Source organism: Methylobacterium sp. EM32 (assembly GCF_040593685.1).
Taxonomy (GTDB): domain Bacteria; phylum Pseudomonadota; class Alphaproteobacteria; order Rhizobiales; family Beijerinckiaceae; genus Methylobacterium.
In genome coordinates, this window is the sequence record NZ_JBEXZS010000067.1 from 1 (window position 1) to 48,279 (window position 48,279).

Here is a 48,279-nt window from a genome sequence, read left to right on the forward strand (position 1 = left end):
CACCCCTCGTCTACGAACAGGAGCATCGCCCAAAACCCGCAACCGGGACCCTGGTCAGCCAAGCCCCATAACCGTCCACAGAAACGGGGCAATCCCATGGCAGCGGGTAGCCCTACCTGTGGACGGGAGGGGCGCTGTACGGGCTCGTGAGGCGATTGTAGGGGGCGTGACGGTACGTGCTCGTGGGCACTCACCGTTAAGACCATCTCTCATCCGAGTGAAGGCAACGTTTGCTACGCCTCGAATATGTTCCAGTGCCCGCCAAGTGCGTTCTTAACGCCTCTCTCGTCGCACCGGCTGACCATCAGTGCGCGTTCTTGATCTCCACCACGAGATAATTCCATGAAGCAAGGCTGCCCCATTCCACCATGGGATTTCACAGCCCAAGGTGGCAAGCCTGAAAGGTTGAGGTTCTTCGGCTTGGATGGCGATGTGAGTATGAAGTAGGGCTGGACATGCTGAACCGGCAAGGCGGACATTCTTCGGGCCTTGCTTTTCATTTGGTCGTTCGTCCAGGATGCAGACAGCTTGGCTTCAATCAGGATAATGGTTTGGTCGAAGGCAATTAGAAGGTCGATGTCTTCCTGATTTCCTGTTGCGATTTTAGGCTCATTGACGAGCGGCTTGGGTAGGGCGCTCAGGTTATATTCCGGGCCAAGCGTCAGGACAGCATGAAGCCAATCAAAGTGATAATCGAAAGCCCACCATGGGTTTGCCGGTAGTTCGATGCCGAGTTCGGTTCCCACCTTGCTAAGGAAGGCGGGGCTTAGCGATGCGAACGGCTTGCCCACGGCGTCGGAAAGAAGCCAGAACCGTTCCTTACGATTGAAGCGTTTCAAGGCTTGAACGAGTTGGGAATCCATCTGAACGCCTGACCAATGCCGTGTGACCAGCTTTCGACCGTGGGTGGTCTCAAGCCTCATTGTGAGCGTGACCATGGAGCCAGCGCAAGCCTAGCCGCAACTGCCACCCTCAAACCTCGACCGTGCGCCCTCGCACATCCCGAAGGCTCAACCCGAAGCTAGACCTTCAGCACGCCCACAGGCCCCTCCGGCCTGTCCCGGCTCGGCGGCAGCCTAGTGCCCGCGTTCCGCCCCCTCACGGGTGCCGGGCTGCCGCCTCTTTGAGGGTTCGGCCCCGCCCAGCGCTTAGTGAATGCCAGGGCCCGCCTCCGATGCGACGAGGCTCCCTATTGGTACGGTGATTGGGTCATGGCCGTCTCCGCATTCAACCACCAACTCCGCCTCCGTCCACGGCACGCTACTGTCAGTGAGACTGAGTAGCGCTCTGGCGAGCTGATATGCTTTGCCCAACGCAGCGTCTCTGTCCACAAGTTTGAGAGAGCCGACTTCGTCAAGGAGTTGACCAAATATGCTCAGCCTGAAGCGATAGAGCGGCATGGTCTGATGGCGCCTTAGAACCTGTTTGACAGTTCGTGTGCTCCGGTGATCCGCTTTGAGCAAGGCGGTTCCGAGTGGATAGCACTCTAGCTGTGTTTTTGAGACGTTTAGCATGTTCTATGGGACGCTCGGACAACCGGCAATCCGGGGGGGCTCAGGCTTCCTGTCGTGCCACGGCCTCTCCCGCGTCCGCTCCGCCCCTTGGCGCGATAGGAGGGCCACTCGCTCATCGTCTTCACATCAATAGTCAAAGCGCTGGGTATAACCCGTTTGAGGGTAATCAACTCCGGTCTCGCCGACTATGACCGAGTCTTGCGGTGGGACAGTCAGAAGCTATGGCAAGCGGCGGCAAAAACAGCTTGGGCTTTGAGCTTCAAGAAGTCTCCGAAGACGAATTCTTCATCGTCGTCAAGTTTCAGAATAAGAGGGTTGCTACTTTGTATCTCAGGGGTGACCGCCAGTCCGCGGAGGAGTTCCTTGAGGTAGCTAGGCGACGCATCTTGTTGACCGTTATGGACGGGGAGCAGGGCGATAGTCGCGAGGTAGTCGCTCAGGAACTCGCACGCCTGAGGGAGCACGCTCGGTTGCCCCGCAAGTAGACTGGCTCCACCCTGGCGAGCCATGAGCGGTTCCGCCTGCGGTTATTCCTCAACGGCGGTCATAGCCGGAAAGCTGAACCCAATCTGAACCGGGTGGTTCAGGCTGCATCGGGGGCACGATGGCATGTTCTGGGCTCCATCAACGGCGCCGATACGCGCGCAGGGAGCTTCCGCATGCCCATCATGCCTTTCATCCATGAGGCCCTCTACATCGGCGGCTTTGCCAGTCTTGTCCTCGTAGCACGGCAGGTGCTCGGGCGGTACGATCTCAGACTGTCCGGCCTACCCGGAGTCGAACGTCTACGCCGGCCTTTCGGGCGTGGTGCTGCGCTCCGCGGCCGGCCTTGGTTCACGTCGGTACGCACCAGCGGCAACACTGTCTTTGACGCGTGGCGCGATGGCGAGATCAGCCGTATCGAGGCGCAACGCCATGCCCTCGAAACCCGACGCCAGGAGTTCGAGACCTTCCTCGACAAGCTGAAGCGCGCCAAGGATCGAACCACCTTCGAGCGCTTCATGGCGGAGCATCCCGATGGACCGGGGGCGGTGACCGACATCGCCGGAACTGCCGAGCACCAAGATCGCCGGGCCGGTTAGCTTGCTCGCATCACAGCGGCGAGGCCGGGGCAGTCAGAGGCACCGGCTTTCCGGGCTGCTGCCATGAGAAGCACCGCTTCCTGCCTGGATAGGCATCCTTTCAGCCTGCGGCGCTGCCTGTCTCGGCCCGCTGAGTTTCAGCCCTGACGGCGGCTGTCAGAACGGCTGAGGTGAATGCGGCGGGGTGAAGGGGGAGGGCACTCGTCTCGGGCGTGATGCGCCTCAGGCAGAGTGCCCTTCAGCGATTGCGACCATCGAAACGGATGTGACAGCCTGCCGCATGCCGTGGGGGACACATGCGGAGGCACTTTGGGGGACAGCCCTAGAAGCGTGGCCGCTAAATCTCTGATCTAACGAGATAATTTAGGCCAGCAAAAAGCTGGCGGAGAGAGAGGGATTCGAACCCTCGATACGGTTGCCCGTATACACGCGTTCCAGGCGTGCGCCTTCAACCACTCGGCCACCTCTCCGGGCCAGATCGGCGGGGCGGCGGAGCGCCCGTGCCGGTCAGGTGCCGTCCTCTAGCGGGGCGCGGGCCGCGACGCAAGCGCGAGATGGGCGGGACGTCGTGGAAGCTCGAGAATTCCTCGCCGGACGGACACGGCGCCGCTGCAACCGGTGCAGGGTATCGGCCGTTTCGATCATCGGCCGGCGTGTGGGCGCCGGTCGGCCGGGATCGGCCGCCCGAACAACAGGAGACCGCCCGTCCCATCGTGCCGCCTCCGGGCGGGTGTTGCGGACGGGCGCGACCGGCGAGGACAGGCGACGTGGAAAACGACACCGTGAAGGCCAAGGACGAGACCCAGCACGAGCGGCCCGTGATCCTGGTGGTGGAGGACGAGGCGCTGACGATCATGGATCTCAGCGATGTGCTGGACGCGGCCGGCTACGAGGCGCTGCAATCGGCTTCCGCCGAGCGCGCCCTCGGCCTGCTGACCGGGAGGTCGGACATCGTCGCGCTGATCACGGATGTCGAGCTCTCCGGCAAGACGGACGGTTTCGACCTCGCCCGCAGCGCGGCGCAGATGCGGCCGGATCTGCCCATCGTCGTCGTGTCCGGGCGCAGCAAGCCCGATCCCGACCGGATGCCCGCCCATGCCCGCTTCGTCGCCCGGCCCTGCCGCGGCGACGACATCCTGGAGGTCCTCAGGACCTTGATGAAGGGGTAGGGATGGGGAGCTGGGGCCCCTGCGGCTCCGGCTCGGCCAGCCACACCTCGACCGGGGCGCAGGCCTGGCCGAAATCGAGGATCAGGTTGCGCAGCCGGCGCGCCGGGCTTCCGGGCCCGCCGGGCATCTCGACGAACTCGCCTACGGCCCGCAGGACACCCTCGATCCGGTGTCGACCCAGGGTCAAGCTGACGGGCGTCCCGCTGCAGGTGTCCACGCTGGATCCTCCTCTCACTGTCAACCGGATAACGCGGTGCGGCGAGGGGTGGTCCATCGGTGAGTCGATCAAGGTTACGGTCTGGTCACCAGCGTGCACGACCCGGAGATCTGCATCCCGGGGTTGCGCCGGCGCTGCCTGCCTCAGAAACCCTCCGCCTTGAGGGCGCGCAGGCGCCAGGCGCCCGTCTCGGCTGGGCTGCGGGCCGGGGCGAGGCGGCGCTCGATCGCCTCGAACTGGCGACCCTGCGCCGCCAGGAGGAGGCGCAGGGTCGCGATGCTGGCGTGCAGGTCCCGGGCGTCGCTGAGCGGGTCCGGGGAAAGCTGGGCTGTCAGAGGCTGAGTCGGCATGGCCGGCATCAGGGGCGGCCAGGGTTAACCAAAGGTAAAAAACTTCGCCGCGCAGGCGGCGCGGCGAGGTCGTCGGCTTAAGGTGATCTCAGGCCGCTCAGCTGCCGGCGCGCTCGCGCAGGGCCGGGATGAACAGGTCCTGCCAGGTCGCCGGCTTGGTCTTCATGATGCCGGCCCGATGCATGAAGGTGACGAACTCCATGATGCCGTGCGGCGTCGCCGAGAATTTGCTATCCGGATCCTCCAGGATCTGGGCGACGTCGGCCGGGCTCACCTTCACCTTCGAGGAGCGGGCGAAGATCTCGGCGGTCTCGGCCTTGTTGGTGACGATGAAGTCGCAGGCCTGGTCGAGGGCGGCGAGGAAGGCCAGGGTCGTCTTCGGGTTCGCCTCGGTGAAGCGCTTGAGCGCGAACACCACGTCGAGGGTGATGTTGCCGAAGATCTGCGAGGCCTTGAGGATCGTGCGCACCTTCGGGTCGGCGCGCTCGACGCCGGTGAAGGGCGGCGAGGCGAAATGGGCGACGATCTCGGTCTTGCCCGAGAGGAGGGCGGCGACCGCCTCCGGGTGGGGCAGGCCGACGGTGCTGGAATCGAGCTTGGTGTAGTTCTCCGGCCCGAACTGCTTGGCCACCGCCATCTGCAGCACCACTGCGGCGAGCGAGGTCTTGATGCCGGGGATCGCGATCTTGTCCTTCGGGGTGAAGTCCGCGAGCGACTTGATCTCGGGCTTGTTCACGTTGAGGTCGAGGGCGGTGGCCGACATCCCCGAGACGCCGATCACCTCGGTCTTCGGGCTGCCGCGGCCCTTCGACCACAGGGCGAGGAAGCCGGGGGCACCGGTGCCGGCGATGTCGAGGGAGCCGGCGATCATCGCGTCGTTGATGACGTTGCCGCCGTCGAGCGTCAGCCACGTCACCTTGACGTCGCCGAGGCCCGCCTTGGCGGCCTGGGCCTCCAGGAACTTCTTCTCCTGCATCACGAAGAGCGGCAGGTAGAGAACGCCGTAGCCCTTCGAGATGCGGATCTCCGACACCTCGGCCCGGGCCGGGATCAGGCTCATGGAGAGCGCCAGGGCGGCGCCGGCGGCGAGGCCGAGGAGCTTGCGTGCGAACATGGGGGTTTCTCCCGTTTCGTCGTTCTTGCGGATCGTCTGTGCCCCCCGGACCGCCGCCGGTCCAGGGGGCCGGCGCAGGTCCGCGGTTCAGTGCTGCATGCCCCAGCGGCGGATCGTCTTCTTCTCGATGTTGGCGAAGATCACGTTCTCGACGAAGAGGCCGATCATGATGACGGTGAACAGGCCGGCGAAGACGTTGGTGGTCTCGAGGGCGTTGCGGTTCTCGAAGATGTACCAGCCAAGGCCGCCCGAGCCCGAGGAGACGCCGAAGACGAGCTCCGCGGCGATCAGCGTGCGCCAAGCGAAGGCCCAGCCGACCTTGAGGCCGGTGAGGATCGAGGGGAAGGCCGCCGGGATCAGGATCGCCCGCACCAGGCTCAGGTTGCGCAGGCCGTAATTGAGGCCGACCATCCGCAGCGTGTTCGAGACCGAGCGGAAGCCCGCATGGGTGTTGAGCGCGATCGCCCACAGGACCGAGTGGACGAGGACGAAGACCACGCTGCCCTGGCCGAGGCCGAACCAGATCAGCGCCAGCGGCAGGAGCGCGATCGCCGGCAGGGGGTTGAACATCGCGGTCAGCGTCTCGAGCAGGTCGGTGCCGATCCGCGAGCCGATGGCGAGCGTGGTCAGCAGCGCGGCGAGCACGATGCCGATGCCGTAGCCGATGGCGAGCGTCTGGAGCGAGACCAGCGCCTTGGTCGGGATCTCTCCGCTCAGGATCGCGCCGGCGAAGGCCTCGACCGTGGCGGAGAAGGTCGGGAACAGCAGCGGGTTGTCGAGCCAGCGGCCGTAAGTCTCCCAGACCACCGCGAGGACGGCGAGAACCAGGGCCTTGCGCAGCCAGCTCTGGCGATAGGCGAGCTCGGCGAAGGACAGGCGCTGCTCGACGCTGATCGCACCGGCGGCGGAGGTCTCGCGGACGATCTCGGGCCGTTGGGCCAGAGGGTGGCTGAGGGGGGCGAGGGTGGCGGTCACGGCGTGTCTCCCGGAGATTCTGGCTGTCAGGCGAACAGCATGTCGTTGATGCGGGTTTCGAGGGCGCCCTGCGCGGCGGTGCCCAGCTCCGAGGCCGGCAGGCTGTTGAGCTCGGCCTTGACCTGACCCGGATGGGGCGAGAGCAGCAGGATGCGGGTGCCGACCTTGATCGCCTCCTCGATCGAGTGGGTGACGAACAGGACGGTGAACCGGGTGTCCTCCCACAGGCGCAGCAGCTCGTCCTGCATCTTGCGGCGGGTCAGCGCGTCGAGGGCGGCGAAGGGCTCGTCCATCAGCAGGATGTCGGGCTCCATCGCCATGCCGCGGGCGATCGCCACGCGCTGCTTCATGCCGCCGGACAGCATGTGCGGGAAGGAATCGGCGAACTTCGCCAGGCCGACCTTCTCGATATAGGCCATCGCCCGGTCCTCGGCCTCCGCGCCGGCGGCGCGACCGGACGCGGTGAGCGCGAAGGCGACGTTCTGCTTGACCGTCTTCCAGGGCAGGAGCTGGTCGAATTCCTGAAAAACCATCATCCGGTCGGGGCCGGGCTCGGTGACCTTGCGGCCCTTGAGCTTGATCTCGCCCTCGACGGGGGTCATGTAGCCGCCGATCGCCTTGAGCAGGGTGGACTTGCCGCAGCCTGACGGCCCGAGCAGGATGTAGCGGTCGCCCGGCATCACCTCGAAATCGACCCGGTAGGTCGCGGTGACCAGGTGATCGGTGGTCTTGTACTGGAGCGTGACGCCCTCGACCTGGAGCAGCGGCTCGGGGATGATGGTTGGGCGTGCGTTCATGATGAGCCTCCCCTTACGTCCGTCGTCGTGCCGTTCGGCCGTGCGTTCGATCTGGCCGGGCGTTGGAGCGTGGGATAGGCTTCGAACCTGTTGCCAATCTGACAGATAATTCCGGTCTGGATCGGGAGAGGAATTTTCGTGCGCATCCTGCTCGTCGAGGACACGCGGGACGTCGGCGAGGCCATCGCGGTCCGCCTGCGCGGGCTCGGCCACGCGGTCGACTGGGAGATCGACGGCGCGGCGGCGGACGCCGTGCTGGAGGTTCAGGCCTACGACCTCGTGATCCTCGACGTGAACCTGCCGGGCCTCGACGGTTTCGCGATCCTCAAGCGCCTCAGGGCGCGCCGCGGCCCGGTGCCGGTCCTGGTGCTCACCGCCCGTTCGGAGGTCGACGACCGGGTCGGCGCGCTCGATCTCGGCGCCGACGACTACCTGGTGAAGCCGTTCGACTTCCGCGAGCTGGAGGCGCGGGTGCGGGCGCTGCTCCGCCGCAACAGCGGCCACGCCGACAACGCCTTGAGCCTCGGCAACCTGCGCCTCGACCGGGAGGCGCGCAGCGCCAGCGTGGCGGGCGAGCCCTTGGACCTGACGCGGCGGGAATGGACCCTGATCGAGATCCTGGCGGCGCGGCCGGGCCGGATCTTCGCCAAGGGCGAATTGCTGGAGCGGGTCTTCGCCTTCGAGGAGGAATCGAGCGAGAACGCCGTCGAGCAGATCGTGGCGCGCCTGCGCCGCAAGCTCACCGCCGCCGGGGCCCGGGCCGAGATCCGCACCTTGCGGGGCCTGGGCTATCAGGTGGTGTGCCCGGAATGATCTCCAAGACGATGGGATCGCCGATGCCTTATCCATCCCATCCGCGACCTCATCCTGAGGTGCTGCGTAGCAGCCTCGAAGGAGGCCTCCAGGGATCACTGAGATGTCTGGAGCCCTCCTTCGAGGCTCACTGCGTTCGCACCTCAGGATGAGGTCGTGGGTGGGATGAAACGTCGAATGTCGGATTGCCTGACGTGATCCTGCGCACCTCCTCGCTGTTCTCGCGCCTCGTCGCGGTGCTGGCCCTGGTGCTCGCCGTCGGCGCGGCCCTGCTGCTCGTCGCCGCCTGGGCCTCGGCGCGGCTCGCGGCGGATGAGGCCTATGACCGGCTCCTCGTCGGCGCGGCGCTCCAGATCGCCGAGACCATCGCCAGCGACGGGCGGGCGATCTCGGTCGATCCGCCCTTCTCGGCCTTCGAGACGCTGGCGCTCAGCCCCCGCGACCGGATCTTCTACAAGGTGGTCGATCCGGGCGACCGGCTGCTCACCGGGGATGCCGACCTGAGAATCCCGGTCGACCGCGCCCGCCTTGCCGCCGGCCCGCTCCTCCTCGACGGGGAGCATCGCGGCCTCGCGGTGCGGGCGGTGGTGACGGGCCGCTACGTGCCGGACGCGACGCAGGCCGGGTTCGCCGCCGTGGTGGTGGCCCAGACCCGCGAGGCGCGCAGCAGCCTCACCCGGGCGCTCACGATCAAGGCAAGCCTGATGGTGCTGGCGATGAGCGCGCTGGCCCTCGGCGCCGTCGCGGTGGCGGTGCGGGCCGCCTTGCGCCCGCTCGGCGCCATCGAGGGCGTGCTGGCGGCGCGCGGTCCCAACGATCTCCAGCCCCTCGGCCTCGCGGCTCCGCAGGAGATCCACCTGCTCGTCGCCTCGATCGACCACTTCATGGGCCGGCTCTCGGGCCACGTCGCGGTGATGAAGCGCTTCATCGCCGATGCCGCGCACCAGATCCGCACGCCGCTGACGGCGCTGACCGCCCAGCTCGACCTCCTGTCGCGCGAGACCGACGAGGGGCGCCGTCGCGACCAGCTCGCCCGCATCCGCGCGCGGATGGCCGAGCTCGGCCACCTGACGAACCAGCTCCTCAACCACGCCATGGTGATCCACCGCGCCCGCACGGCGGCCTTCGATCCGGTCGACGTGGCGGGGCTCGCCCGCCGCACCCTGATCGACGCCGTGCAGACGGCCGGCGACCGGGCCGTCGATATCGGCTACGAGGGGCCGGACGAGGCCGTGACCATCCCGGGCGACGCCATCGCGCTGCGCGAGGCGCTGGCGAACCTGATCCACAACGCCCTCAAGCACGGCGCGCCGGGCCGGCTCACCGTCCGGGTCGGGCGCGAGCGCGGCCGGGTGGTGCTGGCGGTGGAGGATGACGGGCCGGGCATCCCGGCGAGCGACTGGGCGCGGGTGCGCGAGCCGTTCCAGGCCGCCACCGGCGGCACGGTCGGGTCCGGCCTCGGCCTGTCGATCGCCGCCGAGGTGGCGGCGGCCCATGGCGGCGAGATGCGTTTCGAGTCCCACTCGGAGAGGGGGTTCTGCGTGATCCTGTCCCTGCCGGACGGGGAGGAGCGGCCGTGATCCGTTGCCTCGCCCTGCTCGTCTGCTTTGTTCTCGCGGGCCAGGCGGTTGCCGAGGAGGCGACCCGCTTCCCCGCCAGCGAGCACGAGCGCACCACGCTCACGATCCGCTCCGCCGCCGACCTCGACGCGATGGCGCCGCTAATCCGCGACTACCAGCTGCTCTACCCGGACGTGACGGTGGTCTACCACGAATACATCACCGCCGACCTGTTCGGCGAGATCGCGGCGTCCTGCGCCGCGGGCCGCGCCGACCGTGAGCGGGCGGCGGACGTGGTGATCTCCTCCTCGGTCGATCACCTGATCAAGCTCGCCAATGACGGCTGCGCCCGGTCCCACCGCTCGATCGAGACCGGCCGGCAGCCCGACTGGGCCGCCTGGCGCAACGAGGTGTTCGGCTTCACCACCGAGCCGGCGGTGATCGCCTACCGGCCCGACCTCGTGCCGCGCGAGGACCTGCCGCAGAGCCGGGTCGAGCTCGTTGACCTCCTGCGGCGCAAGCCCGAGGCCTATGCCGGGAAGATCGGCTCCTACGACATCACGCTGTCGGGCATCGGCTACCTGTTCGCCGCCTATGACGGCCGCGCCGCCGCCGCCACCTACGGGCGCCTCGTCGAGGCGTTCGGGCGAGCGAACCTCCAGGTCCGCTGCTGCACGGGCGACCTGATCGCCGATCTCGAGGCCGGGCGCATCGCCATCGGCTACAACCTGCTCGGCTCCTACGTCTACCGGGCGATGAGGCGCGGCGCCCGCCTCGGCCTGATCGTGCCGCGGGACTACACCCTGGTCCTCGCCCGCGCCGCCCTGGTGCCGGTCACCGCCCGGGCGGTCGGGGACGCCTTCGCCTTCGTCGATTACCTCCTGTCCGAGCGCGGCCAGCGGGTGTCGCGCGAGGAGGCCTTCTTCTTCGACCGCACCGGCCCGCTGCCGCTCGGGATCGACGGCCCGCCGAGCCTGTCCGCCGCCGGCGCCTTCCGGCCGATCACCGTCGGGCCGGTGCTGCTCGCGGTGCAGGACCGAGCCCGGCGCGCCCGCTTCCTCGCCGAGTGGCGGCAATCGATCGGCGCGGAGGTGCCGAAGGGCGAGGGGAGCGCCGGGACCGGGGGCCGGCGGGCGGAGGAGCCGTGACTGCCGCGGCAACCCGGCCGGCCTTGCGGCCGCTGACCCGGCGGAGGTGCTGATTGCGATGAAGGGATCCCCGTACAGTCTGTGGCTCTCCGCCGCCAACCGGGCCGCCGGCTTCTGGATGGGCCACGCGGCGAACGCCGTGCGGCGCCAGCAGCGCGCGGCGCTGACCGAACTCGGCAAGGCCGCGGCCCCCAAGCCGAAGACGAAGCGCCGCCGCCGAACCCGGCGCCGCGCCGCCTGAAGCGGGGCCCTTCGCGGCCGTCCCGAATCGGATTAATGTCTCCCCTCTTGAGTCGGCTCGCACAAGAACGGGCCGGCCATCGGAGGAGGCAGCCATGCAGGAGACGGTACGCATCACGGTGCGGCCCGACGGCCGCTACACGCTCTATCGCGGCGAGACGCCGTTGATCTTCGGCCTGACCCGCGAGATGGCGTTCACCCTGGCCGAGAGCTGCGGCGTCGTCATCGAGCGCGCCTACAGCATCAATTAGCGGGTTACGCCTCGCCGCGGGTGCCGAGGCGGGGAAAGAGCAGGCCGGCGGCGAGCGACGCCGCCGCGCCGACGCCGCAGCCGACCACCTTGACCATCAGGTCGGCGACGCGGCCGTGCCGGGTCGGCTCGAGCAGCTGGAACGCCTCGAGCCCGCCCGCCGCCACCACCGTCAGCACCAGCACCTGCCAGCGGTGGCGCGGATAGCCCAGCGCCAGCAGGAAGGCGAGCACGGCGAAGGCGCCGAACCGCTCGATCGAGACCGGCATGCCGCTGATCGGCCGGTATCCGATCGGCGCGATGGTCGACACCGTGATGGCGGCCAGGATCAGCCAGCCGAGATAGCGCGACGCTCTGGACATGCGTGGGTGATCCGTGCGGGCCTCGCGGCCCGGTTCCGTCGAACGATTCCGGTGCCAGATCGCACCGCGCTCCGCAATCCTGATCCGGAAGGTTTAAGGTTCCGTCCGAGGGGAGTGCGGCACCGTGACATCCGCCGCCTCGGCGGCGGGCCCGGCCGGCGGCGCCGGCGCGGCGGGCTCGCCATCTGGCGCCGGATCCTCGCGGCGCTCGACCGCGGCGAGGATCAGGGCGGCTTGCGCGCCGCACACCGTCGCGGTGAGGATCCCGAACACGATCGCCCAGCCGGTTCCGTATTGCAGCGTCCAGGCCAGGGCCGTCAGTCCGCCGCTGATCGTCGCCGAGACGATGAAGAACATCCGGCGCCTCCCGGTCACGCTGCGCCGGTCGACTCTATCTCAAGTTGTATGTTTGTGAAGGACAATCCGGAAGTGACGGGTCGCCGGGTGTTCCTCTGCGGTTGACGTCGTGCCGCCGGGGGCTGCCGACCGCATCGGCTGCCCGTCGCGGCAATCGGTGCCGCGACATGACCGGTCGAGGATCACCCAGGGCCAGCAGAGCCCCGACCGATCGTCGGCGCGTCGACCCGGCAGAACCGGGCGACCCGTTCGACGATGCGCCCGGAGGGGGATGAGACTCTGGGGATGCCGGGCCGCCTGTTCTCCGCCGGACTTGGCGGCCCCGGCCCCGCGGTCAGCCGAGGGCCGGCGCCACCAGGGCACCCTCGGCGGCGGCGCTGCCCGGCGCGAACACCACCCGGCCCCCGTCGAGACGGGCCCGCCCGCTCGCCACCAGGGCGAGGGCCGCCGGGTAGAGCCGGTGCTCCTGCACCAGCACCCGGGCGCTCAAGGAATCCTCGTCGTCCTCCGGCAGCACCGGCACGGCGGCCTGGGCGACGATCGGGCCGGCATCGAGCTCGGGCACCACGAAATGCACCGTGCAGCCATGGACGCGCACCCCGGCGGCGAGCGCCTGGGCGTGGGTGTGGGTGCCGCGGAACAGCGGCAGCAGGGAGGGGTGGATGTTGAGCATCCGCCCGGCCCAGGCCTCGACGAACCACGGCGTCAGCACCCGCATGAAGCCGGCGAGCACCAGGAACTCGACGCCGTGGCGGCGCAAAGCCGCGTCCAGCGCCCGCTCGAAGGCGGCCCGGTCGGGATAGGCGCGGTGGTCGACCGCCTCGGTGGCGATCCCGGCTTCCGCCGCCCGGGCGAGGCCGAGCGCGCTCGGACGGTTCGAGGCGACGAGGACGATCTCGGCCGGGTAGTCCGGCCGCTGCGCGGCCTCGAGCAGCGTCGCCATGTTGGAGCCGCGGCCCGAGATCAGGACCGCGACCTTGGCGCGGGCGCTCATAGGCCGAGCCGGCCCGAATAGGTGACGGGCGCCTCGCCCCGCGCGGTGATCTGCCCGAGGCGGACCGGCGCCTCGCCGGCGGCCTGGAGCGCCTTGCTCACCGCCTCGGCCCGGGCGGGATCGACCACCACCACCATGCCGATGCCGCAATTGAAGGTGCGCAGCATCTCGGCCTCGGCGACGTTGCCCTGGCGGGCGAGCCAGCCGAAGACCGGCGGGACCTTCACGGCCGACAGGTCGAGGGCGATGCCGACGCCGTCGGGCAGCACGCGGGGCAGGTTGTCGGGAAAGCCGCCGCCGGTGATGTGGGCGAGCGCCTTGATGGCGCCGTGGCCGGTGTCTTTCAGCGCCGCCAGCAGCGGCTTGACGTAGATGCGGGTCGGCGTGAGCAGCGCCTCGCCGAGGCTGACGCCCTCCACGAACGGCGCGGGCGCATCGTAGCCGAGGCCGGAGGCCGCCACGATCCGGCGCACCAGCGAGAACCCGTTCGAGTGCACGCCCGAGGAGGGGAGGCCGAGCACCACGTCGCCGGGCGCGATGCCGGCGACCGGCAGGAGCGCGCCGCGCTCGGCCGCGCCGACCGCGAAGCCCGCGAGGTCGTAATCGGAGCCGTCGTAGAGGCCCGGCATCTCGGCGGTCTCGCCGCCGATCAGCGCGCAGCCGGCCTGGCGGCAGCCCTCGGCGATGCCCTTGACGATGTCGGCGCCGACCCCCGGCACCAATTTGCCGGTGGCGTAGTAGTCGAGGAAGAACAGGGGCTCGGCGCCCTGCACGATGATGTCGTTGACGCACATCGCCACGAGGTCGATGCCGATCGTGGCGTGGCGCCCGGTCTCGATCGCGATCTTGACCTTGGTGCCGACGCCGTCATTGGCCGCGACCAGGATCGCGTCCTTGAAGCCCGCCGCCTTCAGGTCGAACAGGCCGCCGAAGCCGCCGATCTCCGCATCGGCCCCCGGCCGGCGCGTCGCCCGCACCAGGGGCTTGATCGCCTCGACCATGGCGTTGCCGGCATCGATGTCGACGCCCGCCTCCGCGTAGGTCATCCCGTTCTGGCGCTCGCCCGTCGTCATCCCTCGACCCTTCGCCTCGATCCTGCACCCGTTGCGACCGCTCTTAGCCGCTCTTGTGCGGGATCGCGAGTCGGGGCAGCCCGGAAGCCATGACTCCGCCGAAGACCTTGCCGAAGATCCTGCCGCCATCCGTGCCGAGATCCCTGCCGAACCTGATCACCGCCGCGCGCCTCGCCCTGGTGCCCGTCATTGTCTGGGCGATCGCCCGCGAGGCTTGGGGGCCCGCCTTCCTGGTCTTCGCGCTGGCCGGGCTCTCCGACGGGATCGACGGGTTCCTCGCCCGCCGCTACGCCCTGACGAGCCGGCTCGGCGCGATCCTCGATCCGCTCGCCGACAAGGCCCTGATGCTCGCCGTGCTGGTGAGCCTGACGCTGGCCGGCCTCGTGCCGGCCTGGTTCCCGGCCGTGCTGATCGCCCGCGACGGCCTGATGGTGATCGGCGCCGGCCTCGCCCGCCTCGCCGGCCGCCCGCTGGAGACCCCGCCGCTCCTCGTCGGCAAGCTCAACACCGCCTGCCAGATCGCCTTCCTGGCCTGGCTCCTCGGCAGCCGGACGCTCGGGATCGACGCCGCGGCGGCGGAGGCCTGGGCGATGCCGGCGCTGGCCGGGCTGTCGGTCGCCTCGGCGGTGGCGCAAGGCGTCGCGGGGCGGCGAGAGGAAGGGGCGACCGGTTCCTGAGCCGAGCGTTCGTGAGCTGATTCGTTTCTGGATTGTTTTTGGAAAGATGTTTTTCTATAGATCGAAAAATTATTTATTTACTCAGAGTAAAATTGCAGAAATTTCGTATAATGATCTGCGCACGATTCTCGGCGCGGTGAGGATATAACAATGTATATCAAGGGTGACTATAAAAAATAATGTCCTTTATGGGACCAATTATGACGACACGATCAACGGAGTATTGGGTGATGACGTTCTTTATGGCTATGCTGGAAACGACACTTTTCTTGTAGAAGGCGGGCAGGGACCAGATCACTACGATGGTGGGACAGGATACGATCAAATTCTTATCACTAATGCTCCATATTATTATAATTATATTTGGCTCGGGATATCTTCTATGGAAAGCGTCGAATTGATTGACAATAAAAGTTCGCTTGCGGCTTATATCGTCGCAGATAATTACTTGAGTCTGAATTCAACCGAACTCAGAGGAATAAACGAGATAAGAGGTATGGCTGGGGCGCAATATATAAAAGGAAGTAGACAAAAAGATATAATTAAAGGACTGGACGGAGATGATTTTCTTGAGGGACATATCGGAAACGATACACTTTATGGTGATAACGGTGCAGATGAGATAGTCGGCGGTCTTGGAGACGACGCGCTCTACGGTGGTGCGGGTGCTGACAGGTTTGTCTTTGACACAAATCATGGCGCCGACATCATCTATGATTTTGAGGACGGTATCGATAAGATCCAATTTCCCGAGGGACTTGATTACAGTTTCGCCGCATCTGGCAACGGCACTCTCGTCACAGCCGGGACGACCAGCATATTTTTATCCGGGATCTCTTCGGTATTGGTCAGCGCCGACGACTTCGAGGTGACGCCATATAACATATACGGATAATCATCGATGTCGGCTGTCGCGGAGTTCTTCGTGACAGCCGCCCTAAGTCATGTGCCAATCCGCTGGCCGCGGTCAGTGGGCCGCATGAAGCGCCTCTCCAAGTGTTAACTCGTAATGATGCATTTATAATCTGCGGCGTTAAATTATTGCTCTACATCCGAATCTCCATAATAAACTTCGAGCAATACCGTTTCGCTGTCGTAGAATCGTAGCATGTTTTGGTCGTCCATGCTCATGAACAGTTGTCCCGTTTCCTTGTCCCGTGCCTCAAACTTGCCAATACGGAGTTGACCGTCAGCCCCTTCAGAGATGATGCTGCCGGTAATACTTGCGACTTCCGCGACGCCGGCGGTCAAAGTCTCGATTTTTCTCCGCAGCGATCCAAGAAATCCCAGATACGGAATGTTATTTTGCTCAATGACATCGCCGCCGCTTGTTTTGCCGGTCGTATACGAAAAATCTGATTTAAAATAATCTTCCATCATAGAAAATATTTTTTCGGCCTCCCGAATTTGTTCTGGCCAATGGTGGAAGCCGGGCGTCCTCGCAGCCTCCTCGGCTTGCGTCCTGGCCAGTGTCATCATCTTGGCTCTCTCGGCTGGGTCCTCAATGTCCTCCAGGCGTTCGTAATACCGCACACCCGGGCTGCTGCCGTGATTCGGTAATGCCCATCTTTCGGCCGCGCTCAGGGCTGCATCGCCGATCTTGGCGGCAGCCGCCTTGCTCGCGGCGGTGGTCTCGACAGAGATCCTGTTCACGATCTTGAGGATCTCCGCGGCGGCCTCGTCCGTGTCCTCCGGCCCGATGCCGCCCACGCGGCCGTGAAAGACCGGCCCGGTCGTTTGCAGGAGCGTGGTAATATACGACGCCGGTGTATTGCCGATGCTGGTCATGGCACATCCTGAACATGGCGCCAGCCCTGCAGGATGCATGGTCCGCCATCGATTTTGAGTGTATATCCTATTTATCCGATTTGTTTCCCTTCGGCAATGGCAAGACGATAAAGAAAATGGACGTCGTCCAGACGCCGATATTTTATTTTTGATCGTCAGGATATTGTTTGTTAACTCGTTTCCACAGGGAGCCCTGCGCCGGAATCACGGGGTGCCCGCAGACCGGGCTTGACCCTGCGGCGCCGTCCTTCCATCTCGGACCGGCCGGGCGCGACGGATTCGCGTGATGGGACGAGGCCAGCGCGCATGCCGATCCAACGCCGGGCCGCCATCACCCTGGCCGTCCTCGCCCTCCTGGTGTTCCTGCTCTACCAGCTGCGCGACGTGCTGCTGCCCTTCGTGGCCGGCGCGGCGCTCGCCTACGCCCTCGATCCCGTTGCCGACCGGCTGGAGCGGCTCGGGGTCGGGCGGCTCGCCGCGACGCTGATCATCCTGGCGGTGTTCCTGCTCGGGCTGATCCTCGCCCTGATCCTGGTCGTGCCGCTCGCGGCGAACCAGGTCGCGGCGCTCGTCGCCTCGCTGCCGGCGATGATCGCCAAGCTCCAGGGGATCATCGCCGAGCGGGCGGGTCCGCTGATCGAGCGGGCCGGCGGCCACGGCGCGCTCCAGGAGCTGCAATCCTCCGTCGGCAACCTGATGGGCCAGGCGGTGGCCTGGATCCTCGGCTTCCTGCGCTCGCTGTGGTCGGGCAGCCAGGCGGTCGTCGGCATCGTCTCGCTGCTGGTCGTGACGCCGGTCGTCGCGTTCTATCTGCTCGTCGACTGGGACCGGATGATCGCGACCCTCGACCGCTGGGTGCCGCCGCGCCACCGCCCGACCGCCCGGATGCTCGCCACAGAGATCGACGGGGCGATCACCGCCTTCATCCGCGGGCAGAGCCTGGTCTGCCTGATCCTCGGCACGTTCTATGCCGTCGGCCTGTGGCTGGTCGGGCTCAATTTCGGCGTGCTGATCGGCCTGATGGCCGGCTTTCTCACCTTCATCCCGTATGTCGGCTCGCTCACCGGCTTCCTGCTCTCCACCGGCGTCGCCCTGGTGCAGTTCTGGCCCGACTGGGTCTCGGTGCTGCTGACGGTCGGGGTATTCCTGGTCGGGCAGTTCCTCGAGGGCAACGTGCTCCAGCCGAAGCTCGTCGGCGACGCGGTGCGGCTGCACCCGGTCTGGCTGATGTTCGCGCTCCTCGCCTTCGGCTCGCTGTTCGGTTTCCTCGGCCTGCTGCTGGCGGTGCCGGTGGCGGCGGCGCTCGGCGTCATCGCCCGCTTCGGGGTCAAGCGCTACCTCGCGAGCCGCCTCTATCACGACGGCACGCCGATCCTCGCCCCTGATGCAGGGGCCGCCGCGGTCACGGTGGCGAAACCCGCCCCGCCCGCCATATCGAAGCCCTGACCGCGCGAGACCCCGACCCCGCATGCCCGACCACCCGCGCCAGCTCGCCCTCGATCTGCCCGTCGCCCCTCGCTTCGGCTCCGAGGACTTCCTGGTCAGCCCCTCGAACGAGGCGGCCTATGCCCGCATCGAGGCCTGGCCCGACTGGCCGGACCGCGTCCTCGTGCTCACTGGCCCGCCGGGCAGCGGCAAGAGCCACCTCGCGGCGATCTTCGCCGAGCGCGCCGGTGCGCTCACGGTGCCGGTCGCCGCCGTGACGGCGGAGGCGGTGCCGGATCTCAGCCGCGCCGACGCCCTGGTGATCGAGGATGCCGACCGGCCTGAGGGCCGCGACGAGGCCGCCCTGTTCCACCTCCTCAACCTTGCCCGCGAGCGGTCCTCGAGCGTGGTGGTGACCGGGTCGGGGCCGGTCGAGGCCTGGGGGATCGCCATCCCCGACCTGCGCTCGCGCCTGCGCCTCGCGCCCGGCGTCAGTCTCGCGCCCCCGGACGAGGCCCTGCTCAAGGTCGTGCTGGTCAAGCTCTTCCTCGACCGCCAGCTCGTCGTCGACACCAGCGTGGTCGACGCGCTGGCGCTCCGCCTCGACCGCTCGCTGGCCCGCGCCCGCGACGTGGTGGCGGTCCTCGACCGGGAGGGGTTGAGCCGGCGCCGACGCATCACCCGGCCGCTGGCCCTCGCCACCCTGGTGGCGCTGGAAGGGCAGGGGGACGGCGACGGCGAGGGGACGCTCGACGAAGGCGACGAGGAATGAGCCCGGGGAACCGCGCGGGAAACCGTGCCGGCGCGAACGGACAACTCCCGCGCCGTTCACGCAAATGTCAAACTGACCTGTCACCGGGGAGGGCTGAGAGCCGCGCCCCGGCATCGATCCAAGGAGGAGCCATCGTGTCGGACACCACTGCCGGAGCCAGTGCTATCCCGGTCCTCGACGAGACCGAGGCGACACCGGAGAAGGTGGAGGGCGCTCGGCGCGACGAGGCGGAGATCCTCGCCGACGCCAAGATCGAGGCCAAGGTCAACGACAAGGCCGATCCCGAGGCCCGCCGCCCCGCCGTCGCGGCCGAGACCGCGAAGGACGCCGCCCGGAAGGCCAAGGCCGAGGCCGTCGCCGCCGGCCGGGCGCTCCGCCACGAGCCGGGCCGCTACGTCAACCGCGAATTGTCCTGGCTGCAATTTAATCGCCGGGTGCTGGAAGAGGCCTCGAATGCGGGCCACCCGCTGCTCGAGCAGCTGCGCTTCCTGTCGATCTCGGCCAACAACCTCGACGAGTTCTTCATGGTGCGGGTCGCCGGCCTGCACGACCAGGTCCGCGCCGGGCTGACCGCGCCGTCGGCCGACGGCCTGTCGCCAGCCGAGCAGCTCGCCCGCATCGATGCCGAGGTCACCGGGCTCGCCCGCGACCAGCAGCGGCGCTGGAGCGAGCTGCGCGAGGACCTGCACGCCACCGGCATCGACCTCGTCGAGGCGCTGGACCTGTCCGCCGAGGAAGCGGCCTGGCTCGAGGATTACTTCCTCCAGCACATCTTCCCGGTGCTGACGCCGCTCGCCATCGACCCGGCGCATCCTTTTCCGTTCATCCCGAATCTCGGCTCGACCATCGCCTTGACCCTGGTGCGCCCGCGCGACGCCAGGGTGCTGCGGGCGCTGATCCGCCTGCCCTCGATCATCGACCGCTTCGTGCGCCTGCCCGATCCCGGCGGCAGCGGCACCGCCCGCTTCATCGCCATCGAGCAGGTGATCGTCCTGTTCACCAGCCGCCTGTTCCCGGGGTACCTGGTGAAGGGGCAGGGCGGTTTCCGGGTCGTGCGCGATTCCGACCTCGAGATCGAGGAGGAGGCAGAGGACCTGGTGCGCCACTTCGAGACGGCGCTGAAGCAGCGCCGCCGCGGCGTGGTGATCCGCCTCGAAGTCGTCGCCACCATGCCGGAGGATCTGCGCACCTTCGTCGCCGACGAGCTGGAGATCTCGTCCGACGCCGTCTTCGTCGTCGAGGGGATGCTGGCGCTCAACGAACTCTCGCAGATCGTCGGGATCGACCGGCCGGACCTCAAGTTCAAGTCCTACAACCCGCGCTTCCCCGAGCGTATCCGCGAGAGCGGCGGCGACTGCTTCGCGGCGATCCGCCAGAAGGACTTCATCGTCCACCACCCCTACGAGTCGTTCGACTCGGTGGTGCAGTTCCTGTCCCAGGCCGCCCGCGACCCGAACGTGGTGGCGATCAAGCAGACGCTCTACCGCACCTCGTCGAACTCGCCGATCGTCGCGGCCCTGGCGGAAGCCGCGGAAGCCGGCAAGTCGGTGACGGCGTTGGTCGAACTGAAGGCGCGCTTCGACGAGGAAGCCAATATCCGCTGGGCCCGCAACCTCGAGAAGGCCGGCGCGCAGGTGGTGTTCGGCTTCATCGAGCTGAAGACCCACGCCAAGCTCTCGATGGTGGTGCGACGCGAGGGCGACCGCCTCGTGAGCTACTGCCACGTCGGCACCGGCAACTACCACCCGATCACCGCCCGGATCTACACCGACCTGTCGTTCTTCACCGCCGACCCGGTGATCGGGCGTGACGTCTCGCGGATCTTCAACTTCATCACCGGCTACGCCGAGCCGGCGGAGCTGGAGCGGATGGCGGTCTCGCCGCTGACCATGAAGGCGCGCCTCCTGGAGCACATCGCCGAGGAGATCGCCCACGCCAAGGCCGGGCGGCCGGCCGCGATCTGGATCAAGTGCAACTCCCTCGTCGACACCCAGGTCATCGACGCGCTCTACGACGCGAGCGAGGCCGGCGTCTCGATCGATTGCGTGGTGCGCGGCATCTGCTGCCTGCGCCCCGGGGTGCCGGGCCTGTCGGAGAACATCCGGGTCAAGTCGATCGTCGGGCGCTTCCTGGAGCACGGCCGGGTCTACGCCTTCGGCAACGGCGTCGGGCTGCCCCACCCCAAGGCGCGGGTCTACATCGCGTCGGCGGACCTGATGAGCCGCAACCTCGACCGCAGGGTGGAGGCGATGCTGCCGATCCTCAACCCGACGGTGCACCAGCAGGTGCTCGACCAGATCATGATGGCGAATCTCCTCGACAACCAGCAGAGCTGGCGTGTACTGGCGTCGGGCGCGAGCGAGCGGATCGAGCCCGCCGAGGGCGAGGAACCCTTTAACGCGCACAAGTATTTCATGACCAACCCGAGCCTGTCGGGCCGCGGGAAGGCATCGAAGAAATCGAGTCCGCGCGCGCTCAGCCGGCGCGCCCAGCGCGCCTGACCTAAGGGCCCGGGCGGGTTCCAGGGTCCTCCGGATCGGGCGGCGCTTCCGTCATGAGGACCTGGATGGGCCTGGATCGTACCGCCCTCGATGAAGCCGCGCTCGCTCGGATCGAGCCCGGCACCCCTGTTGCCATCATCGACATCGGCTCGAACTCCGTCCGGCTGGTCGCCTATTCGGGCATCAGCCGGGCGCCGACGCCGCTCTACAACGAGAAGGTCCTGTGCGGCCTCGGCCGCAACGTGCTGACCACCGGCCGCCTCAACGAGGAGGCGGTGCGCCGCGCCCTCCAGGCGCTAGCCCGGTTCCGGGTCCTGTGCGAGACCATGCATGTCGGCCAGGTCTTCGTGCTGGCCACCGCCGCCGCCCGCGACGCCGAGAACGGCCCGGCCTTCTTGGAGGCGGCCGAGGCCGCCTGCGGCCACCCGATCGAGCTTCTGTCGGGCCGGCGCGAGGCGGAGCTCTCGGCCTACGGCATCATCTCGGGCTTCCACGCGCCGGACGGCGTGGTCGGCGATCTCGGCGGCGGCAGCCTGGAGCTCGTCGACCTGCGCGGCTCGGCGGTCGGCAGCGGCGTGACCATGCCCCTCGGCGGCCTCGCCCTCCAGGACCTCAGCGGCGGCTCGCTGAAGAAAGCCCGCAAGATCGCCGCCGATGCGCTGAAGAAGGCGGGTCCGCAGCTCGACACGCTGAGGGGTCGCACCTTCTACGCCGTCGGCGGCACCTGGCGGGCGCTCGCCCGCCTGCATCAGGCGGCGCGGGACTACCGCCTGCACGTGATGCACGGCTATACGATCGAGCCGAACGACGAGGTGTCCTTCCTCCAGGTCGTCGAGCAGTCCGACGCCGCGACGCTCGCCGCCGTCGAGAGCGTGTCCGAGGCGCGCCGGCCGCTGCTGGCCTACGGCGCGGTGGTGCTCGAGGAGGTGATCCGCTCCGGGCGCCCGCGCGAGATCGCGATCTCGGCCACCGGCGTGCGCGAGGGCCTGCTCTACGAGAAGCTCGACGTCGCCGCCCGCGCCCGCGACCCGCTGCTGATGGCGGCCGCCGAGCTCAACCGCCTGCGCTGCCGCAGCCCCGGACACGGTCCCGAATTGCAGGCCTGGACCGACGCCTTCATGGCGAGCCTGTCGACGCCGGAGACCGCCGACGAGCGGCGCCTGCGCCACGCCGCCTGCCTGCTCGCCGACGTCAACTGGCGCACCCACCCGGATTACCGCGGCGAGCAGAGCCTCAACGTCATCGCCCACGCCTCCTTCACCGGCATCGACCATCCGGGCCGCGCCTACCTCGCCGTGGCGGTGTTCTTCCGCCACGAGGGCGTCGCGCCCGACAAGGCGAGCCCGCTCCTGCGCCAGCTCGCCGGCCCGCGCCTGTTCGAGCAGGCGCGCCTGCTCGGCGCGCTCCTGCGCGTCGCCTTCCCGGTCTCGGTGGCGATGGAGGGCATCCTGCCGCGCACGCCGCTCGCGATGCGCGACGGCGCCATCGTCCTGACCCTGCCGCCATCCTTGCGCGACCTCGCCAGCGACCGCCTGTCGAACCGCCTGCGCGGGCTCGGGCGCCTGCTCGGGGTCGAGGCGCGGATCGAGATCGCGGAGTGAAACAGTTTCCGCTTGATCTGTTCGAATTTGGAAAGTCGCGGGATCCCCTCTCCCGTGTGGGAGAGGGGTAGGGGTGAGGGTGATACGTTTCAGGATTGAGCGCTGATCGTCGAGCTGCCAGCACGACGCTCTCCGCTTCACACGGAAGCGTGTCACCCTCACCCCCGGCCCCTCTCCCACACGGGAGAGGGGAGACGCGCCTAATCTTTATCTGATCGGATTAAACGGAAATTGTATGAGTCCGCCGGCCGCTGGGTTAGGCCCGGCGGCGGTCGCGGAATGATGGCAAGGCGGGCACCGCCGGCCCGCCCGCGCCTCCCGCCTCAGCGCAGGGCGATCGCCAGCAGCGACCCGGCGATCACCCAGAGCGCGAGGGTCGACCACACCATCCGCTTGGTCTCGATGCGGATGCGGCGCTCCACCCGAGACACCTCGCGCAGGCCCTCCTCGTCGAGGCGCACGAGCAGCCGCTTGGCGCGTTGCGCCAGGTCGGGCACGTCGGCGACCACGTCGGCGAGCGTCAGCACCGCGCGGCGGGCCTGGTCGGCCCGGCCGATCGGTCCGAGGTTGCGGGTGAGCCAGGTGCGCACCACCGGCTCGGCTGTGGTCCACATGTCGAGGCGCGGATCGAGCGAGCGCGCGACGCCCTCGACCACCACCATGGTCTTCTGGAGCATCACCAGCTCGGTGCGGGTGCTCATGTCGAAGAGCGCGGTGACGTCGAAGAGCAGCGTCAGCACCTTCGCCATCGAGATCTCGTCGGCCCGGCGCTGGTGGATCGGCTCGCCGATCGCCCGGATCGCCTGCGCGAAATCGTCGACGGAGTGGTGCGAGGGCACGTAGCCGGCCTCGAAATGCACCTCCGCCACCCGGCGGTAGTCGCGCAGGATGAAGCCGAGGAGGATCTCCGCCAGGAAGCGGCGCTCCTTGATCCCGAGCCGGCCCATGATGCCGAAATCGACGGCCACCAGGCGCCCGGCCGGATCGACGAACAGGTTGCCCGGGTGCATGTCGGCGTGGAAGAAGCCGTCCCGGATCGCGTGCCGCAGGAAGGACTGGATCACCGTCCGCCCGAGAGCCGCCGTGTCGTGGCCGGCGGCCACGATCGCCGTGCGGTCGTTGAGGCGAATGCCGTCTATCCATTCGCTCGCCAGCACGTCGCGGCCGGTCAGCTCCCAGACCGGCTGCGGCACCCGGAACTCGGGATCGTCCTTGATGTTCTCGGCGAGCTCCGAGAGGGCGGCGGCCTCGAGCCTGAGGTCCATCTCCATCGCGACGGAGCGGGCGAGCGTCTCCACCACCTCGCGCGGGCGCAGGCGCTCGGCCTCGGGGCGCAGGGCCTCGACCACCCGAGCCATGAAGCGCATCGCCTGGATGTCGCGGGCGAAGCGCTCGCGCACCCCCGGCCGCATGATCTTAACCGCGACCACCCGCTCGGTCCCGTCGGGATCGCGCAAGTGCGCTTTGTGGACCTGGGCGATCGAGGCGGCGGCGATCGGCTCGCTGAAGGCGGTGAACAGCTCGTGGACCGGCTTGCCGAGGGTGGCCTCGAGGGTCGCGACCGCGACCGCTTGCGGGAAGGGCGGCACGCGGTCCTGCAGCCGCTCCAGGTCGCGCGCCGCCGCCATGCCGACGATGTCGGGCCGCGTCGCCAGGAACTGGCCGAACTTGACGTAGGAGGGGCCGAGCCGCGTCAGCGCGGCGGGCAGGCGGCCGGGGCCGAGGCCCGGGCGTTCGAGCTTGCGGCCGAGCCGCAGGACGAGGCGCAGGTGCGGCGGCAGCTCGGCGGCGTCCACGAAGGCGAGGGCGCCCTCGCGGGCCATCACCCAGCCGACATGGATGCCCCGCGCGAGGTGGGCGACGAGGCTCAGCACGGGGAATGCCTCACGCGAGCTTCCAGCCGGAATGGATGGCGCAGATGCCGCCCGAGAGCGGCCGGTGGGTGACATGGCCGAAGCCCGCCTCCTCGATCATCCGGGCGAAGGAGCCCGGCGTCGGGAAGCGACGGATCGACTCGACGAGGTACTGGTAGGATTCCTTGTCGCCGGCGACCAGCGAGCCGATCCGCGGGATGACCTTGAACGAGTAGGCCTCGTAGATCTTGTCGAGCCCCGGCACGTCGACATGCGAGAATTCGAGGCACAGGAAGCGCCCGCCGACCTTGAGCACCCGGTGCGCTTCCTGGAGGGCCAGCTCGATCCGCGGCACGTTCCTTATGCCGAAGGCGATGGTGTAGGCGTCGAAGGTGTTCGACGGAAGCGGCAGCGACTCGGCGTTGCCGGCGACGAAATCGATCCGCGAGCCGTACCGATGGCCGGCGCGCTCGCGGCCGACGCCGAGCATCGCCTCGTTGATGTCGAGGACCGTGACCTTGGTGTCGGGCCCGCCGGCTTCCAGCGTGCGGAACGCGATGTCGCCGGTGCCGCCGGCGACGTCGAGCAGCCGGAACGGCCGGGTGCGCGAGGGCCGGAGGGTCGACACGAAGGCGCTCTTCCACGCCCGGTGCAGACCCCCCGACATCAGGTCGTTCATCAGGTCGTAGCGCTTGGCCACCGAGCGGAAGACCTCGTTGACGCGGTCCTGCTTCTCCGCGAGCCGGACGCGCTCGAAGCCGAAATCGGTGCTGGTCTCGTCGCCGGCCATGCCATCAGGTCCCCTGTCGTGGCGGCCTGCATAGCGAAGGTGAGGGGAAAGCACCATCTTGGCCAGGCGTGCGCGTCGTCGCGCCCACAGGCCGCCAATCGCCGCGGGTCAGGCTCCCGGCTTGGTCGCGACCCGGTACAGCCCCGCCTCGTCAGTCCTGACCAAGATCTGCGCCTGACCGGCCTTGTCCGACTTCGACAGGCCGCCTTCGCGCAGCAAGAGCTCGATGATCTTCTCCGCCTCGGCGCCCTGCAGATTTTGCGCGGCGGTGACGAGGCGATCGAGCGAGAGGCCGAGCCGATCCAGCCCGAGATACTTCTCGATGATACGAAACAGCATGTCGGGCGTCTTCTGCGCCTTCAGGGCCGCGACCGTGTCGGGGTCCAGCTTCATCCGGGCGGCGATCGTCTCGATCATCATCGCGCCGCCCGGCTTCGCGGTCACCTGGATCAGGGTTTCCTTGACCGCCCTCATGAAGTCGCCGAAATCCCCGTAGTCCGACCGGTCGAGGCCGAGCACCTGGCCTAGCTGCTCGACACGACGGATCAGCAGCTTCTCGCCGGTCACGCGGTTCACGCTGAACAGGGCCGCATTCGTCGCAGCCCGGGCCTTCGTGCCGGCGCCCTGGCCGACGGCGAGGGGGTCGTCGTTCGTCTCCCTCTCCGGGTCCTGCAGCGCGAGGCTCGGGGGCGTGACCTGCGGCGCGCCGGATTCCTCGCGGGTGCGTCGCAGCATCGCGAGGGCCGCGACCCCAGTGGTGTGGACAACCTTCATCGCACGCTCCGCCGGCTCCGGCGGCGGGCCATGATCGCGTTCGATCCCCCACCGCCCCGGTTTAGAAACATACGGACACTGACCTAAGGTCAGGTGAACGGGCGGAGCCGGCCGAACCTCGGCGCCGGATTGGCGAAAGCGGCGCCGCGCCCCCATCTCACGGATCGAGGGCTCTCCGCCCGCATCCAGGATGTCATGCCCGAACTGCCCGAAGTCGAGACCGTGCGCCGCGGCTTGGAGCCGGCGATGGTCGGCGCCCGCTTCACCGAAGTCGTGCTGAACCGGCCGAACCTGCGCTTTCCCTTCCCAGCCCGTTTCGCCGAGCGGGTGCAGGGCCAGGAGGTGACCGCCCTGTCGCGGCGCGCCAAGTACCTCGTCGCCGACCTCTCCTCCGGCGAGGCGCTGATCATGCATCTCGGGATGAGCGGGCGGTTCGACGTGCAGCTGCCCGACGGCCGTAACCTCTCGCCCGGCGACTTCTACCTCGACGGGGCGCAAGGCCAAGGCAAGCACGACCACGTCCGGTTCGCGCTCTCGAACGGCGCCAGGGTTGTCTACAACGACGCCCGCCGCTTCGGCTTCATGGACCTCGTGCCGTCGGCCGACCTCGCGACCTGCCGCCACTTCGCCGGCATGGGCATCGAGCCGCTCGGTAATGAGCTGTCCGGCGAGGCGATCGCGGATCTCTTCAGGGCGAAGCGCACGCCGCTCAAGGCCGCGCTCCTCGACCAGCGGCTGATCGCGGGCCTCGGCAACATCTACGTCTGCGAGGCCCTGCACCGGGCGAAGCTCCATCCGGAGGCGCCGGCGGGAACGCTGGCGGATGCCGCCGGCCGCCCGACCGCGAAGGCCAAGCGCCTCGCCACCGTGATCCGCGACGTGCTGACCGAGGCGGTGGCGGCGGGCGGCTCGACCCTGCGCGATTACGTCCACACCGACGGCAGCCAGGGGGCGTTCCAGCACGCGTTCCGGGTCTACGACCGGGAGGGGCTGGGATGTACGGCGAAGGGCTGCCGCGGGGTGGTGCGGCGGCTGGTGCAGTCGGGAAGGTCGACGTTCTATTGCGAGACGTGCCAGCCGCGTTGAGCGTCGGGTCGGCTTGAAAGCCGGCTTGAGTTGGCGGGAGAAATCGAAGCCCTCTCCGTCATCCCGAGCCCGCGCAGCGGAGCCCGGGATGACGGAGAGGGCTTCGGTTCGGGCGGCAGCCTGCGGATCCTCGCGCGTAATCCCGCCTCGCATCAAAATTTTCGACCATATCGTATGTTATCGCACGCTCCCGTGAGTTGTATTTCATGCCTATCGCATCGCAAAACCACAAGAACAGCGGTGTCAAAATATAACAAAAATAGAAGAAATCATCACACGAATTCCATCCTGGGGAGGAATGGGGCCGAGGCGCATCGATTGGCAAAAACCAGGAGAAGCGAAATGGCGACGACGCAGCAATCCGAACAGGCCAAGAAGACCGAGCCGATGAAAGGCGCCCTCGACGGCGCATCCAACGGAATCGAGAACGGCGCCGCGCAGGCGTCCCGAATGGCCGACCTCGCGAAGGACAGCCTCGACAAGGCCGGCGCGCTGCAAGGACGAACCGCCGACACCGCGCAGCAGATCATGCAGATCGGCGTCGAGACGGTCTCACGCACGGCACGCGAGTTCAGCGATCAATTGCAGCGAACGATGGGGGTCGGCAGCGAGGACGGGGCGCGGTTCGCCGAGCAGGCGCGGAAGAACGCCGAGGCCGTCAGCCGCTGCGGCACGGTGATGAGCCACGCGATGCAGGATGCTTGGCGGAGCTCGGTCGAGCTCGGCCAGAAGCGCTGGCAGCGCAACCTGGAGGGCATGAAGCGCCTCGCCAGCGCCCGTACGATCCAGGAATTCTCGATGCTCCAGAGCGAGATGATGCGCGAGAGCGTGCAGAGCTTGGTCGAGGATGCCCGCACCGTCACCGAGGCGTCCCTGCGCTCCTTCGAGGAGGTGGGGACGATCTGCGCCAGCGTGAAGTCGCTGCCGGCATCCCGCTGAGGCGGGACGGGCCCGCGTCCCCGGACCGGGGGCGCGGGCTCGGCCTCAGTCAGACTGTCCGTCCGCCGTCGATCGGCATCTCCACACCGGTGATGAACTCCGCCTCGTCGGAGGCGAGGAACAGCGCCACGTTGGCGATGTCGGTGGCCCGCGACATCCGGCCGAGCGGGATCGTGGCGACGAACTTCGCCCGGTTCTCCGGGGTGTCGGGCACGCCCATGAAGGCCTCGAGGAGGCCGGTCTCGCCCATCACCGGGCAGAGCGCGTTGACGCGGATCTTCCACGGCGCCAGCTCGACGGCGAGCGACTTCGACATCAGGTTCACCGCCCCCTTCGAGGCGTTGTACCAGGTCAGGCCGGGACGGGGCCGGATGCCGGCGGTCGAGCCGACGTTCAGGATCACGCCGCCGCCATTGTCGCGCATCGCCGGCGCCAGCGCCCGGACGAAGTGGAAGATCGACTTCACGTTGACCCGGAAGACCCGGTCGAAGGCCTCCTCGTCGACCTCCATCAGCGGCTGGTTGCGGTGAGTGGTGCCGGCATTGTTGACGAGGATCTGCGGCGTGCCGAAGGCCTCGGTGGTGCGCGCGACGGCTGCCTGCACGTCCTCGGCGCTGCCGACATCGGCCGCGATGGCGATCGCCGACGCGCCGATCTCCTTGGCGACGCGCTCGGCGGCATCGCCGCGCAGGTCGAGCACCGCGACCTTGGCGCCTTCCTCGGCGTAGCGCTTGGCGATGCCCTCGCCGAACCCGCCGCCGGCACCGGTGACGATCGCGACCTTGCCGTTCAGCCTCATGGGAAACACTCCTTGGTCAGGCGGCCGAGATCTCGCCGCGCTCGATCTGGATGGTGGTGTCGACGAGGGCCCGCAGCAGGTCGGGGCTGCTCTCGGTGATCAGGATCGCGACGTCGGGGAGGGCCGCCCGCAGGCGGGCCAGGGCCTCGGCGTAGCGAAGGGCGAGAGCCGGGGCGAGACCCTGGAACGGCTCGTCGAGGAGCACCGCGCGGGTGCCGACCATCAGGGCCCGGCCGAGCGCCACCATCTTGCCCTGGCCGCCCGACAGGCCCGCCGCCTTGCGGGGGGCGAAGTCCTTCAGCTCCGGCAGCAGCGCGTAGACGGAATCGAGCCGCCGCGCGACCTCCGCCTTCGGCAGCCCCAGCACCTGGGCCGGCAGCAGCAGGTTGTCCTGCACCGTGAAGCTGCCGAACAGCTTGCGCTCCTCCGGCGCGTAGCCGATGCCGAGCCGCGCGCGGTGATGCGCCGGGACGCTGCCGGCTTCCTGCCCGTCGAGCACCAGCCGGCCGGCCTGGAGGGGGAGGAGCCCCATCAGGGCCCGCAAGGTCGTGGTCTTGCCGGCGCCGTTGCGGCCGATCAAGGCCACGCGCCCGCCCGGCGGCACCTGGAGCGAGACGCCGCGAAGGACCGGTGCGCCGGCGATTTCCACCGCCGCCCCCTCAAGCCGCAGCATGGGCGCCTCCCGCCGGGGCGACGCCGATCACCGTGCGCTGCACCTCCGGGTCGTTGAGGATCTGGGCCGGCGGTCCGAGCGCCGCGATCTTGCCCTGGCCCCATACCGCCACCCGGTCGGCGAAGCGCCCGACCACCTCCATGTCGTGCTCCACGAACACCGCCGTCACCCGCGCCTCGCGCAGGACCCGCACCAGGGTCTCGACGATGGCCATCTTCTCGGCCGCGGCGACGCCGCTCGTCGGCTCGTCCATCAGGAGGAGGCGGGGGCGGAGCGCCACCGCCATGGCGATGTCGACGAGCTTGCGCGCGCCCTCGTTGAGAGCGTCGGCCCGCACATCTAGGATGCGGGTGAGGCCGAAGCGCCCGATCAGCTCCGCCGCCTCGTCGCGGAAGCGCGGGCGGAGCAGCGGGGTCAGCACCGACCACACGCCCTCGCGGGCCGCCACCGCGAGCGCCACGTTCTGCAAGACGGTGTGCTCGGTGAAGAGCTGCGGCAGCTGGAAGCTGCGCGCGACGCCGAGATCGACGATGCGGCGCGGCGACAGGCCGAGGATCGGCTTGCCCTCGAAGGCGATCGAGCCGCTCTGCGGCTTCAGGTAGCCGGTCGTCATGTTGATGAAGGTGGTCTTGCCGGCGCCGTTCGGGCCGATGATCGCCAGGAACTCGCCGGCCTCGACGTCGAGGTCGATCCCGTCGGCGGCCTTGAGGCCGCCGAAGGCGAGGCGCAGGTCACGGGCCTGGAGGAGCGCGGTCATGCGGCCCTCCTGCGGCTCGCGATCATGCCCCAGAGGCCGCCCGGCGCGAACACGATGACGCCGAGGAGCACGAGGCCGAGCACCAATTGCCAGGCATTGGCGAAGGTGGCCGCGGCGTAGACCCGGGTCAGCTCGTAGGCCGCGGCGCCGAGGAACGGGCCGATGACGCTGCCGGCGCCGCCGAGGATCGCGATGAAGACGAGCTCTCCGGACGTGGTCCAGTAGCTGAGCGCCGGGGTGACGTGGCGGGTGGTGAGCGCGATGATCGCCCCGCCGAAGCCCGCCATCACGGCGGACGCCACGTAGGCGGCGAGCAGCACGCGCTTGGGCGACACGCCCATGAAGTCGAGCCGGGTCTCGCGGGTCTTGATGCCGGCGAGCGCCTCGCCGAGCGGAGAGGCCAGAGCGACCCGCACCAGGGCGCCGCAGGCCAGAGCCAGGACGAGCGCCATGCCGAGAACCGTCCACTCCCCCGCCTCGCCGGCGAGCGGCCGGCCGAGGAACGTCACGGGCGGCAGCCGGATACCGTCGGCGCCGTGGGTGAGGGCATAGAATTTCTCGAGTACCGAATAGAACACCATGCTGAGGGCGAGATTCAGCATGCCGAAGAAGATCTCGCGGTAGCGCACCACGAAGAGCCCGATCAGCAGGCCGAGCAGGCCGGCGAGGATCGCCGCGAGGGGCACGAGCAGCAGGGCCTCCGGCATGGCCATCGCCCCGAACGCCACCGTGTAGGCGGCGAGCGCGAGGTAGAGTGCATGGCCGAAGCTGACCTGGCCGGCGCGCAGCAGGAGCAGGATGCCAAGCACTGCCAGGCCCTTGGCGAGCGCGATGGTGAGGACGAAGCGCAGCCACGGCACCGCGTAGGCGAGTGCGACGATCAGCGCGGCGCCGGCGAGCGCGAGCAGGGTTTCGGAGCGGCGGGTCATGGCGCGGCGCCTCCAAGGATGCAGCTCATATCCGCCGGGTCTCCGCCACGCCGAACAGGCCTTGGGGCCGGAACAGCAGCACCGCCACCATGATGGCGTAGGGCACCACCACCTCGAATTCCGGCGCGACGTAGACCGCGAAGGAGCGGCCGAGGCCGATGAGGAGGGCGGCGACGGCCGCGCCCTCGATCTGGCCGAGGCCCGCGGTCGCAACCACCGCGAAGGAGAGCACGATGGTCGAGGCGCCGACGCCCGGCACCAGCGAGACGGTGGGGGCGGCGAGCGCGCCGCCGAGCGCCGCCAGCGCGGCGCCGACCGTGAAGGTGAGCATCGTCACCTTGGCGGCGTCGATCCCCATGGCGCGGGCCGCCTCGCGGTCGACCGTGACCGCGACGACCATCCGGCCGGTGAGGGTATAGCGGAGCACATAGGCGAGGATCGCCAGCGTCGCGAGGGCGACGCCGGGCAGCACGTAGAGCTGATAGGCGGTGAACGGGATCACGTCCTGGCCGAACGGCACGTCGACGGTGCCGAGCCACTTCAGCGGCGCGTCGAACACCACCGGCTGCACGCCCCAGACCAGCTTCTGCAGGTCCTCCAGGATCATGAACAGCGCGAAGGTGACGAGGAGCTGCAGCACCGGCTCGCGGTCCTGCATCCGGCGAAGCAGCAGCCGCTCGATCACCGGCCCGAGCACCACGCCGACCAGCACGGACGCCGCGAGCAGGATCGGCAAGCCGAGCCAGGGCGGCGCGCCGAGGGAGGCGGCGAACAGCCCGAGCGAGGCCGCGGCGTAGCCGCCGATGGCGTAGAGGCTGCCATGGGCGACGTTGAGCACCCGCAGCACGCCGAACACCAGATTCAGCCCCACCGCCACCATGAAGACGGCGGCGGCGTAGGACAGCCCGTCGAGCAACGCCAGCCCGACGAGGATCCCGTTCTCCGACAACCAGGCCATCAGCTCTTGAAGGCCTGCGCCTGCGGGAGCTTGTCCACCATGTCGGGGGTCAGCGTCTTCAGCCAGTCGGCGCTCTTCTGGCCGACCGGCGTCGTCACGGACTCGGCCGGGAAGACGATCATGTCGGTGAGCACCGGGAACGGGTACTTGTCGGAGTGCAGCGTGGTGCCGATGAGCTGGTTCTCGAGGCCCTGGCCGTCCTCGCGGATGCGCACGCTGGCGGTGGGCGAGGGGAACTCGAGGCCCTTGAAGGCGGCCGCCAGCTCGGCGTCGGTCGGCCAGCCGCCGCCCTTCGCCGCCACCGCCTTCTCGATGCCGGCCTTCATCGCCGAGACGGCCTGGGCCATGTGGAAGCAGGGGTAGATCGGCCAGGCATTGTACTTGGCGCGGTAACTGTCGCTGAAGCGCTTCAGCCGATCCGGGTCGGCCGGCGACGGGTGCAGGAACCAGTGGTCGCCGCGGGCGCCGACGATGTGGCCGGCCGGCAGCGCCTTGCCGACGCGCTGGAGCGAGGATTCGGCGAGCGGCATCACGAAGGTCGAGCGCTCGAACAGCTTGCGGTCCGAGGCTTGGCGGATCAGCGCGTCGAGGTCGCCGCCCCAGGAGGTCGAGAGAACGACGTCGGGCCTGAGCGCCAGCACGCGGGTGATCTCGGTCGAGAAGTCGGTGGCGCCGAAGCGGGGAAACAGCTCGGCCGAGACCTTCACCCCGGGCTTCAGGGTGTTCATCGCCGTGCGAAAAATGTCCCAGGAATCGCGGCCCCAGGCATAGTCCTGGTTGATCACCGCGATCGACTTGAAGTCTGGCTTCACCTTCAAGAGGTAGAGGAGCGCCGCCAGGATCTCCGGCGTCGCGTTGGCCTGGGTGCGGAAGGCGTAATTGTAGCGGTTGTCCTCGAAGATGCGCTGGGTGCCGCAATCCCACAGCAGCGTCGGCCGCTTCAGCTCGTCGGCGAGCGGCGCGCAGGCGATGCAATCGGCCGACGAGATCGCCGCGAAGATCAGGTGCACGCCTTCCGACTGGACGAGGCGCCGGTACTCTCCGACGACGTGGTCGACGCCCGGGCCCTCGTCGACGAAGATCGGCCGCACCTTGACGCCCGCGATGCCGCCGGCGGCGTTGATCTCGTCGAACAGCATCTCGGCGGTCTGGCGGCCGGGGACGCCGAACACGCTCGCCGGGCCGGACAGGTAGGTGGCGATGCCGACCTTCAGCTCGGCGGGCTTGGCCCCTTGCGCGAAAGCAGAACCGCCCGGCAGCATCAGGCTCGCTCCCGCAGCGCCTGCACCGACCAGCGCCTCGCGCCGCGTGAGCATCCCGGCACGACCCGTCCCAGCCATCGGCTTCCTCCCTGACTTATACCGCGCGCACGGACCCCTCTGGAGTTTGGCGTCGGGGGCCTCGCCGCGGCGCGGATCATGGGGGTGCGGTGACCGCCTGTCCAATAGCTTGTGCGGGCGCGTGCCAGAGGTTCGAGATATGGCTGGGGGTATCTGCCATCGATGGAATGAACGAAGCGCGCCCGTCATCGTTAGGGCCTGGATACCCCCATCCTGTACGGAGGATTCCATGAGCCACGCCCACAAGCCCCTCGGCGAGCAGGTGATCGTCATCACCGGCGGCTCCAGCGGCATCGGGCTCGCCACGGCCCGTAGGGCGGCGCGGGCGGGCGCCCGGGTGGTGCTCGCCGCGCGCAACGCCGAGGCGCTGGCGGCGATCCAGGAGGAGATCGAGGCGTCGGGCGGCGAGGCGACCCACGTCGTCGCCGATGTCGGCCGGCGCGAGGACGTCCAGGCCATCGCCGACAAGGCGGTGCAGCGCTTCGGCGGCTTCGACACCTGGGTCAACGATGCCGGCATCTCGATCTACGGCCGGCTGGAGGAGGTGTCGGACGAGGACCACGACCGGCTGTTCCAGACCAATTTCTGGGGCGTGGTCTACGGCTCGCTGGTGGCGGCACCCCATCTTCGCCGTCGCGGCGGCGCGATCATCAATCTCGGCAGCATCGCCTCCGACCTCGCGATCCCGCTCCAGGGCATGTACTCGGCGAGCAAGCACGCGATCCGCGGCTTCACCGACGCGCTCCGGTCCGAGCTGGACCTCGACCACGCGCCGGTCTCGGTGACGCTGATCAAGCCGGCGGCGATCGACACCCCGTTCCCGCAGCACGCCCGCAACTACCTCGACCGCGAGCCGAAGCTGCCGCCGCCGGTCTATCACCCGGACGAGGTCGCCCATGCGATCCTGCACGCCGCGGTGTATCCGCAGCGCGAGATCATCGTCGGCGGCGGCGGCCGGGCGATGACGGGTCTCAAGAAGCTCGCGCCCGGCACCTTCGACCGTCTCGGCGGCGTGATGGCGGGCCAGCAGCTGCGCGCCGAGCCGCCGCGCGATCCGAACGGCGCCCTCCACCGGCCGGCCCAGGACGGCCACGTGCGCGGCGACCATCCGGGAATGGTGCGTCACACCAGCACCTACACGCGGGCAAAGCTCAATCCCCTCACCACCGGCGCGGTGATGGCCGGCGTTGGCCTCGCGGCGGCGGCCTTGATGAAGCGGCGCGCCTGACCTTTCGCGCATCGGCGTGGCGTGGGACAAGCCGCGCCATGCCGACCTTCTTCCTGTACGCCGCCGCTGCGCTCGCCGAGATCGCCGGGTGCTTCTCGGTCTGGGCCTGGTGGCGGCTCTCGGCGTCGCCGCTCTGGCTGATTCCGGGGGGCCTGGCGCTCGGCGCCTTCGCGTTCCTGCTGGCGCTGACCGAGTCGGACGCCGCCGGCCGCGCCTTCGCGGCCTATGGGGGCATCTACATCGCGGCCTCGCTCGCCTGGCTGTGGGTGATGGAAGGGCAGCGGCCGGACCGATTCGATTGCGCCGGCGCCGCCCTGTGCCTCGCGGGGGCGGCGGTAATCGCGCTGGCGCCGCGGGGATAGTCTCGTTCGCCCGGGCAGGAGGATGGGCACTTCGACCTCCACCTCACAGGGTCATCCCGGGGCCGCGCAGCGGAACCCGGGATCCATAATCGCCGATGGTGCAAGATGAAGCTGGATGCGATTCGCCTTTTCAAGCTTCATCAGCGGTTATGGATCCCGGGTTCTCGACTTCGTCGAGCTCCGGGATGACAAGGAGGATGGGAGAGCTGGCATTTACGCTGGGCCGAAGAAGACTATCCCGCTGCCCGCAGCACAGATTTCGGCATCACCCCGTACGCCTTCTTGAACGCCCGGCTGAAATGCGAGAAATCGCTGAAGCCGCATTGCATCACTACCTGCCCGACATTGCGGGCCTGGCCCTCCTCAAGCAGCCGGTGGGCCAGCGCCAGCCGCTGCTGCCACAGCCAGCGGATCGCCGTGGTGCCATCCGCCGCGAAGGCACGGCACAGGGTGCGCAGCGACACGCCGAGGCGGTTCGCCACCGTGGCGAGGTCGAGGTCGGGATCCTCGATATGGGCGAGCAGGAAGGTCTTGGCCTGGCGCACCAGGTCGTCCTCGGCGACCTTGCGACCCGGCGCCGTCAGGCTCGCCTCCAGCGAGGCGGTGAGCAGTTCGAGAAACGCGTTGCCGAGGCGCTGCGAGCCGCTCTCGCTCAGCGGGCTCTCCAGTTCGACGATGTCGGTGAGGGTGTGGGCGAGGGTCGAGGCCAGCGGCTGGTCGGGCCGGATGATCCGCGCGGCCAGGTGCTCGAAGTCGGGCAGCCGCGCCGCGATCTGCCGCCGGGCCATCCGGGCGACGATCATCCGGGTGTCCTGCTCGAACTCCCACAGGAACGGCCGGGCCGAATCGTATACCACGAGGTCGCCGACGGAGGGAAGGGCGCAGCGGTCGTCCTGCACCAGCCGGCCGGTGCCGGTCTTCATCAGCGCTACGAACACGTCGTCGTCCGGCATCCGTCGCAGGCAGGCGGCGTCGCGGCGGTTCTCCATCGGCGAGAACCGGATGTCGCAGACGTTGACCTTGCCGAGCGCCACCTTGCGCAGCCGCGCCGAGAACGGTCCGTCGTCGATCTTCCGCATCGTCTCCGACGGGCTCAGATGCGCGCAGATCGCGTCGCGCCAGTAGGAGAAGCGGTATCGTTCCGCGAGCACGGTGGTGTCGAAGGTCGTGATCGGGGCAGGCGAAGGGGCCGAGGAGAAGGCCGACGGCGGCGAGGCGGTGAGCGATGCCATGACTGTCCCTCCGGCGGATCCGGGCCTTGGGCGGGCCCGCGATGCGTGTCGCGTCCGGAACGGCTTAAGCAACGACGATGCCAGCCGGGAGCGAGACGGCCGGTCATAAGCCGAGTGGACTGGTCCGCCGGGGCAGGACGGGACCTAAGCATCATTCGCCGAAGTGGTCACCGGTTCGGCGGCAAAAATGATGCAAAAACAAAGAGCTAAGCAGAGTTGCCCCGTGCAACTCTGCTTAGAGCGCTTCACGATCGCGGTGCAATCGCGAAGCTCTCTAAGTCTTTGTTTGGTTGCATTTGCTTCGACGAACCGGTCTCCACTTCGTCGGGAAATGCTCTGGCCGTCGTCGGGGACGTTGCGACCGCTCGACCGGGGATTTTCGAAGGCGCGGTGCTCATCTCGGCCGGCCTTCACGTCACCCCGCCAGCGCTCTTGCCGCCCGCTCGGCCACCAGGATCACTGTCGCGTTCAGGTTGGCCGAGATCATCCGCGGAAACACCGAGGCGTCGGCGACGTACAGGCCGTCGAGCCCGTGCACCGCGAAGCTTTGCGGATCGATGACCGCGCCGGGATCGGTGCCCATCCGGCAGGTGCTCGACGGGTGGTAGAGCGAGGCGAGGTGGCCGCGCACGTGCCGGGCGATGCCGGCCTCGTCCCGGCATTCCGCTGAGGGGCTGAGCTCGTGGGCGATCACCGCGGCGAGCGGATCCGCCGCCGCGATGGCCCGGTTGATCCGCACTCCCTCGACCAGGGTGGCGAGGTCGCGGCCGCCCTCGTCCGAGAGATAGCGCGGGTCGATCGCCGGCGCGGTGAGCGGATCGGCCGAGCGCAGGCGGATCTCGCCGCGGCTCTCGGGCCGTTGCAGCACCGCGAACAGGGTGAAGCCGGAGCCCGGATAGAGGAAGCGGCCGTAATCGCGATGCGGGGCGGCGATGCCGTAGAGCTGGAGGTCGGGTTCGATCCCGGCCCGCGTGGCGACGTGGCCGCCGGCCGTGGCCCAGTTCGAGATCCGCGGGCCGGTGCGATGCGCCTGCCATTCCGCGAGGCTCTCGGCCGCGCCTATCGCGCCGAGGCCGACCGGGCGCGTGGCCGCGAAGGCGAGGGTGATCGCCGGGTGGTCCTGCAGGTCCTGGCCGACACCGGGGAGGTCGTGCAAAGGCGCGACCCCGGCCGCCCTCAGCGCGTCCGCCGGGCCGATGCCGGAGAGCATCAGGAGGTGCGGCGAGGCGATGGCGCCGGCCGCGAGCACGACCTGCCCGGCCCGCGCCCGCTCGGGCCGGCCGTCGCGCAGGTACTCGACGCCGACGGCGCGGCCGTGCTCGATCACGAGGCGGGTGACGAGCACGCCGGTCTCGATCGCGAGGTTCGGCCGCTCCCGCGCCGGATCGAGATAGGCCCGCTTGGTGCCGAAGCGCTCGCCGCCCCGGGTGGTCAGCTGGAAGAAGCCGACGCCCTCCTGGCTTCCGCCGTTGAAATCCGGGTTCGCCGGATGACCGGCCGCTACGGCGGCCTCGTGCCAGAGCGTCTCGCCCTCGTCGCGATACGGGCAATCCTCGACCGGCAACGGACCGTCGGTGCCGTGCAGCGGGTGGTTGCCGAAGCGGCGATTGTCCTCGGACGAGAGGAAATCCGGCAGCACGTCGCGCCAGCCCCAGCCGGGGCAGCCCATCGCCTCCCAGGCCTCGTAGTCCGAGGGCAGGCCGCGCAGGTAGATCATGGCGTTTAGCGAGCCCGAGCCGCCGAGCATCCGGCCGCGGGGCCAGAAGATCCGGCGGTCGCGGCATTCGACTTGGGGCTCGGTGTGGAAGCCCCAGTCGGCGCCGGTATTGAACAGGCTCGGCCAGTCGGACGGAATGACAGCGCCGAGCGGCGGTTCGCCGCCGGATTCCAGCAGCAGCACCCGGCGCGCCGGGTCGGCGCTGAGCCGCCCGGCAAGCACGCAGCCGGCGCTGCCGGCGCCGACGATCACCGTGTCGTAAGGAGTCATCGGCGGGAGGTCATCGTGCCGAGATCTCGTCGGCGGTCACCAGGACGACCTCGCCGTCGAGGATCGGCTGTGCGATGGCGAAGAACCGCGCCACCGCCGCCGAGCCGTTATGCCGGTCCATCGCCGCCTGGTCGGTAAACCGCTCGTAGGTGGTGAAGCGGGTCGGATCGCCCGCATCCTGCGAGACGAAGAAGCCGACCGTGTCCGGCTCGTTCGCCGCGACGTGGGCCGCCACGTCGAGGAGGGCGGCCCGCAGGGTCGCCTCCGCACCCGGCCTGGCGCGGAGGATGGCGCTGATCGTCATCACCGGCCCGCCCTCAGAAGGTCTTCCAGTCGCCGGCGGCCTCGAAGGCGGCGGCGGCCTGGTAGATCGCGCTCTCGTTCCAGTCGCGCGCCGTCAGCATCAGGCCGACCGGCAGGCCGTCGACGAGGCCGCAGGGGATCGACATCGAGGGATTGCCGGTCACGTCCATCGGCGAGGTCGAGGCGACCATCTCGAAGGCGCGGACGATGATTTCGTCCAGCGGCGCGCCCTTCTCCGGCAGCTTGGTGGCGGTGCAGGGCAGGGTCGGGCACAGCAGCAGGTCGTAGGTCTTGAAGCAGGTGGCAAAATCCTCCCGCACCTTGCGGGCGAGGTTCTGCGCCTTGGCGTAGTAGCGGCCGCGATAGTGGGTCAGGCCCCACTGGCCGATCAGCATCGAGATCTTCAGCGTCTCGGACAGGTCGTCGGCCTTGGCCCGCCAGGCGGAGTGGGCGTCGAACAGGCCGACATCGTAGGCGCCCTTCCAGTTGAAGCCCATGCCGTTGCCGAGCATCATCTGCTGCGTCAGGCCCTCCAGCCCGATCGGCGTCCAGACCGACGCCGCCGTCTTGTAGGCCGGCAGCGAGACCTCCTCGATCGTGGCGCCCAAGCCCTCGAACCGGGCCGCCGCCGCCCGGACCTTGTCGGCCACCGCCTCCTGCATGCCGGGCGCCGAGAAACCCTCCATCAGCAGGCCGATCTTCAGGCCCTTCGCGCCCTTCTTCAGCGCCTCCGTGTAGGCGGCGACCTGCGGCGCGTACTGGCGCGGGTCGAGCCCATCGGGTCCGGCCAGGACTTCGAGCAGCAGGGCGTTGTCGGCGACGCTCGCGGTCATCGGGCCGGTATGGTCGATCGTGGTCTCGATCGGCATCACGCCGGTATAGGGAACGAGGCCGTGGGTCGGCTTCATCCCGTAGATCCCGCAATACGAGGCCGGGATGCGGATCGACCCGCCCTGGTCGCCGCCGATCGCGAGATCCACCTCGCCGGCGGCCACCAGCGCGCCGCTGCCCGAGGACGAGCCGCCGGCCGAGTAGCCCATCCGGTGCGGGTTGTGGACCGGCCCCGGATCCGAGGTGTGGCTGCCGCCCGACAGGCAGAAATGCTCGCACACCGCCTTGCCGAGGATCGTCGCGCCGGCATCCAGCATCCGGGTCACGATGGTGGCGTCGGAGGCGGGGACGAAGCCTTCGAGGGTCGAGGCGCCGTTCATCATCGGCACGCCGGCCAGCGCGACGTTGTCCTTCAGCGCCACGGTCTTGCCCGTGAGCTTGCCGGTGTCGGCGCCCTTCACCTCGCTCTTCCAGTACCAGGCACCGAGGGGGTTCTCCTCTGCGCTCGGCCGGGTGCCGGGGGTGCGGGGATACTTCACCGGGGGGATGTGATCGGGCAGGGCGTCGACGACGTCGTAGGCGTCGAACGAGGCGTCCATCAGGGCGCGGTAGGCCGCGGCCTCCTCGGGCGACAGCGACATGTGGAGGCTGGCGGCGAGCTCGCGGACTTGGTCGGCGCTCGGGCGGGTGATGGCCATGGGGCGGTTCCTCGGTGGTGACTAGGGATGGTCGGCGCGACGAGAGTTCACGCCGGCGTTCGTATCCCTCCGCGTCATCCCGGGGCTCGCCGAAGGCGAGAGCCCGGGATCCAGAAACACAGGTGGTGCAGAAACAGATGAAGAGCGATCAGCTTCTTCCTGAACGACCTGAGTGTCTGGATTCCGGGCTCCGCTGCGCGGCCCCGGAATGACGCGGAGTGTGGGTCATCTGTCGAGAGAAATGAATATGTGTGAGATCACGCCGCCGCCATGCCGATTCGCCCCGCCAGCAGGTCGTCGCGCGAGACCTCGCCGGTGATGCGGCCCTTCTGGATGCCGAGCACCCGGTCGGACAGCGAGGTGATGAAGTCGAGGTTCTGCTCGACGATGATCATCGACAGGTCCCAGCGCTTCTTCAAGGCGAGCAGCGTCTCGATGATCTCCTCGATGATCGAGGGCTGGATGCCCTCCGTCGGCTCGTCGAGGAGGACGAGCTTCGGCCGGGTGCAGAGGCAGCGGGCGAGCGCCAGCAATTGCTGCTCGCCGCCCGAGAGGGCGCCGCCGCGCCGGTCGAGCAGGCGCACGAGGCGGGGGAAGTCGGCGAGCACGTCGTCGATGATGCGGGGATCCTCCTTGGGCGCGCTGGCGAGCCCCATGCGCAGGTTCTCGCGCACGCTGAGGGTGGCGAAGATCTCGCGGCCTTGCGGCACCAGGCCCATCCCGAGGCGGGCGCGCTGGTGGATGGGCAGCCGCGTGACCTCGGCGCCCGCGAAGCGCACCGCGCCGGCACTGGCCGGGATGTGGCCCATCAGGGTCCGCATCAACGTGGTCTTGCCCATGCCGTTATGGCCGAGGATGCCGAGATATTCTCCGGGCGCCAGGCTGAAATCGACGCCCATCAGGATCGGCACCCGGCCGTAGCTCGCCCGCAGGTCTTCCACGTCGAGAAGCGCGCTCATGCCACCCCCTTCATGCCGCCACCTTCTTGCCGAGATACACGTCGCGCACCCGCCGGTCGGCGAGCACGGCGTCGATCCCGTCCTCCATCATGATCCGGCCCTGGTGGAACACCGTGACCGTGCGGGCGATCATCTTGATGAACGCCATGTCGTGCTCGACCACGACGATCGCCCGGCTCTTGTTGATCTCGCGGATGATCTCGGCGGTGCGGTGGGTCTCCTCGTCGGTCATGCCGGCCGCCGGCTCGTCGAGGAGGATGAGGTCGGGATCGCCCGCCAGCACCGTGCCGATCTCGACCCATTGCCGCTGTCCGTGCGAGAGCTGGCCGACGGTGGCCCCGGCGAGATGTGTCAGCCGGATCTTCTCCAGGATCTCGTCGACGAGGGGCCCGGTGAATTTCGGCGTCGTCTTGCGGCGGGCCGAGAGCCAGATGTTCTCCCGCACCGACAGCCCGTTGAACACGTTCGGCACCTGCGTCTTGATACCGATGCCGAGCCGGGCGATCTGGTGGCTCTGCAACCCGGTGAGAGGTTTGCCCCGGAACGCGATGGTGCCGGAGGTGGGCGTGAGCTGGCCGGTGAGCATCTTGAAGAAGGTGCTCTTGCCGGCGCCGTTCGGGCCGATCAGGCAGCGCAGCTCCATCTCCCCGAGGGTGAAACTGACGTCGTCGTTGGCGACGACGCCGCCGAAGCGCATCGTCAGGTGCTCGGTCTTCAGGAGGGGGACGAGGGGGTCCATCTTATTCGTCTCCCATGTCATTCGGCTCCCGCGATCTGGGTCCGGGCGGCGGTGGAGGCGGCCGGGCGCCGTTTGGCCTTGCGGCCGAGCCCGAGGAGGGCATTCTTCAGCGTCGGCACGATGCCCTTCGGCAGAAGCAGCACGAAGCCGACCAGGATCACGCCCAGCACGAGGTTGGCGTTGAAGGCCTGCTGCGATCCGATCTTGGCGGTGAGGAACTGGATCAGGAAACACCCGACCACCGGGCCGATCAGGGTGCTTAAGCCCCCGACGGTGATCCAGATGATGATCTCGGCCGAGAGCGACAGGGAGAAGATCGTCGGGCCGACGAAGGCGCCCCAGTTGACGTAGAGCGCGCCGGCGAGCCCCGCGACCGCGCCGCCGACCATGAACACCCCGAGCTTGATTAGCCGCGGATCGTAGCCGAGGAGCGCCGCGCGGGTCTCGTTCTCGCGCACCGCCACCGCGATGCGGCCGAAGGGGCTCGCCAGCAGGAGCCGCATCAGGAGGTAGACGGCGATCAAGGCGCCGCCTGTGACCCACCACCCGGCCTCGGGGGTCAGCACCGCGTCCGGCGTGTAGGGCGCGTTGAAGGTCGGCACCGAGGGGATGCCATTGAAGCCGCCGAGCCGGGCTTGGCCGATCGTGTAGGCGTCGCCCGCCGTCGAGTTGACGACGTTGAACAGGATCAGCGTGACGGTGAGCGTGATGACCCCGAGATAGACCTCGCTGATCCGGCCGTAGAAGACGAAATAGCCGAGGGCCGCGGCGAAGAGGGCGGGAAAGAGGATCGCCAGCAGGATCGCGTTGGTGGAGTCGCCGAAATTGATCGCCGCGATCGCGTAGGTGTAGCCCCCGAGACCGAAGAACGCGGTCTGGCCGAAGGACAGGATGCCGCCAAAGCCCCAGATGAAGCCGAGGCTGAGCGCCAACACGCCCATGGCGGCGAACAAGGTCAGCTGCATCAGGGTGAAGAGTTCGAGATAGGTGGGTAAGACCGCCACCACGGCGACGGCGGCGAGGACAGCAAGGAGCTGGAGGGCGCGCGACAGGGCGGCGGGCATGTCAGAGCGTCCCCTTGAAGAAGCGGCCGGAGATGCCCTGCGGCAGCAGGCGGATCAGCAGGATCGCGGAGAGGAAGAGGATCACCTCGCCGTAGACCGGGGTGGTGAAGTAGGCGCCGAGCTGGTTGACGAAGCCGAAGAGTCCGGCGGCCGAGAGCGTGCCCGAGATGATCGCCGCGCCGCCGCCGACGACGGTGATGAAGCACTTGGCGACGAAGGCGGTGCCCATCACCGGCGTGATGCCCGAGACCGGCGCCAGAAGCCCGCCGGCGAGCCCGGTGATCGCGGCGCCGATGCCGAAGGTCGCCATGTAGATTTTTGCGGGGTTGACCCCGAGGGTCGCGGCCATGCCGGGATTCAGCATCACCGCCCGGGCGACGAGGCCGAAGCGGGTGAAGCGGAGCACGCCGAAGACCAGCGCCATCATCAGGACGGCCATGGCGAGGAGGAAGATCGTGTACCAGCTCGACCGGTAGGCCCCGACCTGGAACCCGCCGAGCGGCGTCGGAACGCCGTTGATGGTGTTGCCGAAGATCGTCGTCACGAGGCCGATGAGGCAGAGGCTCAGGCCCCAGGTCGCCAGCATCGAATCGACGAGGCGCCCGTAGAGGAAGCGGATCAGGCAGCGCTCGATGACGAGCCCAACGAGCCCGACGACGAGGGGGGCCACCACCAGCATGGCGATCCAGATGTTGAGCCCGGCATTGGCCGAGATCACCGTGGCATAGGCCCCCAGCATCACGAACTCGCCGTGGGCGAGGTTGATGATCTTCATCATCCCGAAGATGATCGCGAGGCCGAGGCAGAGCAGGAACAGGGAGGCCGCCCCGTTTACCACGTCGAGCGCGATGATGAGCGACAGGTCCATGACGTCATCCGGGCGAGAAATTGTCTGGGGAAGTTCAGATGAGACATCGTCCTGCCACCCTCCGCGTCATCCCGGGGCCGCGAAGCGGAACCCGGGATCCATATCCGCCGACGATGCAAGATGGGGCGGTGCGCGTTCCGATCGCTTCTGACGCGTCGGCGGTTATGGATCCCGGGTTCTCGCCTGCGGCGAGCCCCGGGATGACGCCGAGGATGTCATGACGGCTGCCTGGACTTCAGGCCACCGTCAGATCGAGATCTCGTACTGCTTGTTCTCGCGCGGGTTCTTGATCAGGTTGCACACCGCCGCGGTGTCCTGGGGCTTGGCATCTGGGTAGGTCTCGCGCACGTCCCATTTGCGGTCCTTGACCACCGCCAGGTAGGCGTTGCGGGTGACGTGGTGGGTGGCGTGGTCCACCGTGACCTTGCCGGTCGGCCCGTCGAAGGACAGTCCCGTCTCCAGGGCCTCGGTTACCGCCATCCGGTCGATGGAACCTGCCTTCTTCACCCCCTCGACCCAGAGGTAGAATCCCTCGTAGGTCGCCGCCGCCAGTTCGCTGATGTAGGGAATGCTCGGCGATTGCTTCTTCAGCTTGGCGACGTAAGCGGTGCTTGCCGGAGTCGTCAGTTCCTCGAAGTAGCCGTAGGCGCCGAGCACGCCGTCGCTCTCGGCGGCGTTGAGGGTCGAGGGCTCGTTGACGAGGCCGAAGGTGGTCGAGGCGATCGGGATCTGGCCCTTCATGCCGGCGGAGGTCCATTGCCGGTAGAACGCCGTGTGGTTGCCGCCGACCAGGGCCGAGAGCAGCAGGTCGGGCTTGGCCGCCTGGATCTTCGAGATCGTCGGGCCGAAATTCGTCACGTCGAGCGGGAAGAAATCGACCGAGACCGTCTCACCGCCCTGGTCCTTGACGTATTTCTGCATCCACTTGGCGGTGATCTGACCGTAATTGTAATCGGCGGCGATGATGTAGACCTTCTTCTTATCCTTGCCCATCGCATAAGGAACCAGCTTCTCCACGGTCTGGGCCGGGGTGGTGCCGGTGCAGAAGGTGTTGCGGTCGCAGACCCCGCCCTCGTACAAAACGTTGTAGAAGTACAGCACCCGGAAGCGGTTGAAGGTCGGGCGGATCGCCTCGCGCGAGGCCGAGGTGATGCCGCCATGGACCACCGCCACCTTGTCGCGCACGGCGAGCTGCTGGGCGTATTGCGAGTACATCTGGATGTTGGACTGGGTGTCGTAGTGCACGAGCTGCAACGGCCGGCCGAGCAGGCCGCCCGCGGCGTTCACCTCCTCGATCCCGAGCTTCAGGCTCTCGACCATCGGCGTGCCCGAGGCGGCGATCGGTCCGGACTGGTCGTGCAGCGAGCCGACGAGGATCGGCGTCTCGGCCCGGGCCGACCGGAGCACGGCCGGCATCGCTAGGGTGGAGAGCGGAACGGCAGCCGCGGTACGGAGGAGGTCACGACGCGAGAGGGCCATCCTGGTCCGGGCTCCTGTTGCAGCACGCGGCGCGTTGCCGACGACCCGAGGTTAGAAGAGGCCGGAGCGCCGGTGCTTGCCTGTGCTGACCAAAAAATTGGACTGGCCGTGCCAGGGGTGGGGAGGGCGCCCCCGGGCCGATCCCGGAGGTTCTTCTCCATAGAAGCGGCGATAGAGAAATCCATCCCAATATACGCCTGTATTTTAGATAAAATTTCTTAGTTGCGCGCCGTTCTTGCACGTCTGCAGGAGGATGCCCTAAGCGGAGGCGATCCTTCCCCACAGACGGCCGGCCATGACCATCACGCGACGCAGCATCCTCGGGGCAGCCCCGGTCCTCGCCGCCGGTGCCGCCCTCGGACGGGTGACGCCGGTGCTCGCCGAAGGCCGCGCCGCGCCGCTGCGGGTCGGCGTGATCCCGATCCTCGCCGCGGCGCCGATCTACGTCGCCGAGAAGGAGGGATGGCTCAAGCAGGCCGGCCTGTCGCTCGCCGTGACGACCTTCGAGTCGGGCCCGAACATGATCCAGGCGCTGGCCTCGGGCACCCTCGACGTCTACGTCGCGGGCGTGGCGCCGCTCGGCGTCGCGCGCTCGAAGGGCATCGACGTGAAGGTGGTGGCCGCCACCTCGGTCGAGGAGAACGTCTTCGTTGCCGGCCCCAAGCTCGCCCGCTTCGCCGAGACCGGCGTCGCCCCGGCCGAGGTCTTCCGGCGCTACCGCGAATCCACCGGCACCCCGGCGCGGCTCGCCACCCAGCCCCTCGGCTCGGTGCCGAACACCACCCTGCAGCACTGGCTGTGGGAGGTGGCGAAGGCCGACCCGAAGGATGTGACGATCGTCTCGATGGGGATCGACGCGACCCAGCAGGCGGTGCTCGCCGGCGCGGTCGAGGGCGGCATCCTGCGCGAGCCCGCGGTCTCGATCGTCACCGGGCGCAACCCGGCGATCCGCCTGATGGCGCTCGGCGGCGAGATGTTCCCGAGCCAGCCCGGCACCGTCGTCGCCGTCACCCGCGCCCTCCTCGACAAGGAGCCCGAGGTCGCCCAGGCGATCGTGACCGGAATCGTGCGGGCGGTCGACCTGATCGGCCGCGATCCGGAGCGCGTCGCGCCGATCGTCGAGGCCTCGCTCGGCAAGGGCCTCGTCGACACCGCCACCATCCGCCGGGCGCTGGCCTCTCCGGCGACGCGCTTCGCCGCCGATCCCCGCCGCATCGTCGAGGCGACGGCGGCGATGCAGCGCTACCAGGTGAAGATCGGCGCGCTCGAGCGCGAGGTGCCCCTCGACGGGCTGTTCGAGCCGCGGCTCTACGAGCGCGCCGTCGCTGGCAAGTGAGAACTCGCAAGTGAGAGTTCACCCGTGAGATCCCGCCCCGCGGCGTTGCTGCTCCCGCTCCTGGGGCTCGCCGCCTTCTTCGCGCTCTGGGAGGCCGTGCCCCGGCTCGGCCTCGTCAACCCGGCCTTCCTGCCGCCGCCCTCGGTGCTGCCGGAAGCGTTCCTGCGCGAACTGCGCTCCGGCCAGTGGCTCGCGGCGATCGGCGGCAGCCTCGGGCATTACCTCGTCGGCCTTGGCCTGGGCATCGGCCTCGGCATCGCCGCCGGCACGCTGACGGGGATGTCGCGCACCGCCGAAGGCCTGACCGCCTGGGTGGTGCGGGTGCTGAGGCCGGTGCCGGGCCTCGCCTGGGTGCCCTTCGCCATCATCTGGTTCGGGGTCAGCCCGGAGGCGGCCCTGTTCATCGTGGCGATCGGGGTGTTCTGGATCGTCTACTTCGCGAGCCACGGGGCGATCCGCGGCGTCGACCGCGACCTGATCGAGCTCGCCGCCGCCTTCGGCTTCCGCTCCGCCCCCGAGCGCCTGATCACGGTGGTGTGGCCCGCCGCCATGCCGGGGATCCTGGTCGGCGTGCGTACCGCCATCGGGCAGGCCTGGATGGCGGTGGTGGCGGCCGAGATCTTCGGGGTCGCAGGCCTCGGCCAGCGGATGATGCAGGCCTCGACGCTGCTCGCGACCGACATCGTGGTCGTCTACATGCTTACCATGGCGCTGCTCTACGGCGTGTTCGACGCCGCCTTCACGGCGCTGCAAGGCTGGATGCTCCGATGGCGGGCCTGATCGCGATCCAGGGCCTCGCCCTCACCTTCACCCGCGACGGCACCCGCACCACGGTACTGTCCGGCCTCGACCTCGATATCGAGCCGGGCGAGTTCCTGGCGATCGTGGGCGCCTCCGGCGTCGGCAAGTCGACGCTGCTGCGGGTGATCGCCGACCTCGTGCGCCCGAGCGCCGGCACCGTCTCAGTCAGTGCGCCCGAGCCGGGCCGCCGGGCCGTCGCCCTGGTGTTCCAGGATTCGCGCCTGCTGCCCTGGCGCCGGGTCCTCGACAACGTCGCCTTCGGGCTCGAGAAGCTGCGCCTCCCCCGGGCCGAGCGGCGCCGGCGGGCGCAAGCCGCCCTCGACCGGGTGGGCTTGGGCGCGCTCGCCGGGCGCTGGCCGTTCCAGCTCTCCGGCGGCCAGCGCCAGCGGGTGTCGCTCGCTCGCGCCCTGGCGGTCGAGCCGCACGTCCTGCTCATGGACGAGCCGTTCTCGGCCCTCGACGCGCTCACCCGCGAGACTCTGCAGGACGAGCTCGCCCGGCTCTGCCGCGCTTCGGGCCAGACCGTCCTGTTCGTCACTCACGACATCGAGGAGGCGGTCTACCTCGCCGACCGGGTCGTGGTGCTGGCAGGGAGCCCGGGCCGCATCGTCGCTGCCCACCGCATCGCGGCGGGCCAGCCGCGCGATCGGGCGGCGCCGGAGCTGAAGCGGATCACGCAAGCGATCCGGGAGGATCTGGCGGGGGTGGCGGGGGAG

General features: G+C 68.7%; 50 protein-coding genes and 1 tRNA gene. 20 read left to right on the forward strand and 31 right to left on the reverse strand.

Annotation, left to right across the window (positions count from 1 at the left end; translation table 11 throughout):
- Positions 1 to 233: 233 nt before the first annotated feature.
- Both ABZT49_RS09950 and ABZT49_RS09955 read right to left on the reverse strand, forming a co-directional pair.
- Positions 234 to 863 carry a hypothetical protein gene (locus ABZT49_RS09950; protein WP_355285790.1) on the reverse strand — a complete coding sequence of 210 codons (630 nt, stop codon included), beginning with the start codon at positions 861 to 863 and terminating at the stop codon, positions 234 to 236.
- Between the two features lie 863 nt (positions 864 to 1,726).
- Entirely contained in the window at positions 1,727 to 2,023 is a 297-nt protein-coding gene (locus ABZT49_RS09955; protein WP_355285792.1) for a hypothetical protein, read from the reverse strand.
- A 150-nt stretch (positions 2,024 to 2,173) separates the two neighbouring features.
- On the opposite strand from ABZT49_RS09955, the gene ABZT49_RS09960 reads away from it, so the two are divergent.
- Complete coding sequence (locus ABZT49_RS09960) at positions 2,174 to 2,596, forward strand: DUF2852 domain-containing protein (RefSeq protein WP_355285793.1); 423 nt, start codon at positions 2,174 to 2,176, stop codon at positions 2,594 to 2,596.
- 380 nt (positions 2,597 to 2,976) lie between these two features.
- Here ABZT49_RS09960 and ABZT49_RS09965 read toward each other — a convergent pair.
- Positions 2,977 to 3,066, reverse strand: a tRNA-Ser gene (locus tag ABZT49_RS09965).
- Positions 3,067 to 3,363: 297 nt separating this feature from the next.
- On the opposite strand from ABZT49_RS09965, the gene ABZT49_RS09970 reads away from it, so the two are divergent.
- Positions 3,364 to 3,765 carry a response regulator gene (locus tag ABZT49_RS09970; RefSeq protein ID WP_407943478.1) on the forward strand — a complete coding sequence of 134 codons (402 nt, stop codon included), beginning with the start codon at positions 3,364 to 3,366 and terminating at the stop codon, positions 3,763 to 3,765.
- Here the strand turns inward: ABZT49_RS09970 and ABZT49_RS09975 are convergent.
- The 5 genes from ABZT49_RS09975 to ABZT49_RS09995 all read right to left on the reverse strand — a co-directional run bounded on the left by ABZT49_RS09975 (position 3,743) and on the right by ABZT49_RS09995 (position 7,218).
- Positions 3,743 to 3,982: a hypothetical protein gene (locus ABZT49_RS09975; protein WP_355285795.1), complete on the reverse strand. Its 240-nt coding sequence runs from the start codon at positions 3,980 to 3,982 to the stop codon at positions 3,743 to 3,745. The two genes, ABZT49_RS09970 and ABZT49_RS09975, sit on opposite strands and share 23 nt — an antisense overlap.
- A gap of 143 nt (positions 3,983 to 4,125) precedes the next feature.
- Positions 4,126 to 4,332 (reverse strand): hypothetical protein, encoded by a 207-nt coding sequence (locus tag ABZT49_RS09980; protein ID WP_355285797.1) that lies wholly within the window; start codon positions 4,330 to 4,332, stop codon positions 4,126 to 4,128.
- A 97-nt stretch (positions 4,333 to 4,429) separates the two neighbouring features.
- Complete coding sequence (locus tag ABZT49_RS09985) at positions 4,430 to 5,446, reverse strand: ABC transporter substrate-binding protein (RefSeq protein WP_355285799.1); 1,017 nt, start codon at positions 5,444 to 5,446, stop codon at positions 4,430 to 4,432.
- 87 nt (positions 5,447 to 5,533) lie between these two features.
- Complete coding sequence (locus ABZT49_RS09990) at positions 5,534 to 6,421, reverse strand: ABC transporter permease (protein ID WP_407943479.1); 888 nt, start codon at positions 6,419 to 6,421, stop codon at positions 5,534 to 5,536.
- A 26-nt stretch (positions 6,422 to 6,447) separates the two neighbouring features.
- Complete coding sequence (locus ABZT49_RS09995) at positions 6,448 to 7,218, reverse strand: ABC transporter ATP-binding protein (protein ID WP_355285801.1); 771 nt, start codon at positions 7,216 to 7,218, stop codon at positions 6,448 to 6,450.
- Between the two features lie 138 nt (positions 7,219 to 7,356).
- On the opposite strand from ABZT49_RS09995, the gene ABZT49_RS10000 reads away from it, so the two are divergent.
- The 5 genes from ABZT49_RS10000 to ABZT49_RS10020 all read left to right on the forward strand — a co-directional run bounded on the left by ABZT49_RS10000 (position 7,357) and on the right by ABZT49_RS10020 (position 11,229).
- Positions 7,357 to 8,031: a response regulator transcription factor gene (locus ABZT49_RS10000; RefSeq protein WP_355285802.1), complete on the forward strand. Its 675-nt coding sequence runs from the start codon at positions 7,357 to 7,359 to the stop codon at positions 8,029 to 8,031.
- Between the two features lie 194 nt (positions 8,032 to 8,225).
- Complete coding sequence (locus ABZT49_RS10005) at positions 8,226 to 9,611, forward strand: sensor histidine kinase (RefSeq protein ID WP_355285804.1); 1,386 nt, start codon at positions 8,226 to 8,228, stop codon at positions 9,609 to 9,611.
- Complete coding sequence (locus tag ABZT49_RS10010; RefSeq protein ID WP_355285805.1) at positions 9,608 to 10,738, forward strand: ABC transporter substrate-binding protein; 1,131 nt, start codon at positions 9,608 to 9,610, stop codon at positions 10,736 to 10,738. Before ABZT49_RS10005 ends, ABZT49_RS10010 begins: the two co-directional genes overlap by 4 nt.
- A gap of 58 nt (positions 10,739 to 10,796) precedes the next feature.
- Entirely contained in the window at positions 10,797 to 10,979 is a 183-nt protein-coding gene (locus ABZT49_RS10015; protein WP_355285807.1) for a hypothetical protein, read from the forward strand.
- A 94-nt stretch (positions 10,980 to 11,073) separates the two neighbouring features.
- Positions 11,074 to 11,229: a hypothetical protein gene (locus ABZT49_RS10020; protein ID WP_177302953.1), complete on the forward strand. Its 156-nt coding sequence runs from the start codon at positions 11,074 to 11,076 to the stop codon at positions 11,227 to 11,229.
- 4 nt (positions 11,230 to 11,233) lie between these two features.
- Here the strand turns inward: ABZT49_RS10020 and ABZT49_RS10025 are convergent, their stop codons facing one another.
- The 4 genes from ABZT49_RS10025 to purM form a co-directional block, all read right to left on the reverse strand.
- On the reverse strand, positions 11,234 to 11,590 hold the full coding sequence (locus ABZT49_RS10025) for a VanZ family protein (RefSeq protein ID WP_355285809.1): 357 nt from the start codon (positions 11,588 to 11,590) through the stop codon (positions 11,234 to 11,236).
- Between the two features lie 93 nt (positions 11,591 to 11,683).
- Positions 11,684 to 11,947 carry a hypothetical protein gene (locus tag ABZT49_RS10030; protein WP_355285811.1) on the reverse strand — a complete coding sequence of 88 codons (264 nt, stop codon included), beginning with the start codon at positions 11,945 to 11,947 and terminating at the stop codon, positions 11,684 to 11,686.
- 334 nt (positions 11,948 to 12,281) lie between these two features.
- Positions 12,282 to 12,941 carry a phosphoribosylglycinamide formyltransferase gene (gene purN / locus ABZT49_RS10035; RefSeq protein WP_355285813.1) on the reverse strand — a complete coding sequence of 220 codons (660 nt, stop codon included), beginning with the start codon at positions 12,939 to 12,941 and terminating at the stop codon, positions 12,282 to 12,284.
- Entirely contained in the window at positions 12,938 to 14,014 is a 1,077-nt protein-coding gene (purM, locus tag ABZT49_RS10040; RefSeq protein WP_355285814.1) for a phosphoribosylformylglycinamidine cyclo-ligase, read from the reverse strand. The genes purN and purM overlap by 4 nt, the downstream gene beginning before the upstream one ends.
- An 89-nt stretch (positions 14,015 to 14,103) precedes the next feature.
- Between purM and ABZT49_RS10045 the strand changes: the two genes are divergently transcribed.
- Both ABZT49_RS10045 and ABZT49_RS10050 read left to right on the forward strand, forming a co-directional pair.
- The gene (locus ABZT49_RS10045; RefSeq protein WP_355285816.1) at positions 14,104 to 14,691 is read left to right on the forward strand and encodes a CDP-alcohol phosphatidyltransferase family protein; all 588 of its coding nucleotides are present in this window, start codon (positions 14,104 to 14,106) and stop codon (positions 14,689 to 14,691) included.
- A 163-nt stretch (positions 14,692 to 14,854) separates the two neighbouring features.
- Positions 14,855 to 15,586, forward strand: a complete 732-nt coding sequence (locus ABZT49_RS10050; RefSeq protein WP_355285818.1) for a calcium-binding protein — start codon at positions 14,855 to 14,857, stop codon at positions 15,584 to 15,586.
- Between the two features lie 143 nt (positions 15,587 to 15,729).
- On the opposite strand, the gene ABZT49_RS10055 is transcribed toward ABZT49_RS10050, so the two are convergent.
- Positions 15,730 to 16,479 carry a hypothetical protein gene (locus tag ABZT49_RS10055; RefSeq protein ID WP_355285820.1) on the reverse strand — a complete coding sequence of 250 codons (750 nt, stop codon included), beginning with the start codon at positions 16,477 to 16,479 and terminating at the stop codon, positions 15,730 to 15,732.
- Between the two features lie 312 nt (positions 16,480 to 16,791).
- On the opposite strand from ABZT49_RS10055, the gene ABZT49_RS10060 reads away from it, so the two are divergent.
- The 4 genes from ABZT49_RS10060 (at position 16,792) to ppx (ending at position 22,778) form a co-directional block, all read left to right on the forward strand.
- Positions 16,792 to 17,925 carry an AI-2E family transporter gene (locus tag ABZT49_RS10060; RefSeq protein ID WP_355285871.1) on the forward strand — a complete coding sequence of 378 codons (1,134 nt, stop codon included), beginning with the start codon at positions 16,792 to 16,794 and terminating at the stop codon, positions 17,923 to 17,925.
- A 22-nt stretch (positions 17,926 to 17,947) separates the two neighbouring features.
- Positions 17,948 to 18,676, forward strand: coding sequence for a hypothetical protein (locus tag ABZT49_RS10065; protein WP_355285822.1), 729 nt, complete (start codon positions 17,948 to 17,950; stop codon positions 18,674 to 18,676).
- Positions 18,677 to 18,927: 251 nt separating this feature from the next.
- On the forward strand, positions 18,928 to 21,177 hold the full coding sequence (locus tag ABZT49_RS10070) for an RNA degradosome polyphosphate kinase (RefSeq protein WP_407943480.1): 2,250 nt from the start codon (positions 18,928 to 18,930) through the stop codon (positions 21,175 to 21,177).
- A gap of 65 nt (positions 21,178 to 21,242) precedes the next feature.
- The gene (ppx, locus tag ABZT49_RS10075; RefSeq protein WP_355285824.1) at positions 21,243 to 22,778 is read left to right on the forward strand and encodes an exopolyphosphatase; all 1,536 of its coding nucleotides are present in this window, start codon (positions 21,243 to 21,245) and stop codon (positions 22,776 to 22,778) included.
- Positions 22,779 to 23,101: 323 nt separating this feature from the next.
- On the opposite strand, the gene ubiB is transcribed toward ppx, so the two are convergent.
- From ubiB to ABZT49_RS10090, 3 genes are all read right to left on the reverse strand, one after another.
- On the reverse strand, positions 23,102 to 24,652 hold the full coding sequence (gene ubiB / locus ABZT49_RS10080) for a 2-polyprenylphenol 6-hydroxylase (RefSeq protein WP_355285825.1): 1,551 nt from the start codon (positions 24,650 to 24,652) through the stop codon (positions 23,102 to 23,104).
- Between the two features lie 10 nt (positions 24,653 to 24,662).
- Entirely contained in the window at positions 24,663 to 25,421 is a 759-nt protein-coding gene (ubiE, locus tag ABZT49_RS10085; RefSeq protein ID WP_355285827.1) for a bifunctional demethylmenaquinone methyltransferase/2-methoxy-6-polyprenyl-1,4-benzoquinol methylase UbiE, read from the reverse strand.
- Between the two features lie 108 nt (positions 25,422 to 25,529).
- Positions 25,530 to 26,351, reverse strand: a complete 822-nt coding sequence (locus tag ABZT49_RS10090; RefSeq protein ID WP_355285829.1) for a hypothetical protein — start codon at positions 26,349 to 26,351, stop codon at positions 25,530 to 25,532.
- Between the two features lie 39 nt (positions 26,352 to 26,390).
- On the opposite strand from ABZT49_RS10090, the gene mutM reads away from it, so the two are divergent.
- Together mutM and ABZT49_RS10100 are read left to right on the forward strand one after the other, a co-directional pair.
- On the forward strand, positions 26,391 to 27,281 hold the full coding sequence (gene mutM / locus ABZT49_RS10095; protein ID WP_355285831.1) for a bifunctional DNA-formamidopyrimidine glycosylase/DNA-(apurinic or apyrimidinic site) lyase: 891 nt from the start codon (positions 26,391 to 26,393) through the stop codon (positions 27,279 to 27,281).
- 342 nt (positions 27,282 to 27,623) lie between these two features.
- The gene (locus tag ABZT49_RS10100; protein WP_355285832.1) at positions 27,624 to 28,220 is read left to right on the forward strand and encodes a phasin family protein; all 597 of its coding nucleotides are present in this window, start codon (positions 27,624 to 27,626) and stop codon (positions 28,218 to 28,220) included.
- 49 nt (positions 28,221 to 28,269) lie between these two features.
- Here ABZT49_RS10100 and ABZT49_RS10105 read toward each other — a convergent pair whose 3' ends face one another.
- From ABZT49_RS10105 to ABZT49_RS10130, 6 genes are read right to left on the reverse strand one after another with little or no spacing between them, the layout of a single operon-like run.
- A complete protein-coding gene (locus ABZT49_RS10105; RefSeq protein WP_355285834.1) occupies positions 28,270 to 29,019 on the reverse strand; it encodes an SDR family oxidoreductase in 750 nt (249 codons plus the stop codon).
- 16 nt (positions 29,020 to 29,035) lie between these two features.
- Positions 29,036 to 29,692: an ATP-binding cassette domain-containing protein gene (locus tag ABZT49_RS10110; RefSeq protein WP_355285836.1), complete on the reverse strand. Its 657-nt coding sequence runs from the start codon at positions 29,690 to 29,692 to the stop codon at positions 29,036 to 29,038.
- Positions 29,679 to 30,449, reverse strand: coding sequence for an ABC transporter ATP-binding protein (locus ABZT49_RS10115; RefSeq protein WP_355285837.1), 771 nt, complete (start codon positions 30,447 to 30,449; stop codon positions 29,679 to 29,681). The genes ABZT49_RS10110 and ABZT49_RS10115 overlap by 14 nt, the downstream gene beginning before the upstream one ends.
- Positions 30,446 to 31,378: a branched-chain amino acid ABC transporter permease gene (locus ABZT49_RS10120; RefSeq protein WP_355285838.1), complete on the reverse strand. Its 933-nt coding sequence runs from the start codon at positions 31,376 to 31,378 to the stop codon at positions 30,446 to 30,448. Before ABZT49_RS10120 ends, ABZT49_RS10115 begins: the two co-directional genes overlap by 4 nt.
- A 25-nt stretch (positions 31,379 to 31,403) precedes the next feature.
- The gene (locus ABZT49_RS10125) at positions 31,404 to 32,336 is read right to left on the reverse strand and encodes a branched-chain amino acid ABC transporter permease (protein ID WP_093566319.1); all 933 of its coding nucleotides are present in this window, start codon (positions 32,334 to 32,336) and stop codon (positions 31,404 to 31,406) included.
- Entirely contained in the window at positions 32,336 to 33,676 is a 1,341-nt protein-coding gene (locus ABZT49_RS10130; RefSeq protein WP_355285841.1) for an ABC transporter substrate-binding protein, read from the reverse strand. The genes ABZT49_RS10125 and ABZT49_RS10130 overlap by 1 nt, the downstream gene beginning before the upstream one ends.
- Positions 33,677 to 33,905: 229 nt before the next feature.
- Between ABZT49_RS10130 and ABZT49_RS10135 the strand changes: the two genes are divergently transcribed.
- Positions 33,906 to 34,904, forward strand: coding sequence for an SDR family oxidoreductase (locus ABZT49_RS10135; protein ID WP_355285843.1), 999 nt, complete (start codon positions 33,906 to 33,908; stop codon positions 34,902 to 34,904).
- Between the two features lie 38 nt (positions 34,905 to 34,942).
- Positions 34,943 to 35,266 (forward strand): YnfA family protein, encoded by a 324-nt coding sequence (locus tag ABZT49_RS10140; protein ID WP_355285844.1) that lies wholly within the window; start codon positions 34,943 to 34,945, stop codon positions 35,264 to 35,266.
- 233 nt (positions 35,267 to 35,499) lie between these two features.
- On the opposite strand, the gene ABZT49_RS10145 is transcribed toward ABZT49_RS10140, so the two are convergent.
- From ABZT49_RS10145 to ABZT49_RS10185, 9 genes are all read right to left on the reverse strand, one after another.
- Positions 35,500 to 36,498 (reverse strand): helix-turn-helix domain-containing protein, encoded by a 999-nt coding sequence (locus ABZT49_RS10145; protein ID WP_355285846.1) that lies wholly within the window; start codon positions 36,496 to 36,498, stop codon positions 35,500 to 35,502.
- 415 nt (positions 36,499 to 36,913) lie between these two features.
- Positions 36,914 to 38,485, reverse strand: coding sequence for a GMC family oxidoreductase N-terminal domain-containing protein (locus ABZT49_RS10150; RefSeq protein ID WP_355285848.1), 1,572 nt, complete (start codon positions 38,483 to 38,485; stop codon positions 36,914 to 36,916).
- 10 nt (positions 38,486 to 38,495) lie between these two features.
- Complete coding sequence (locus tag ABZT49_RS10155; protein WP_355285850.1) at positions 38,496 to 38,792, reverse strand: putative quinol monooxygenase; 297 nt, start codon at positions 38,790 to 38,792, stop codon at positions 38,496 to 38,498.
- 10 nt (positions 38,793 to 38,802) lie between these two features.
- On the reverse strand, positions 38,803 to 40,317 hold the full coding sequence (locus tag ABZT49_RS10160; protein ID WP_355285852.1) for an amidase: 1,515 nt from the start codon (positions 40,315 to 40,317) through the stop codon (positions 38,803 to 38,805).
- Positions 40,318 to 40,574: 257 nt separating this feature from the next.
- Positions 40,575 to 41,276, reverse strand: coding sequence for an ATP-binding cassette domain-containing protein (locus ABZT49_RS10165; RefSeq protein WP_355285854.1), 702 nt, complete (start codon positions 41,274 to 41,276; stop codon positions 40,575 to 40,577).
- A gap of 10 nt (positions 41,277 to 41,286) precedes the next feature.
- Complete coding sequence (locus ABZT49_RS10170) at positions 41,287 to 42,015, reverse strand: ATP-binding cassette domain-containing protein (RefSeq protein WP_093566328.1); 729 nt, start codon at positions 42,013 to 42,015, stop codon at positions 41,287 to 41,289.
- Between the two features lie 17 nt (positions 42,016 to 42,032).
- A complete protein-coding gene (locus ABZT49_RS10175; protein WP_355285856.1) occupies positions 42,033 to 43,079 on the reverse strand; it encodes an ABC transporter permease subunit in 1,047 nt (348 codons plus the stop codon).
- A gap of 1 nt (position 43,080) precedes the next feature.
- A complete protein-coding gene (locus tag ABZT49_RS10180) occupies positions 43,081 to 43,947 on the reverse strand; it encodes an ABC transporter permease subunit (protein ID WP_355285858.1) in 867 nt (288 codons plus the stop codon).
- A 246-nt stretch (positions 43,948 to 44,193) separates the two neighbouring features.
- Positions 44,194 to 45,426 carry an ABC transporter substrate-binding protein gene (locus tag ABZT49_RS10185; protein ID WP_355285860.1) on the reverse strand — a complete coding sequence of 411 codons (1,233 nt, stop codon included), beginning with the start codon at positions 45,424 to 45,426 and terminating at the stop codon, positions 44,194 to 44,196.
- 295 nt (positions 45,427 to 45,721) lie between these two features.
- Here ABZT49_RS10185 and ABZT49_RS10190 point away from each other — a divergent pair, with 295 nt between their 5' ends.
- The 3 genes from ABZT49_RS10190 to ABZT49_RS10200 all read left to right on the forward strand — a co-directional run.
- Complete coding sequence (locus ABZT49_RS10190; RefSeq protein ID WP_355285862.1) at positions 45,722 to 46,762, forward strand: ABC transporter substrate-binding protein; 1,041 nt, start codon at positions 45,722 to 45,724, stop codon at positions 46,760 to 46,762.
- A 24-nt stretch (positions 46,763 to 46,786) separates the two neighbouring features.
- Positions 46,787 to 47,542 carry an ABC transporter permease subunit gene (locus tag ABZT49_RS10195; RefSeq protein WP_355285864.1) on the forward strand — a complete coding sequence of 252 codons (756 nt, stop codon included), beginning with the start codon at positions 46,787 to 46,789 and terminating at the stop codon, positions 47,540 to 47,542.
- On the forward strand, positions 47,530 to 48,279 hold a 750-nt coding region (locus ABZT49_RS10200), incomplete at its 3' end, for an ABC transporter ATP-binding protein (protein WP_355285866.1). The genes ABZT49_RS10195 and ABZT49_RS10200, both read left to right, overlap by 13 nt.

What these genes read in the sequence shown, in the direction of transcription:
- purM (WP_355285814.1), bottom strand. Translation starts at nt 14,014, where the DNA reads ATGACGACGGGCGAGCGCCAGAACGGGATGACCTACGCGGAGGCGGGC.
- ABZT49_RS10125 (WP_093566319.1), bottom strand. Translation starts at nt 32,336, where the DNA reads ATGGCCTGGTTGTCGGAGAACGGGATCCTCGTCGGGCTGGCGTTGCTC.
- ABZT49_RS10025 (WP_355285809.1), bottom strand. Translation starts at nt 11,590, where the DNA reads ATGTCCAGAGCGTCGCGCTATCTCGGCTGGCTGATCCTGGCCGCCATC.
- ABZT49_RS10100 (WP_355285832.1), top strand. Translation starts at nt 27,624, where the DNA reads ATGGCGACGACGCAGCAATCCGAACAGGCCAAGAAGACCGAGCCGATG.
- ABZT49_RS10170 (WP_093566328.1), bottom strand. Translation starts at nt 42,015, where the DNA reads ATGGACCCCCTCGTCCCCCTCCTGAAGACCGAGCACCTGACGATGCGC.
- ppx (WP_355285824.1), top strand. Translation starts at nt 21,243, where the DNA reads ATGGGCCTGGATCGTACCGCCCTCGATGAAGCCGCGCTCGCTCGGATC.
- ABZT49_RS10015 (WP_355285807.1), top strand. Translation starts at nt 10,797, where the DNA reads ATGAAGGGATCCCCGTACAGTCTGTGGCTCTCCGCCGCCAACCGGGCC.
- ABZT49_RS10145 (WP_355285846.1), bottom strand. Translation starts at nt 36,498, where the DNA reads ATGGCATCGCTCACCGCCTCGCCGCCGTCGGCCTTCTCCTCGGCCCCT.
- ABZT49_RS10150 (WP_355285848.1), bottom strand. Translation starts at nt 38,485, where the DNA reads ATGACTCCTTACGACACGGTGATCGTCGGCGCCGGCAGCGCCGGCTGC.
- ABZT49_RS10105 (WP_355285834.1), bottom strand. Translation starts at nt 29,019, where the DNA reads ATGAGGCTGAACGGCAAGGTCGCGATCGTCACCGGTGCCGGCGGCGGG.
- ABZT49_RS10065 (WP_355285822.1), top strand. Translation starts at nt 17,948, where the DNA reads ATGCCCGACCACCCGCGCCAGCTCGCCCTCGATCTGCCCGTCGCCCCT.
- ABZT49_RS10175 (WP_355285856.1), bottom strand. Translation starts at nt 43,079, where the DNA reads ATGCCCGCCGCCCTGTCGCGCGCCCTCCAGCTCCTTGCTGTCCTCGCC.
- ABZT49_RS10045 (WP_355285816.1), top strand. Translation starts at nt 14,104, where the DNA reads ATGACTCCGCCGAAGACCTTGCCGAAGATCCTGCCGCCATCCGTGCCG.
- ABZT49_RS10020 (WP_177302953.1), top strand. Translation starts at nt 11,074, where the DNA reads ATGCAGGAGACGGTACGCATCACGGTGCGGCCCGACGGCCGCTACACG.
- ubiE (WP_355285827.1), bottom strand. Translation starts at nt 25,421, where the DNA reads ATGGCCGGCGACGAGACCAGCACCGATTTCGGCTTCGAGCGCGTCCGG.
- ABZT49_RS10185 (WP_355285860.1), bottom strand. Translation starts at nt 45,426, where the DNA reads ATGGCCCTCTCGCGTCGTGACCTCCTCCGTACCGCGGCTGCCGTTCCG.
- ABZT49_RS10165 (WP_355285854.1), bottom strand. Translation starts at nt 41,276, where the DNA reads ATGAGCGCGCTTCTCGACGTGGAAGACCTGCGGGCGAGCTACGGCCGG.
- ABZT49_RS09985 (WP_355285799.1), bottom strand. Translation starts at nt 5,446, where the DNA reads ATGTTCGCACGCAAGCTCCTCGGCCTCGCCGCCGGCGCCGCCCTGGCG.
- ABZT49_RS10120 (WP_355285838.1), bottom strand. Translation starts at nt 31,378, where the DNA reads ATGACCCGCCGCTCCGAAACCCTGCTCGCGCTCGCCGGCGCCGCGCTG.
- ABZT49_RS10135 (WP_355285843.1), top strand. Translation starts at nt 33,906, where the DNA reads ATGAGCCACGCCCACAAGCCCCTCGGCGAGCAGGTGATCGTCATCACC.
- ABZT49_RS09995 (WP_355285801.1), bottom strand. Translation starts at nt 7,218, where the DNA reads ATGAACGCACGCCCAACCATCATCCCCGAGCCGCTGCTCCAGGTCGAG.
- mutM (WP_355285831.1), top strand. Translation starts at nt 26,391, where the DNA reads ATGCCCGAACTGCCCGAAGTCGAGACCGTGCGCCGCGGCTTGGAGCCG.
- ABZT49_RS10090 (WP_355285829.1), bottom strand. Translation starts at nt 26,351, where the DNA reads ATGGGGGCGCGGCGCCGCTTTCGCCAATCCGGCGCCGAGGTTCGGCCG.
- ABZT49_RS09960 (WP_355285793.1), top strand. Translation starts at nt 2,174, where the DNA reads ATGCCCATCATGCCTTTCATCCATGAGGCCCTCTACATCGGCGGCTTT.
- ABZT49_RS10140 (WP_355285844.1), top strand. Translation starts at nt 34,943, where the DNA reads ATGCCGACCTTCTTCCTGTACGCCGCCGCTGCGCTCGCCGAGATCGCC.
- ABZT49_RS10055 (WP_355285820.1), bottom strand. Translation starts at nt 16,479, where the DNA reads ATGACCAGCATCGGCAATACACCGGCGTCGTATATTACCACGCTCCTG.
- purN (WP_355285813.1), bottom strand. Translation starts at nt 12,941, where the DNA reads ATGAGCGCCCGCGCCAAGGTCGCGGTCCTGATCTCGGGCCGCGGCTCC.
- ABZT49_RS10160 (WP_355285852.1), bottom strand. Translation starts at nt 40,317, where the DNA reads ATGGCCATCACCCGCCCGAGCGCCGACCAAGTCCGCGAGCTCGCCGCC.
- ABZT49_RS09955 (WP_355285792.1), bottom strand. Translation starts at nt 2,023, where the DNA reads ATGGCTCGCCAGGGTGGAGCCAGTCTACTTGCGGGGCAACCGAGCGTG.
- ABZT49_RS10130 (WP_355285841.1), bottom strand. Translation starts at nt 33,676, where the DNA reads ATGGCTGGGACGGGTCGTGCCGGGATGCTCACGCGGCGCGAGGCGCTG.
- ABZT49_RS10110 (WP_355285836.1), bottom strand. Translation starts at nt 29,692, where the DNA reads ATGCTGCGGCTTGAGGGGGCGGCGGTGGAAATCGCCGGCGCACCGGTC.
- ABZT49_RS10115 (WP_355285837.1), bottom strand. Translation starts at nt 30,449, where the DNA reads ATGACCGCGCTCCTCCAGGCCCGTGACCTGCGCCTCGCCTTCGGCGGC.
- ABZT49_RS10180 (WP_355285858.1), bottom strand. Translation starts at nt 43,947, where the DNA reads ATGGACCTGTCGCTCATCATCGCGCTCGACGTGGTAAACGGGGCGGCC.
- ABZT49_RS10190 (WP_355285862.1), top strand. Translation starts at nt 45,722, where the DNA reads ATGACCATCACGCGACGCAGCATCCTCGGGGCAGCCCCGGTCCTCGCC.
- ABZT49_RS09950 (WP_355285790.1), bottom strand. Translation starts at nt 863, where the DNA reads ATGGATTCCCAACTCGTTCAAGCCTTGAAACGCTTCAATCGTAAGGAA.
- ABZT49_RS10030 (WP_355285811.1), bottom strand. Translation starts at nt 11,947, where the DNA reads ATGTTCTTCATCGTCTCGGCGACGATCAGCGGCGGACTGACGGCCCTG.
- ABZT49_RS09980 (WP_355285797.1), bottom strand. Translation starts at nt 4,332, where the DNA reads ATGCCGACTCAGCCTCTGACAGCCCAGCTTTCCCCGGACCCGCTCAGC.